This window comes from Butyrivibrio sp. LC3010 (assembly GCF_000424385.1).
Taxonomy (GTDB): domain Bacteria; phylum Bacillota; class Clostridia; order Lachnospirales; family Lachnospiraceae; genus Butyrivibrio.
The window spans coordinates 1-57,671 of sequence record NZ_AUJU01000023.1 but is presented as its reverse complement, the minus strand read 5'-3'; the positions used below and the strand labels follow the sequence as shown (position 1 = coordinate 57,671).

The window sequence follows — 57,671 nt, the reverse complement described above, 5'->3', positions numbered from 1 at the left end:
CAATCGTTTTATGACTTCGCTTACGGTCCTAACATCCCTGACATCAGATGCTGCCATAATGAACATATCGCTATCTTTTATATAAGTATTGGTCCTGAGCGGAAGCGTAGAAGACTCAGAACTGGTTGTTACACCATGTCCAAAATGATCTGAAAGATTCTCTATATTGTGGGCATCAAAAAACAGGCCACCCGCAATGATGGCCAGCGTCAAAAACAACAATATGGCTGTTTTTATTCCGGATAGCTGTTTCAGTTGTCTTTTCCTAATAAATCCCACTAAAGTCTCCTTATAATCTTAACTTTTTTAATTATATCGCATGATTGACACTTATCATATGAAAATCAACTAAACAAAAGTACTGCTTTTACTCCTTAACTCTCCAATTTTATAATACATCCTGATACCATTTCTCCTCAGAATTGCATCAGACAGCATTTCTTAACTTCATAATATTTTTGCCTCATATTCCGAAGTGAATAATATATCTATTCTCGCATTCAGCCTGCGCGATCAAATTCTGAAATTCCTGCAGATTATCTTTCCCAGATACAATGCTCTCAAATAAATTCAAAGACTCAGGCGGAATCAGCGATACACCATGATAAGCCAAATTCAGTATCTTTCACCTACAAATTATAATCAAAATTCGAAATTCACCAATGATGTTGCTAAGCTCATCAACATTTTAGATTATATTCCTATATCCTCGGCTTTATCATATTTCCAAGCATATCAAGCGCCTTTTTATAAGATTCTGCCATGGCACCAGGGCTTTTAACTTCAAATCCAAGCCCGGTTAAAGGTTCAGTATCACCAAATTCTGCTATAAGCATTGTCTCTTTTTCTGATAAGTGATGAGCGTTGCAGTAACTTACAATATCATCATGAAGACTCACCCCTTCGGTCCTGGTCATGGCCTCTTCAAACAGTTCACTATGCTTATCCAACCATTTAGTGTCATCTTCAGATTCCATTACCAGTACAACCTTAGACTGGTATCTTTCCCTGAACATCTTTATCTGTTTTGTCAGGATATCCCTGTCAGCATCCCCATAGCATACAATGATGTTCGCGTATCTGTTATCTTTCATTATCCCCTCATTATCCTATCAGCCTTTTAATTATATCTTTTGTATCATCACTGAAATCCCTAAGATCATCCATGGTTATGACCTTGTACCTTAAAAGAGATACAAGATGATCGTAAAAGTTTGATCTGCTGATATCTGTGATCACAACTCCAGGATTTCTCTTGTCAGACTTTAGGCGCCCTTCAAGTGCCCAGTATTTATCAGATGGGAGCTTATCGCTGTTTAGGATTTCCTTATATTCCTCAACAAGCTTCCCCATATATGCTTCCTGCCACTCAGGAAGGTTCTTTCTAAAAAGTTTCCAGTCTTTTTCAGACAATCCTGCCATATTTCAAGTCTCCATTTTTCTGAATTATTACTTACAATTTTAAGGTTGTATTATGCGTTTTACAATAATGAAGCCATGAACAATTGATGAACTAAACCTCATAAAATCAAGGAAACTTATTCACAAAATACGGCATAAGGCGTAAAACGAGACCAACCAGGGCGCATAAACCCGCAACTACACATTCTTATGGAGGTGAAAAAGTATGAATAAGACTGAACTCGTTGAAGCTATGGCTAAAGAGACTGGCCTTAGCAAGAAGGACACAGAGAAGGCTTTAAAGGCTTTCATCGATGTTGTTTCAAAGCAGCTCAAGAAGAAGGACAAAGTTCAGCTCGTTGGCTTTGGTACTTTTGAGACAGCTAAGAGAGCAGCAAGAAAGGGTAAGAACCCTCAGACTGGTGCCGAGATCAAGATTCCTGCTTCCATCGCTCCTAAGTTTAAGGCTGGTAAGGCTCTTAAGGACCTTGTAAACAAGAAGTAATTAAAGTAACTGCAACTATTAAACCTGTTTTGTAAGGAACGCAAATTAGTCATTACATCATTACAAAAAATTTCGGACTCACTTCCTATGTGGAAATGAGTCCGTTTTCATTTAAAATAATGATACCAGTTACCCTTTTTATGCAAACAAATCATCCAAAGTTATTACATTAACAAATATCCCACTATATGAATTTTTCTTTAAACCATAAGTCGTTACAAGTGTATTCCTGACTACTTTTTTTCGGGAAATCTTTTCCATAACAAGCCTGTCCCTTGTTCGCATCTTTTCTTCATAATTGTAGTCAACTGAAAACTCACCACTATAAAATTTCAGTTCACAGAGGTTCACCACATTATCTGCACGATCTATTAGCAAGTCTATTTGGGTTCCTTCGGAATCATCACTTTTTTCTTTTATCCACATAGACATACTTGCTTCGACGCCATTAATCTCAAGGGCTTTCTTTATCTGAGGATAATGCAGATAACATACATTCTCAAAAGCCAAACCTCTCCAGATATTTAAAACGCTTGAATTAACATTGTGTTGCCAGAAATTTTCTCTATTCCTCTTCCCTTTGATAAAATTTAAATATGTCAGGCAATACGGATCCGACAATCTATATTTTTCTTCTCTTTTGCCGTCTGCAAATGGGATGTACTTTATCAAAAAGTCACTTTCTTCTAGTGATGCCAATATCTTGTTAAGCTCGCTGCCCGAGACATCTTTAAACTTTCCGGCTATTTCACTTCTTGTATATCCAATACCCTTTTCAAATAAGAACTCAACAATTTCCCTGGTTTTTGTAGGCTTATCAAATGCTGATGTGAAGAGATTATCATATTCTCCTTTTAGCAAAGGGTTTTCATCAAACAATATCCGGTCAATATTCTGAGCAAGGCTCAACCTTCCATCCATATATCCAAGATAGTAAGGAACTCCACCAAACACCATGTAACTTTGCGTAATATCATATCTTGAAAACTGGATATTTTGGCTTAGGAAGTATTCTTCACACTCTCTTAGTGTAAACGGTAACAACTTAATCTTGTGGGTAATTCTATTATATAGACCACCTTTATTACTTATCAGCTTATTCTGAATCCATGAGTTAGCGCTTCCACATACTATCAGCATGATATTTCCGCGTTCATTGCACCAGCCATTATAGAATTCTTCGAACGCAGTAATAAATCTGGATCTTTTTGTATCCATCCAGGGGAGTTCATCGATAAAAACTACCTGCTTTGAGCCATCGTCTTTTTCAGTCAGCAGTTTCTTAAGCATAAAGAAGGCTTCAAGCCAACTGGATGGTTTTGCACTTTTTTTCATTCCATACATTTGCAGAGACAAATAAAAGCTTTCAAGCTGGTCGTTTAATGTAACTTTTTCACCTTTTTCATTGACAGGTGACAACCCCGTGTGATGAAAAGCATACCGTCCCCTGAACGTATTGTTTACAAGATACGTCTTTCCTACTCGCCTTCTGCCATAAATAACCACAAAGTCTGACTGGTTTCTTTCGTATAGTCTATTCAATTCATCCTGTTCTTTTATTCTTCCTATCATACTTTAATTATATCTTATTTGTCCTATAAGTCAATTTATATTACCTTATAGGACAAATAAAAGGCTTTTTAAGCCTTTTATTTGTCCTGTTATGTATAAAATATTATTTTTAGGATAATTATATTTATTATTCCATGCCCAATCATTGTACCGGTTCAAAATCAGTTTTTATCAGCATTTCTTTTATCCAAAACCATTAGAATTACCCCTATTGATATGAGCGCACAATATAATATCGCTGTGTACTTGAAAAAAACATGTATAAATACGTCCCCAGTAGTCAGCTCACTAAGCAGCGCCTCATACACCAGCTCCAGGTTAAGTACTACGAGTGAGGCATATGCAGTAACCGGAAAGCTCACGTCATCCTTTATGCTCCTGAAAATCTCAATTGAAATGATCAGAAGATTCAATAGAAAAACTACAAGAAACTGTTTTTCAATAAATGGCCCAACCTGCACAGGCTCCATACCAAAAGGCATCACACCATGCATGATCTTTAAGATGCACCAGCCAAACATAAGAGAACTATATACTCCGCTTATTAGGGAAGCTGCAAATCTTGCAAGATCTGGCCTGGATAGAATCCTCATTGAGAGCTTCCCTCTCGAAGAAATCATCATAAATATGACCATAGCAGCCATGATAGCAAGGATTAATGGATAAAAATCTGCATAAAGTGGGAAAATCGACGGTCCATGGAATATGCCATATCCTGCCACGATGATAATAACTCCATAAATGGTACAAACAAGTGCCCTAAGAAGTATTCTTACTTTCTGCCTGCGCTGCATTTTTAATGTTTTAAGCAGTTCATTAAGAGCAGCTTCCGTGGTCATTTGATTTTTGCTGCCTACGATTATTTCTTCTATACTGATATCAAGAGCATTTGCAAGATTTTCAATTACACCAACATCAGGAAAACTGTCTCCTTTTTCCCACCTCGAAACAGCCTTATTGGTTACTCCAAGGATATCCCCCAGTTCAGCCTGGGTGTACCCTTTCTTTGTCCTTGCCTCTTTGATTACCTGACCTGTTTTTTGCTTGTCCATAGCAGTCCCTCCAATTTCATTCTCATACGAGCAAGCAAAAACTTCAATCTACTGTAGCGAGAACAGGCTTAAATACTGTGATTTTCTCCATCCGCATTTCACAAGTACTTTATTCAGCCTGATATGTATTCTCAATATCAAGCAGCCACGGAAGTATAAAAATCATTCCTATCTGTACTATAGGATCAGGGAACCCATCTTCAACAAGATCAACTTCCCCTTCCACATATACATTAAAGTCCGGAGCCAGTTCTATTCCTTTCTGCTCCTTATCCATCTCAATTATTCCCCCACATACATGGAAAAAGCCTCCACCAAAAATACTTTTTCCTCCATTCTTTTGGCAAAACCAATATGTTTCGCATACTTTCTTAGGAACTACCCCTATCTTCTCGAAAAATGCAGCGACTTCTTGTGGCATTACATCACAAAATTTTATAAAGTTTCTGCATCCATCACACATACAGTCTATCTCCACGGAATTGTCTGAATAGTAAAATTTCCTGGTTCTTTTTACATCAATATCTACAACTGTCCCATTGAAATCTATAATCATTTTTCTGTCTCTTTAATCTTTTCAAATTAAGCCAAACGGAATTTAATAGGAAGCAAAATCGCAGTAATAATAAATCCATAAAACGGTGGCAATAAAATACAAATTATTCTTCCATCATCAAGTAAGTCTGAGCCAATTCCATACACCAAGAAACAAAGTGCATAAACTATTCCTCCTATTAAACCAGAAATGATCACTCCGGTGATTGCACAATTAACAGCAGACAGGCACTCCTGCTTAGATGAATCACTTCCATCCTTTTTTAAAGCCTTAAAAAACGGACCGACTTTTCCGCTTGCTGCAAGAATCATAAGCGGTATCCCCAACACACATAAAAGAGATGGCAAATCCAAGCTGTGAACAAGTGCTATTAACAACATTTCATCCCAGTAACCATTCATAAAAATTACAAAAATTGCGAACATACATAACCCTACTACAAAAGCTACTACATTTGATTTTTTCATGTGTTCCCTCCCGTATTAAAATTGTAATCAGTACTTACACCGTTTTGATGTTTTGAGAAACCCATTTAAGAATCAGCCTTACAACCAGGCAAACAATAATAAGCAATATGTATTCTACTACTGATGGTAGTATCCCGTATGTATACCACGGGGCAGATAAGACTTCATAATACTCAGGATGCCTATTATACATAAGGATGTTCATGTATATATTCTCAACAAGCATCCCCAACCCAAATACCAATATCACAGTCAAAACGTAATTACTCTTCTTCATTCCATCTCTCCCTTTCGATGACAAAAGATGCCGGATTATCTATACTGAGTTTATCTGTAATATCTATCATTTTCCCATCATCAAACTTGTATACAAGATAAAAACCAGCTTCAGGAATCTCATATCCATCTGAATCTTCCGGCAAAGAGACATATTCCTGATGATGAGTGTCCACGTTATAAATTACTATGGATTGTGCATAAATCTCCTCTGGATCATTCTCTGCGTTATTTGCCTCATACCCAACTCTCTCGTTCTACATTCTTTAATTGAATGGCTATGCTGATTCTTTATTCATAGTAATGGAGTCTTCCCATACCTATTGTAGCCCAATGTCTGGCAAGTTCGAGCTCTGAATCAACATAGTCCTGATCATATTCTCCGTCTGCCTTCATTTCTTCAATATCTCTCTGAACCCCCTCTGGAGTTGACTCTCTGGAAATACCAATGCTTATTTCATTAAAGTTATATGCATATCCATTTTCATCATAATCAATTCTGTCATTGTTATGGGATTTCAAAACCTCAACCAAGTCATCAGCGTCGCTATCAAAAGCAGCCATACCATAAATATATGGTTTTATGCATCCATTTTTTCCACCCAGAAATTCTATGAACTGAACTTTGTCACTTTCATCAAAATCGATAGCAAGATCACTATCAAAATAATAATAGCGGTTCTCCCATATATCTGCATTTCCAAGAAGGCTGACGACTTCGCTTTTACTCATCCCCAGCAAAATCTTCTTATCATCCAAAATGATTCCCTCAAGTGAATTTATTATTGCCTTAATTTTGTGTTTTCTCATACCCAATCCTCTCCAATATATTTCTCGTATATCTCATATAATCATTTATTTCGTATCTCCTCGAGACACCGGTCAAGCGGTGTCTCATCCTTGATACACATGATATCCGGATTTGTCCCGGCTACTGCATTTATGCTGCCATCAGGATTTTCTCCAACATTTCCTGAAAATCGTATTAGTAATCCTGAATCAGGAAGTAGGAGCATCACCGGTGTCGGTCCCAAGCCATCACCTGAGGTTTTTGTTCCTACTAATGTCGCCCATCCGGTAGCTTTACAAAAGCAAACAAATTTCTCCGAAGCTGAATACACTCTGTTGCTTATCAGAACCCATTTCTTTATGTCCCTATCAATTATCTCTCCATCAAAGTCTTCCTCTGAAAGAGTCCATGTATTCGTATAATATCGGTCAAGCCCCAACTCTGAAGCCCATTCCGGTGCGTCTGAAAGTTCAGAAACAGGTTTTGATTCAGAATCCGCATAATACTTATTGATTAATGGCGTAGACTTAAAAAAAGACCGATATCCAAACTCATATGTACCACCAAAAGGTGCAACAAGATTTTCCATCCAGTATCCATCACTTCCGCCACCATTTAATGTAATATCGAAAATTATATTCTCTGCATCAGGATATTTTTCCAACCCTTCATAAACTATGTTACTATCCCTGTCCACCAATTCGTAGTGAAAAGATGGAATTTTAATATACAATGCCTTACAATCAGCGATATATTGCATAAAGACATCCGGAAACTGCTCCTGAGTATCCTGCACAAATTGTTCTGATGACTCCAGTATTTTATAACGTTTTGAAAGTTTTGGATCTGTGACTATCTCGTAATATGTCCTCTCAGTTTCTCTGTAATAATCATCATTTACAAATATGTTATATAAAGATGCATAATCCTCGGGTGAAGCGATATTCAGATGTGCAAAGTTTTGTAGTTCAGCTAACATGTTTTGTAACATGCCGTAGAAGTCATCTTCTTTTGTAATATCCTTGGTTTTCTCAGCATATCTGTCGTATATTTCATCAACATCTATGCCTTTATCTTCAAGACATGGCAGGTAAGGATAACTGTTTCGAAGCTCATCCCACAGTACCTCATAATCGCTCATATATGGAGCTTCACCTTTGTCCTGGCCAAAGGTAATGCTAACATCGTTACCGCATAGCACCTTAATCTGCTTTATTAAATTGTCTTTATCATCTTCAGATACCCCGTATGCCCCGGTATCAATAGTAACTTCTTGCACCACTAAATCATCAGATACAACAGTTTCAACCTCTGCATCATCTATGTTTAGCTGTTCCGCTATTACATCTGATAACTGTTTTTCTATATATTTCCCATATTCATCTGCTGTAACCGGTGTAGCATCTGTTAATGATTCTATATCCTCAGGATCTTCAGTTACATTTTGCTCTGATGAACTATTTCCGCATCCACTCAGTAAAAGCATGATGAATACTGCCCCAATGGTGATTCTCCTAGGCCAAAAGCTCTTTACCATACCTTTTCCCCTACTTTACGACCATCATCTATTCTCACTAAGGTAAATGCTAACCCTGCTCTGGATGATATCGGCTACTTCTTCCGCCGATTTCTGGTTCTCATAGTAAGCCCCGGCTTCTTCGGTTATTATGTTTTCAATCTGGATTTCATTAGTTGATACATCCGTCACCGATGAAATGAAATCTATCACGGTTTCTGTTTCTTCCTTAGAGAGTTCATCGAGCTGGTATTCCTCATTTCCTATCCCAAGGATATCACCCGTATATACTTCTTCGCCCTTTGAATTAGTATAGTAAGGTCTTTCCTGCGCTTTAGCCGCCATCGCTTCAAGAGCACTTTTCTTTATTGGAAAATCCCTTTGTAATTTATTTCGATAATCATAGTCATAAAAAGACTTCATGAATTCCCAGGCAGCGTCTTTATATTTACAGTTGTGGTTCATTGCTATCTGCATTCCCATGGAGAGGAAGGATTTTCCTCCATCATTTGTTGGATAACCATTAAACTCTACATCCGTGCCAAAGTATCCATCAAGCAGCAGCTTATAGTCCTGAAAAGATGCCAGGGTATAATCCAAAAGAAGAGCTTTATTTTGCCTGAAGTATGTTTCGTATTCTTCCCACTCATCGTTATCTTCATCATCTTCTGTTTCTTCCGGAAACTGATTAATGAATTTCAGAAGATTAACAAAGCCCTCTGAATCAAAACTGCAGGTTCCATTTTCATAATTAATAAAAGTGCTTCCTGTGGTTTCGTAGAAGTCCGTGGCTGCATCTCTTGTCATATAGCCCATTCCGACAACAGGATCAATACCATTTGCTTCGCATATTTCTTTATAATTCTCCAGTGTGACCTTCTGATTTCCAAGCTTATCTTTAGCTGCAACACAGGTATTCACATAAAAAGACGGAACAACAGTATACAGTTCTCCATTTACTCTTGTGGCATCGACCACATTGGGTAAAAGATCAGAGATGCTAATATCAGGATCATTTTCAAAATATGAATCAAGAGGCTCAAACACACCTTTCTTCGCATAATTCTGAAGAGCTGCAGAATGGTAAACCACCATAATATCCGGGCCTTGCCCCTGAACCAGTTCCAGACCAATCTTATCTACACATTCAAAATATCCTGATAAATCAGTCCCCCCACTTTCATTAGCATAATCAATCAGTTTAATCCTGTATTTTTCGCTATTCTTATTGAATTTAGATACCCGCTTTCTGACCTCATCAGAAATGAAAATGGTTCCAACTGTGATAATCTCTTTTTCCGTAATTTCTGATGGATTGATTTTTGTCAAACTTGCAAGCTCAGATCCTTCATCGGGCATTTCATTTATTACAAAGATTTTTCCGTTTTCATCATCCCCGATATATGTCAGGTAATTTATTACTATATCCGATGACTCAAAGTCACAGACAAGCGTCATCTGCTCGTCCCCAAGATTAAAGACCTTTATTCCGGAGCGCTCTTCAACATAAAAATCGAAGGCTTTTCCTGGATAGATTCTATTCCCATTCTGAGCATCGTTTGGAATAGAAACCTCTTCATCAAAATCCATCGTATCCGGGTTGAATTTTTTAATAATAAGACCATTTTCATTGTAGGAATTGTCATATAGATATACGTTGCCATCTCGCAGCGTATATAGATTTCCGAAGTAGTAATCATCAGAAGAATCATCATTTCCCCCTATGATTTCTTCTCCTTCATCGGTGTTTTCATCATAAAATGAAGATGCGCCTCTACTATAGGTCAGGATTCCCCTACCCTTAACATAGGCCATGCTCCCTACTGTCTTCTTAGAGTCTGTCTCTGTAAGCGGTTTTTCCCAAATAATATCCCCTTCTGCTGAAAGTTTTACAATAGTAGAAGTAGTGTTGTCAGCACGAAATTTTTCCGAGTAGGCAATCTCTTCCTCATTTTCATAAGCTTCCAGCCAATCATCGGTGTAAACTGTCTTTATCAGATACAGATTTTCGTCTTCGTCAGCTGTCATCTCACTGTATGCGATGTTATAGGCAGATTGAAGCGGAAGCTCAGTAACAACTCCGGAAGCATAATCAACCTTCATTATCTCCGGAGCAGCTTCGCTCCCTTCGTAGTAGCCTATCAGTGTGAAAAAACTGTCCTCTGTGCTGCAACTGCTAATGCAGTAACTACTATCCTTTATAGGTAAGTCGATGTCCTCCCACCGATATACATGATCCTTGTCAATCGCAGGTTCAGAATCAGCGTTTTCCTGCAGAGCAACATTTTCCTTATTTCCACATGCACCAAGGATAGTCATGGTACATATCATGCCCATAGCTAATACACTTGTCCCAAAACTCTTTTTCATAGTCCCCTTTTCTCCCATTTTGAAATCCTTATCTCAATCTCGTTATGTAATGCCATAAGTATCGACTTTTAAAAACAGTAAACCCATCCACAGCTTTTAATGTCATCAAATGTAACTTCTTTATTTAAACCAGAACCATTAGTTAACGGCTCTGGTTTGGAAGACATCTCCCCAAATGACACTACTGTTATAGTAATTGCCACAACTACCCCCAAGCAGATTCCTACCAGCTTTTTTGTATGCATATTATTCCCTCCGCTGATCTTTAGAATGAACAACTAACTTTCTACACAAGACTGTACTAATCAGGAAATGTCATTATTAAAACCATGCTTCGTAATAATACCAGCCGTTACCAATTTTCTTAGTTATTCCGCCATTATCACCTTCGTCATGCCACTTCCAGTAGCCATTTTCTGCTTCCAAATTGACCTCAACATTCTGAAAAGCTTGTGGCTGATCTGAAGGAGAATAATAAAAGCCATAATACTTGGAAGCAGGAACTATTCCTTTTCCTGTATACGTAAATTGAACAATTTCTTCACTCTCTGAATTTCTGAAAACCCCATCCATTTTAGCCTTTTTGAATGTTTTTTTAGACAAATCCCCATCAATCATGTTCTGAGCTATATCTGTAAGTTGAGGTTCGTTCTCTTTTACAAAGGCTACTATCTGTTTTTCTCTAGATGGTCTTGTACATGTAAAAATCATAAATGCCGCGATGATGCCGATTAAAACTGCCATAAACCTAACTTTTGCAAATATATTTTTCATGTAAATCCTCCTGGCAAAGTTTTCCCTTCTCAAGTATCTTTAATCCCCTCATTTATATAACGCGTGAGCATCCTATTTCGGGACACAAAATCTGCTTATTTTAAGATTTTCTTCTGCCATATAATCCCCAAATAAGAATAGAACACCCCATCGTTCCTACAATAGCTCTCCATATCAAACCGGGGATTCCAAATAATGGTGGGAATGGAGATCCTTGCTAAATTCATATTATCATCTATTTTTTCAGATAAATCTTAATAATTCTTAAGTTTTCCAAAGTCGTATAAAATCTATGTTATAGTAAAGAAAAACCATAATAAGGACACGTTATGAGCTCACAGACCATACTGATAATTGAAGACGATGAAAGCATAAGAGATAGTGTGGAAATTCTTCTTGGAAGTGAAGGTTTTTCGGTATTAAAAGCCGCTTCCGGCGAACAAGGTCTTTCTATGCTAACTGATAATACAGATCTTGTAATTCTTGACATAATGCTTCCCGGAATGTCAGGTTATCAGGTTTGCGAAGAAATCCGTAAAATTTCTGTTGTCCCTATCCTATTTCTAACTGCCAGATCTGCTGAAGAAGATAAGGTTCTTGGGTTCTCTCTCGGTGGAGATGACTATCTTGTAAAACCATTTTCATATGTTGAATTATCTTCAAGAATACACGCTATGCTAAGAAGACATAAGGAATACGACTCATCAGCATCTCGCATTAGTACCTGCAGTGAAGAATGGCTTGATCACAATGGTATAAAAATAAACACATGCAAAAACGAGGTGTTCATTGATGGAAATGAAGTATCGCTCACAGAAACTGAATACCAGATTTTACTACTTCTGATCAGCACTTCGGACAAAATCTTTTCAGCACAGGAATTATACGAAGCAGTATGGAATGAAACATATCTCCAGGATTCATCAAATACTGTAATGGTTCATATAAGGAAACTACGAACAAAAATAGAAAAAAATCCACAGGAACCGCGCAGAGTCTTAACTATTTGGGGAAAGGGTTACAAAATTGGCTAAAACTAAGACACGAAGCATTACACAGAAAATAATGATATTGTTTGCTCTAAGCATGGCAGCTTCGCTTACATTATTTTTTATACTCTTCTCCACAACAAATTATATTCTGGATGACATATTTCAAAACTCCAATTTTCGAAAAGACATATCTGACCCTCTGGTAAGCCGGTTTCAATACTACGTAACAGAAAAAAATTTAAAGGCGACAGAAACTTTTGCAATCCGTGACTGGGCCGAGGAAAACAAGGTCGACTATTTTACTATATCCAGAGAAAACCTTCTTCTTTATGACAATGCGTATATGGGCAAGATTCCTCTTGATGATACAGAATCCGAACAACTAAATTACACCAGACTATATATGAGCAATGTTAGATTTGCCGATGGTGATGCGGATGTTTTCATCTACAAGAATGTTGAACGGAAATACTATTTCACAGCATATGCAATATCTGCCCTACTAAGCGGATGTGCTGGTTTTGTAATAGTTCTGTTTGGAATACAAAAGGAAGTACTTTATATCGTAGAACTTGGAAATGAAGTAAACAAAATGAATTCCGGACTCGAAAATGCCTCATTCCGTGTCATGGGTGATGATGAGATTTCAAGTCTCGCCGGTGCTATAGAGCACATGCGTACTGATCTAATAGAAAAACAAGAAAATGAGCTTAAGATGAAAAAGGCACAGGATAATCTTGTTCTTGGCATGGCCCACGATCTCAGGACGCCTCTGACAAGCCTTATGGCTTACATCGAAATAGTCAAACGACAGGATAACCTGGAAAATGTATCTGGTTATTCCGATAAAGCATTACAAAAGGCTTTTGAGATAAAGAATCTGTCAGATCAGTTGTTTGACTTTTTCCTGATTAATTCCGGAGAGAAAGACAAATTTGAAGTAGTTACGGTAGAATATGCATTTAGCGATTATCTTTCAGAACTATGTAATTATCTGGGTACGCAAGGATTTTCTGTAGAAGTGCAGGAACTATCATGGCCAAATCAGAACGTATCCGTATCTTTTGATTACATTGGCAGAATTATGAATAACATCCAGTCAAACATAGTTAAGTATGCGGATAAAACAAAGCCTGTATATCTTGATACCAAATGTGATGGGAAAACTTTCTGTATCTCTGTTGAAAATACAGTTTCTGCCAATGCAAATAAAAACTCAAGTAACGGAATTGGACTAAAAAATATCAACTTAATGATGAAAAAAATGAATGGGGATTGCGTTATACATACAACCAAATCCATTTTCATAATTGAGTTGATTATAAATATGCTATGAACTTCATCTCCAAAAGGTCCTGTAGACAGTTCTCTTATGCACTCACATCCCTATAGTATTTCGCTTGCGCCTCAAACATGGTGGCATATATACCCTCTCGCATTTTTATGAGCTCATCATGTGTGCCGTACTCTGCAATATGTCCATCAGAGAAAACTGCTATTCTGTCACAGAACTTGCAGCTTGATAATCTGTGCGAAATATAAAAAGCGGTTTTACCACCCACAAGGGTGTGGAACTGTTTGTAAACCTCGTATTCAGCCAATGGATCAAGGGCAGAGGTAGGCTCATCCAGGATAACTACAGGGCTATTCTTATATAAAGCCCTTGCAATTGCAATCTTTTGCTGTTCTCCTCCGGAAGGTTCTATTCCCTTTTCATCAAAATACTTGAATAAATTAGTCTTTGCGCCTTTTTCAAGCTCATCAATTCTATCCCTTAGTCCTACAAGGTCAATATACTCATCAACCTTGCCCTCATCAAGGCTATCAAACGCTATATTCTCGTCTATAGGAAAAGAAAAAAGCTTAAAATCCTGAAATACCGGCGCAAACTGCTTCATATACTGCCTGTAATCGTAGTCCCTTATATCTATTCCATCAACCAGAATCTGACCTTCCGTGGGATCATAAAGCCTGCAAAGCAGCTTAATAAATGTGGTTTTGCCGGCGCCATTTAGACCCACAATAGACAAATGCTCACCGGGTCTAATCTTAATACTGATATCATCAAGGATCTTTTTATCAGTTCCCGGATAGGAAAAAGAAACATGCCTGAATTCGATTTCATGGGGCTTTTTAGAAACCTCTTTTTCTCCCTTGGGAAGAGCCTCAGGATATTCCATAAATAAAACATACTCATAGGCATAGTTGCAATCCTTGATAAGTTCCGTCACATTGTAAACAAGTCCGCTCAAAGTTCCGTTGAGAGCTGCTTCTGTGCTGATTAGCTGCACTAAGGTTCCAATACCATAGACTCCCTTTATAGCCAAAAGAGCTACATAAAAGTATGCTGCAGCACCTTTTATAGCAGATATTACATTAACACCAATACTATATGGAAGCTGGGTTACTGCCTGCCATCTCCAGTGCTTATTGCTCTTATCTGTATTATTTTTCCAGCAGTCCAGCATAAGGTTCTGAGCATCATAAAGACGAATATCCTTGCCAAATCTTGGATCTACTATTTCCCAGCCAAACAGCCTATTTACCTTGGATAGTTTTCCAAAAGCTTCAATTTCTATCTTATTCTGCTTGGAAACCACATATAGATTTACCAGCGAGTATATAGCCAAAAGAAGAAGCAGGAGCGGTGCATGAAGAGCTATAACAACCACAAATCCAATGGCTCTGACTATGTTGGTAATGAACATAAAAAGGATTTCAGAAATGCCATAAACTCCCCCTGAGTACCAGCTCATTCCTGTTCTTGCTTTTTCAATCTGATCCAGAGCCTCTTTATCCTCTGTGAGCTGATAATCCAGTTCCATGGAATGTTTCCCCATGAGTATTGAAAAATAGTCATCAAGTCTTTGCTGGTATTTACTCAGTACAGTATTACTGCGGCTGGTAACCATTGAAATAACGAATTCACCTATAATAAGACTTGCTGCCAGAATAACCAGTTTGCTTAAATTTCTATCACCTACTATCTCATCAACTATTAGAGGCGAAATTATAATTGCCACAAAGGGTTGGAGAATCTGTGAAACTGCCTTTATGCTCTCCCACACGAAGAATCCCGGGTATTTTTTATATGTTGTCGAAAATAAAAGAGCTACAACTTTTCGTATCTTATGGAGAGCAGAAACATTTTCTTTACTGTCTTTGTTTAAGTTAGCCAACCTTCTCTACCTCCTGTTGCATTTCCTCACCTTCCTCATTATCACGGTAATACTGAGCCTGTACATTAAACATATCTGCGTATTTTCCATTCTTCTCCATAAGCTCATCGTGACTTCCAAGTTCCACCATGCTTCCATTCTCAAACATAACTACTTTGTCACAAAATCTGGTAGAAGCAAGTCTGTGTGAGATATAAACTGCACTCTTTTCTCCGATCATTTCATCAAACTGCTCATAGAGCCTTTGCTCAGCAATGGCATCAAGGGCAGATGTAGGCTCATCCAGGACAACTATCTTAGAGCCTTTATACAGAGCTCTTGCCAGAGCCAGCTTTTGTTTTTCGCCACCGGATAAATCGATACCATCTTCTTCTACAACATTTGTAAGCGGTGTATCAATTCCTTTTATGAGTGAATTTAACTTTTCTTCAAGGCCGGCGGAAATTGCACACTCTTTTACCCTATCTCTATTAAGCTCCTCCCTGCTATACATGGCGATATTCTCAGACATAAGGAATGCGAATATCTCAACATTCTGAAATACCGGAGCAAATAGTCTGTAATAATCTTCTCTCCTGTATTTTCTGATATCTGTACCATTGATGGTAATAACACCTTCTGTGGGATCATAGAGTCTTAAGAGGAGCTTTATCATTGTAGTCTTCCCTGCGCCATTTAGTCCTACCACAGCAAGTTTTTCTCCCGGATGAATCTTCAGATTAAGATCCTTAAGAGCATAGGTTTCTGCCTTGGCATACTTGTAGGATACGTTCTTAAATTCAATTTCGTAGGTGTCTGACTTCGGAATCTCTATGCAGTCTTTTTCATCGTCATCTATATCAAGCTCAATAAAGGATCTGAAATCATCAGTTTCCAGTGATGCCTTCTTATAATCTCCAAAGCGCTGCAGGAGATTTAAAAGTGCCTGAGAAAAAGCCATTGATAGAGACAAAAACAATGTGAAATTTCCTACAGACAAGTCTTTTGTAAATACAGCAAAAAACAGTACCGCATATATCAGCGCCTTGATCACAACATTCGCTATCTGTGTAACAAAAGAGTTTTTGAACCAAAGCTCATGATGAAGGTCCATTTTTTCCTCTTTATCAAGGTATGTTTCCTCCTGCTTTTTTGAAAGGAACTCAGAGAGATTAAAGAGCCTGATCTCCTTGGCATGGTCACAGTACTGGGTTACTCTCTCCATATAATCAGTTTTTCTCCATGAACCTGAGAGCTTATCCCAAACCTCCTTTTTGTCCTTCTCAACTATTTTCCTATAATACAAAAACTGAATAACGCATAGGACTATCAGCGCCAGAATTAGTCTGAAGTCCAAAACCATAACTGCCACAAATGTGACCACTACGGTAAAAAGACTGGTAAGAAGCTGCTGCATATAACGCATCATACCCTCAACGCCGTTCATGTTGCCACCTGTCGCCTGGGCTGCACGCTCTGCAACATCAAGGACATCCGGTCTTTCAATAAGTTCATATTTAAGTGAAAGAACTCTTGCTATTCTCTCGGTGATCATATGCATGCGTACATATATAAATCTGTACCAGACAAGACAATCCGATAAAACGCTTCCTATATTGAGAAGACATGCGATAAATCCTGCGGCAAAGATCAGCTTAACAAGTCTTTCCATAGCCTCTTTTTCCGGAAGTCCCATCTGAATAATATCAATTACATATTTACTAAAAATCCCCCAAAAATAAGAAAGAACAGATGAGCAAATCATCCCAAGCAGTACAAGAGCTACTACATCCGGCTTGTACTTAAGCATCTTACCTATGATATATCTGGTGTTACTCCATATCCCAAACTCCTTGTGTAATGGATTATCTTTACTTTCTTTGTATTCATCCTCAAGCCACATGGCTACTTCCTCCCGTTTCTACACTTTCTACTTTTCTGACTTTCTTCTGCCATATAAGCCGGAACCCCAAATAACACACCCCAGTATTCCTATAATAGCCCTCCATACCAATCCGGGTATCCCCAATAGTGGTGGGAATGGACATAAAAGAACAAATATAATAATCCATATTCCAACAATACAAAAAATCAAATTTTTCATATATCCCCTCCATAGCTTTTTAATATCTATCTCTTCATAATGATTCCTCTCACTCCATCGGAATCATTCCCTCAGCAACAAACATGTTCTCTTCTACTGATATCTCAAGTGTTCCATTTTGCTCATTCACCAGATCCTGAACGCTTCTTAGTCCAATCCCATGACTGTCTTTGCTCTTTCTACCATGAATACGCCCATTATCGATATTTACTATTCCGCTAAATGTATTCTTGATCTGCAAAAACAGCATTCCCCCTGAATATTTCATAGTCAGGAAGAGCTTTTTATCTTCTGCTTTTGACGCAGCATCTATCGCATTTTCCAGAAGATTTCCAACAACTACATTAAGCTTGCATCTGGATACATCCATGTCCTCCGGAATCTTTATATCGCAGGTAACTTCTATTTGATGGTTCCTGGCATTATCAAGTAGATAGTTGATAAGACTGTCGGTTTCATACTCACCGGTATGTACCAGTTGTTTTGAATCAGCAAATGTCCCTCTTAATTCCTCTATATAGGAACAGATCTTTTCATCTTCACCCTGCTTTGCCAAGCCTTCTATTTCAAACAGATGATGGCGGAGATCATGCCTGAAATTCTCTTCTTTTCTGTTTGAAATGCGCATCAGCTCCATCTCATGCCTGTAAGCTTCAACCTCTCGTTCAAGGTATATTTTCCTCATCTTGTCTCCGAGATTAATAGCCAGTCTGTTGTACAATACGATGGACAGCGCTGATATTCCGACAACACATATACAGGCAATCAATCTGTAAATTCCGGATTCCATAGCAGTTACACAGTATAAGATCACCGCCGCCATAACCGGGAATCCTGATAGGACAATCATCTCTTTTCCGACTACATCCCAGGTCTTTTCCTTGCGGATTGTAACCCCCAGGATTCTTTCCAATATAAGCAGGAAGATTACCGTAAATGGCTGACTGTAGAAATAATCAGAGCTACTCAAAAAAGGTGTAGTTATTGCATAGGCCAGCATATCGCAGGCAGCTCCTAATACAGCAATTATCATGCTTACCAGTATTATCTTTAGCAGACTGCCCTTATATACACTTGCTATTAGTATCATCAGCAGAATGTTTACAATGAGATTTATGGCCGGCATATGTAAAAGTTCATTAACAGCAATAGTACCCACGAACCAGCTCAAAGAAAATACTTCTCTTTTCACTCTGTTATCTGAATCAAACAGGAGAAAATCCCCCATGCCGCTCCGCATCTGATATTTTCTATAAGTGATTCGCCTGTATAAAAAATCTCTGTGTCGAAGTTCACACCAATCTGATGCGAATTGTTTACCAGAATGTCTTTTATTTCCTGGCATGTAAGTGATTCGTCATCACATATTGCTATCCTGTAAGTATTCATTACCTCTCCCTTAGGTCAAATGTACTCTCATATGCACAAAGAAATTATAGCATCCATATACGCTTGAAAATGGTAATTGTAATAATTAACGCCCAGATTGTAATAATTTACATCTGCACTATGAAATAAGATTTCGCATGTGAAAGAAAAATAAGGTACCGCTAAAACACCGGTACCCATCATCATATAACTATTTAACCATTCTTATTTCTGTAGCACCAAGACTCTTAATCTCTTTTTGTGTCCCATCCTCTTTAAAACCATATTTCTTATAAAAGCTGATAGCTCGAGGATTGTCCTTAAGTACCCACAGCTCTTTTGTATGATAGTCTTTCAGGTGTTCAAGACCTACATCCATGAGTTTCTTAGAAACTCCGGTGCCATAATAATCTGATAAAACATAGATAGCGTTAATTTCTCCAACTCCCGGAGCATCTTTGCCTTTTCCAAAGTAGCAGACAAATCCAACAACCTTATCCCCATCCAAAGCAACATATGTATTCTCAGGCCACTGAAAAGCCCATTCCTCACACTTCTCCAGCGTGAGCTTGTTCAAATAGTCTTTGCTTACAATATTTTCATAGGACTCGTGCCAGGATTTCCAATGCACATATGCTTTACCCTTTTTCTCACTGTCTGTTTCCATCGCTTTTATTATGATTCCCATGCCATAATCACCCTTTCACAATTCTTAATTCTTTAACCTGTTGCGATATTCTGACATTACCTCCACGGATAAGCTGCTCCCCAACTTCAGTAAATCCCATCTTTGCGTGAAAAGACAGACTCTCTTTGTTATAAGGAACAGTAGTAATCGCAGCAGCCACTATCTCTATGTCATTTTCTTTAACATAATCAAATGCATATTGATATAACTTACGTCCTATACCCTTTTTCCAGTATTCTTTATCTACAACAATTCTGTCTATATAAAGGAATTTGGAATACCGCTCTTTAAACCATCTATAACTCTTGAAATCATAGTCCTCAAGACCTTCTCGTAAGGCAATGATAAAGCCGGCAGGATTCTCATCTACATAGATAACATGAAAGAGCACTGCTTTTTCTGCAAGGTATTCCAGTTCTCCTCTGTCCGTAGGTATCAGGGCATCGACATTTTCTTCATTTAGTTTAAGAACATAGTCATAATCCTTAGGTTCTATGCGTGTAATATTTTCCATATATCAGGTTCCAACCCCTCCCTACAATCTTTCTATGCCTTTTACCGAAATGGTAAAGACATACATCTAATATATCAGAAAAAGCCCTCAGAAATAATCCTGCAGCTTGTGTACAGATCAAATGAAAAATCTTGTATTTTAACAATTTCATGATAGAATTCAAATCGTGCTTTTGCATGATTGAAAAATGATACACAAAGAAATGAGCTATAAATGAACGAACCAAAACTTGCCATACTAAAAAAGATAAATAAACTGGCTATTCCCGGAATACTTTCCATGATCCTGTCAACTATCTTTACCATTGCTGACGAAGCAATCGTAGGGCGTATTGATGTAGATGGGTATACCGCTGTTTCCATATCTGCAAATATCATATATCAAGTGATAGGGAATCTTGGCGCGATTTCAGTTGCTTTTACCATTCTTTTCGCCAAAAGCATAGGTCAAAAGGATAAAAAAGCATCAGAGCAGATCTTTAATACAATAATTTCCATATCAATTCTAATAGGAATAGTGTCAGAGGTACTGGCAATTTTCTTTGGAAAAGGCCTCATACATGCAATCTATGGAGTGTCTGATGGAATTCTTAATGAGGCATACAGCTATCTGGTGATTGCAGGATTAAGTATCGGAATCAATCTAGTATGCTTTGTGATGTCAGGTTTCTTTAAGAACATCATGGAGCCTAAGATTGCTTTAATAGCAACCAGTGCATCTCTGCCTGTAAACTTTATCCTGGATTATGTTTTGGTATTTGGAAAATTTGGATTACCTAAGCTCCGAGGATCCGGAGCTGCTATCGGAACCATTTGTGGACTTGTGGTAGAAATAACAATATACGCTAACTACTTCATTAAGAAGAGTGAGTTCCATTACAGCTTTAAAATCAATGGGGATATCCTTAAGAAAACCATGGGATTATTTATTCCTCTGTTAGGGCAGGATTTTGTTGAAAATACAATTTTCGTAATTGTAATAGGTGCCATAATATCAAGATACAACACCGTACTATATGCCACCTATTCAGTGATTAATGCGATCATTATTGCCCTGACGACCATCATGTATGCTTATGCCGGAGCAACCATGACTTTAGTAGGGCAGGCATATAGTTCTAATACAGATAGAAAAGCCTGTAGCCGTTACCCTAAGTATTCCGCAATGATAGCTGTTTTAATTTATGCGGTAATCTTAGTAATTACAGTCATTTTCCCAAGCCAGGTCTGCGGCATTATTACTGACCAGTTCGAAATTTTGGAAAAAGCCATACCGGTAGTTGTGTTCGCACTTTCAGTGCAGATACTGAACATACCTTGTCAGGTCTATAAATATGCGCTTCAGGCAATAGAACAGGAGAAGTGGGTTCTGATTATATCGGTTCTGATGTCAGCAGTATGTTGCATGATTATCTTTATAAATATGTTTGTATTTAAACTAGAACTGATAGGTGTTTTTGCTGGCTTTGGAGTGTTCTATGCTGTACTTGATGTACTTTTTTATGTAAAGTACATACATTTGCTGATTTAAGGACTGCTCTCTCACATATTGGAAAGGGCAGTACATTTTCTTTTATGCTGTGGTTCATGGCATGGAGCTTTATGTAATTGTAGATGGGCAACAGGGATATAAAAGGTCCATTTCTTTGATATCTTTTTCTATGTGCTCATATAACACCGCTTACAACTGACTTCCATTATTTGCACGTCCTTCTTTTTCTCGTAAAATAGCGGGATTTTCTACTAAAAAGAATTTTTGATTACTCATGTTCATTTCTTTTCAAGTAAATCAGTATTCTTTTCATGTAATCTGCCATCTTTTTATACTAAAATCAGCCTGTTTTACTTGAAATTTTGAATTAATAACCATGATCGACATGCTTCCATGTTCCTTTATCAGATCTGACTAAAATCCAATTCCACCTGTCATAAGTGCTGTTCGGATCTAGTGAGCCATCTCCGCCTGACGAATCGACATCAAATGAAGATAGCAGGACTATCACCTCATCTGCGTCATTCCTGTCAGCCCAATCCTGATATTCTTTCGAAATATCATCTCCGGCATAATAAATTTCTGTTAATGTACAGCCTTTCCAATTAGCTGCAAATTCACTTTTTATTATCGCTATAGCTGAATCTATATCGGCCTGTGAATAAAGTTTAGATTGAACTTCATGGGTTTGTACATTCTTAACATTTCCATTACAGGCACAAAGACTGACTACCATTGTCAACAATAAACATATGGCCAACATTCGTTTCATGTTTTTCATCTCGCTAAATTCTCCTGAAGTTTAGAGATTTTTTCAGAAACTTCTTTATCTTGTGTGAGGTCATATACCATGCGATAACAGTCAAGTGCCTGGATAAAATCACCAGCACTTTCGGCTTCTCCGCCAGCCTTAAATAAAAGAGCAAGTGTGACAGAATTAGCTTCAGTGGGAATGTTATTCTTTTTTAATATTTTCTGAAGGTCTTCTACGCTTTTCTTCTCTATTTTCTTATTAAGCGCCTTTTCAAGGAATTTCAGCTCTTCTTCTGCCTGCTTTGTCTCATCAAAGAGCTGGCTATACATATAGCAGACTGATGCAAGGTCAGGGTCATATTTCTCAAGATAGTACCATCCAAGGTTCCTGTAATATGCCGCCATTTCTGCCCTGGTGCAGCAGAAATTGTAAGAATCCAGAGTATATGCATACTCACCCTCAATATCACCAAGCTGCTTGCAGCATGAAATAATAGAGAGTATATTTTCCATGTCTACAGGATTCTCGAAATGTGCCTTTATCCATTCCTGCTGAGCTTTTGCAATATTTCCTGAACTCATGAATTCCTTAGCTTTTTTCTTGTACTCAAGTGCTGTATCTGTTTCCGATAAGTCATATTCTTTTCCATCAGATACAAAATACTCATATAGGAACACTTCTGATATATGATTTAAGCTTACCTTCATAACGCTATTTTTTGCTGACATACACTCTATCTCCTACTGTGTGTTTCTTTTAGCAAATATTATAAGCGATTGTGCATTAATTGACGAGACCAGACAACACCTGACATATCTGCCCGGCACCGCCTGGCAACGTTACTAATTGAAGAAAAAATTCTCTATTAATATTCAGATGCACCATGGTATGCAAATAGAGCGATAAATGATATAGTCATGTTATAGAAATCATTAATAGTAGGCTCGGGAGTAGCTATTAGGACTTCATAAATCAGAAAAGAGGATGAGAATGAAAGTAAACGTCGCAGACTCGGGAAAAGAGCTTCTTATAACAATTGCCGGTAGTATTGATTCGCTTACTTCTAAAGACCTCAGAGCATCAGTAGAAAGCTATCCGTTTGACAAAGCAGATTCAATCATTATCGATCTTGCTGACGTACCCTATGTTTCATCTGCAGGCTTAAGAGAATTTCTGATAATGCAAAAGCGTTTTAAGAAGGGTAAGCTGATTATTAGAAATGTCAGTACCGCTGTCCGGGATATATTTGATGTAACCGGATTTTCGGATATGTTTACTCTTGAGCAAAAATTCGGAAAACCTGACGATTATACTATCTATTCTTTCAAGGATTTTTTGGCTTCAAAAAAGGAAAATAGCCCAGACCGTGTCATACTTGACGACGGAGTAAGTCACTGGTCATGGAAAGATCTTGACAGAGCATCGGAACTGATAGCCGAGGATCTTATAAGACTTGGTGCCAAAAAAGGCAGTCATATTGCCCTCTGCGGAAGCAATTCGCTTAACTGGATTGCTGTCTTTTTCGCGATCCAGAAGATTGGAGCAATGGCAGTACTTGTAAGCCCTTTATTAAAAGCATCGGAAATATGCTTTTTATCTCAAATAGGTGATATTACAATATTCTGCCATGGGACAGGCTCATGGCTTTTAGGAGATTCCGGAGCGTTTTTTGAGGAAATAACAAATTCCGAAAAGTCACAGATACGTTTTCTCTACAATATGATGACTCCAATAGACATTGCGGACAGAGAACCGGATGAAATGATGAGCAATGTCATATCTTCCATAACTGTTCAGAAGGATGATCCCTGCGTTATGATCTTTACCTCAGGTTCCACCGGAGTACCAAAGGGAGTTTTACTCTCTTCATTTAATGTTCTTACAGCCTCCACCTGTGGAATGGATTTGCTTATGACGGATGAAAATGACGTCTATTGTCTTGCTCTTCCATTGTTCCATATTTTCGGAATTTTAGCAGGTCTTATGGTCCCGATGCTGAACGATTCCAAAATAGTTATTCCGCCCAGGATTAAACCGGATGACATACTGCATATTGTTGAAAAGGAGGGCTGCACCATACTCAATACAGTGCCGACAGTCCTTCTTGGTATAGCTGCCCTTCCTGCTTTTAACAGCGACAAAGTCCATACACTTACACGCTCTGTAATTGCAGGAGCCGCAATCTCAAAATCGCAGCTTTTACTTCTGATGAAACTGTTTGTGAACACGACTTTTGATATCGCCTACGGCTTGAGTGAGATCAGCATCGTATCTTATACAGAAAATGACGACAGCATAGAGCGCAAAACAACTACTGTCGGTAAACCAAAAAGTCTTGTCAGGGTTATGATACAGAATCCCGAAACAGGTGAAGAATGCATGGCGGGAGACATCGGTGAAATAATTGTTCAGGGCGAGTTCCTTATGTCCGGATATTATAAGACTCCATTAGAGAAGCAGGACTTTGATGAAAAGGGCTGGTTCCACACAGGAGATCTGGGATTTTTGGATGAAGACGGTTATCTTCATTTTGTAGGCAGAAAAAAAGAGATCATAATTCGCGGCGGAGAAAATATTATTCCGGGAGAGATTGCGGAAGCAGCAACATCTTTCCCAGGTGTTGCTGCGTGCCAGATTGTAGGAATTCCCGATGCCTATTGGGGCGAAGTTGTGGGATGTGCTCTTATGACATCCCCTGATCAAAGCTTTGACGTGAATGCTTTTAACCAATATCTTGTCAGCAAACTGGCAAAATATAAGCTTCCTGAACACGTTTTTGTTTATGAATCTTTTCCAATGCTTCCTAATGGCAAGGTAGATATGGTCAATCTTAAAAAAGACATGATCAGAAGGTGGGGAAATGACTGAAACAAATAAGAAAAGCAGAATGGTTGAACAGGATATAGCAAAGGGTGTTGCTATAATTCTAGTGATGATAACTCACACGCTGACCTTAAAAAGAGAGATATTCCTGATCTTAGGAGGCTTATTTGGTTTTATTCTGCCTTTCTTTTTCTTTATGGCAGGATATAATTACAAACCGGGAAAATACACTTTTGTTCAAAATGTAAAAAGACGTTCTACCCGGATGCTGATTCCTTTCATCGTGTATCTGACGATCGTAACTGTGATTTCAGGTATATATTATTATTTTGCTAAAGGACTTACACTTAAGCAAATCATGGATATATATCTGAAGGCGTTACTTACCAAGCCTTTTACCAATCTGCTTGAGATTGAAGTGCCTTATGGTGGCATGTGGAACTGCGTAATGACATATTGGTTCATTCAGATGCTCTTTGTTGGAAGTGTTGTGTTCTTTCTGGTTGTTGACCGCTGCCTTTCATCTTTATCAAGCCTTATTTCTATCTGCATCGGACTTATGGGAATATCTATGATCTTTGCTCATTTCGATATAAGGATTCCTTTTTATATAAATGAAGCTCCTGCAATTGCCAGTATTATGATAGTGGGCGCTGCTTTTGGCAAACATAATCTGCTGGGACCGGGGATCGGCAGGAAAAAAATAACCCTGAACGCAGTCATAGCTTACATAATCTTTCTTGTGTTTGCAGCAATGTTTAGAGGTTCCGGATTCATCATGGGCGGCGTACTCAGCAGTGAACCTTTGTATGAGTGGAACATCCCACTCACCTTGCTGTTCGCGGTAACAGGCAGTTACGCTCTTGTACATTTCTGCAGACTTTTAACAAAGCCTGGGGTTATATCTTCTGCACTAATCTGGTGTGGCAGGCACACCTTACCGATACTCTTTCTTCACAACCTGGTTCAGCTCTTTGTATGCAGCCTCCTTGGCATTGAACCCTTCAGATTGTCGACGCGCTCTAAGATCAACGACTTTAGAACTTTCGGAATCCTTGCAATTGAAATTGCAGTAACGGCAGCCATCATAATTGTGATTGAACATATACAGAAAAAACTCACATTAAGAGATAATACCTAAAAAAGTGCGCAATTCCTATTCTTTTATTCCCGTGTATTTACTTATTCCACCGATATTTTTGACATCGGTGTATCCTAATGTTTGCATCTCTTTTACCGCTTTTCCTGCCCTTCCACCGCTAAGACAGTATGCAAATATTGGAGTATTTTTATCGGGAATTACTGACACTACGTTTTGTATCTCGTCAACCGGTACATTTATACTTCTGGGAATATGACCGTTCTTATACTCATCTGCACTCCTCACATCAAGTAGTACTGCCCCCTCGGTTTTCTTACAATTTTCCACTTCTGAGTTGATATCCACTCCCTTAAAAAAATCTGCTAATGCCATTTCCTTATCCTTTCTGTTTGCTATTTTGCCCGTATTTAAAACCCTCCCGGAAAGATTGCTTTCCGAGAGGATTCTTTGGAATTTATTTATAATATTACTTTATCTCAAATTCAGGACGAAGCTCTCCTGACTTTGCATTTATTTATTATTACTCCTGTGCTCCAAGATCAAGAAGCTGTTTCTTCATCTCATCAAAGCTCATATACTTCTGTGTTGAATCGGTTTCAAAATCGGTGGAACCATCTATTACCATTATGTTCACCATGTTTAGACCATCAAAATCAATACCTGTATAAGGATTGTTTTTAATTATTGATTCTTCAAACACTTCAGTATACTCTTCTTCTGTGAGCTCGATAGTACCGTCATAATATTTATATGAATCGTCTTCCATATCATAAACTGCCTGCAACTCTTTTATGCCTTCAAGTTCCTTGCCATTAAAAGCATAAAGATCGAAAATCTCAGTTCCTGACATTCCGGATGTTTGAAGAACAGTATTGCTGGCTGCTGAGACATATATGTGGTTTCCGTCATAGCCGGAAGAAACACTCATGATCTCATTTATTGTTCCATTAGAAATTGAAAACAGATGAGCATTTCCGTTTTCTTCTAAAGGTCCTTCTGAATTTACTGCAGCAAGATAAGGAATTCCACTACTATTCGCATAAATCAGAGCGAAGCTGTCTGCTATTTTTTCCTTGTCATACTCTATGATCTTTTCAAGGTAAGCTGTAGCAAAATCTTCACCTGCAGCATCGCTGCTTCCATCAAGCGTTATAAGCTCGATTTTCTTTAGCTCTTCCTCATAAAATTCCTGATTATCCTCAAAATAATCTATAGGACATTCGTATCCGTAATAATATGTAAAGTTGTCAGTAAGAATCACAACACCTACTGCCTGCTTGGTGTCTTCATTACCTCCGCTCTCATAATCAACCTTGAATACCGGATATGTAAGAGTTGCAGAAAGCTCATCATCCTGCTCTGAACCCGTAATCCTTGCATCGCTATTAACCTGCGCGCACACGATATTCTCAGCATAGGCATCCATATCCTGTCCATCTCTCTGAGAATTCACATAACACATATTTGTGATGACAGTGAGCCCATCTTCCATCATATCCTCATAATAGTAGGTTCCGTCATCATTGTTTTGCGTTCTTAGATTTGTAATGTCTGAATATTCCGGCGACTTTACTGACAACATATTTTTGGAAGCCAATTCCTCTTCAGCAACTGCTTCCTCTGCGTCAGCTTCTTTAGTATCAACTTCTTCTGAAATTGTTTCTTCAGCATCAGCTTCTTTTTCAGGTACACTATCAACAGTCTTGGCAGCTGAAGCCTTAGCTACTGCATTCTCCGGCACATCAACAGTCCCGACACTACTATCGCCACATGAAACAAGCATTGTTGATATTGTGAGTAATGCCACCAATGATACCAGTTTTTTTCTCCTGTCCATCATTTCTCACCCCTCCTTTAATAACTTATAAAGGTTAATCTCTTTATCCAGTTACCGTAACTTAAGGCATTTTCATAATAAATACCCTCAAGCCTTATCATATGACAGTTAATGTGAAAAAAAAATTAAAAAACAATAAAATCGGCACAAGTTTACAAATATATAAAAAAATGATCAAATATCACTCTATTTCTATTCTCTACATAAAATTAGAGCAGGGATAACATACCATTATCATCCCTGCTCCATTAAAAATTGAGTTCACACATCCCTATATGCTGACAGCGCTTCTGTAAGCTGCAGTGTATAGTTCTTCGTCAACTTTGAGGCTCCAAGTGGATATGCATCCGGAAGAACCTCTGAACATACCTCGGGTTCCCAGTAGAAAATGCCCAATCCTTCATTATCCGGTACTTTTTTTAGCATCCTGATAGTATTTCCGATTAGCTGTCTTGTTTCTTTTGCCTCATATTCCGGGCCTCCTATTTCAGTAATCATAACAGGCTTATGGAATCTTTCTCTGTACATAGCAATACAATTTGTCCAATTGTTTATGCTGGAGTCGACTTTTTCTTCAGGATTTTCCTTATTTACCATGTCGCACCAGTATGGATAGTCTGAAAAGCCAAGAATATCTGTCATCCCACCATTGTCAAAAAAGTTTTCCAAAAACGGCATAACCCAAGCAGGATGCTGACCACTTGCAAGATGAAGAACCACTTTACATTCCGGGAATATTCTTTTAACGGTCAGATATCCACTATTTATGTAATCGACCAGTTGCGCAGGATGCTGTTCAAGATCTCCCATTGGATGCATCATTCCGGGATTTATCTCATTTCCAACTTGTACCCATTCAGGATATATATCCAAATCTTTCATGATAATTAGAACATTTTCAGTATGCTCTTCAACCTTTTTGCACAATTCTTCATGAGATAATCCTGCCCATGCCTTAGGAATATACTGTTTTTTTGGATCTGCGAATTCATCACTGTAATGAAAGTCCAGCATGATACGCATCCCTGCTTTTTTTGCCCTTAATGCTGCTTCTGATACGCTTACAGCATCGCAGTATCCAAGCATTACCATTGTTCCGTCTTTTTCCTCAACATAACCTTCCTTTGGAGGATCAACAAATATCCTGAATCTGACAGAATCTGTACCTTTTTCCTTTACCGCCTCCAGGCAGGACACATTCTTACCCTTTTCATTAATCCATTTAAAGCCTCTGTCCTCAAGCTGAGTCATCCAACCAAGATCAGCCCCATATGCAAATTTATTATTCATCATCATAGTCCTTTATCTAGTTTCTTTCCATGCATCATACTGTGTATTAAAATCATCAAGCACTACCTGAAGCCCCGAGTCATAGCACTCCTTGATCATCTTATCTATCGTAGAATCCACATCATCCACAAGCCCAAGTTCTAGCATAGGTACATAATCATTAAGGACTGCACTTACTGCGGCCTTATAATCAGCCACATTTGAATCATCAAACACAAATGTTATGGTAGGATTATTTACTACCCTTTCCTCCCAACTTTCTGTTACCTTTTCAGCCCTGGGGTCGCCACCTGCTTCTTTAAGATCTCCGTTCTTGATAGCCCATGATGCAGAAATCGCATATGCAGCAAAATCCCCTGCCCTTTCTGTCTCTGTATATTCCCCTGCATCATTTATCGTATAATGTTCATCTTCTACCCCAAGTATCCAGAGATGATTAAGATATGTATCACATTTTAGTATATCCAGCACCATTGCAGCTCTTGCAGGGTCAGCACTTCCTGCTGCAATCGCCATATCATTGTTGGAATAACATTCACATCCGACAAGATTGTCCTTTGTAAGATCATAAGCTGCGCCAACTACTCCATCAGTCTGTTCCGCCTGCTCGATATATGTAAATACCGAAGTATTCCATGCGATCGATGCACCCTGAAGATTTCCAAAAGCATCATCATCTGTAACTGTGTTCGTAAGGGCACTCCTACTCCATGCCCCGGCATCAGCCAGTTCCTTCATGTCATGTGCATAATTTCTGAAAAGTTCTGTATCATATACAAGCTTTATATCAGATGCTTCAGGCAAAGATCCTTCTTTATAGTCATAAATCAGATCAAAATAATCACTATCAAGGGCAAGGAATGTATCATTTTGCTGTCGATATACGTCCCAAAGCTCATTGTTATCACCTGATGCTGCCAATGCATAAATTCCGCTTTCAGGAGTTTCTTTTTCAGCAATCGTCTTAGCAAAATTCATGTAATCATTCCAGTTATCAAGTGAACTTATGCCGTATTTATCTGCCAGATCCTGTCTTATTGCAACAATCTTCCCCATAGGTGATGCCTGGTTTGAGGGAACCGCTATAGTCTGACCGGAAATGGTTGTTTCATCCCAGCTCTCAGCAGCCTGATATCTGTTTGTGAGCGGCATATTTTTCGAAATAAAATCAGTATCAAGCACAAAAAACGAACCTTTCGCAGCTTCCGTGTACATAAAGCACCAAGGTGCTGTGAAAATAAGATCTACCTGACCGCCTGTAAGTGTCAGAGGATACATCTGCTGGTAATCTGACCAGCTAAGGAAACTGACTTCCACATCTGTATTAAAGGGTTCAAGATATTCATTTGTCTTTGCCAAAACATCATCCCACACTGCAGGTGTATCACCTATAAGCGTTATATTCACGGTCTTATGTTCAGACAAATCTACATCCCCATACATTTCAGGAGTAGCTTTTACGATTCCGTCTCCAATTTTTGCCGGAAGATCATCAGGTAAAGCTCCTGATGTTGTTGCAGTAGCTTCATCCTTTATCTCTGTAGCTCCTGTATTTTCCGAATTTCCGCCCGCTGAAGCTGATCCGCATCCGGCAAGCATAGATGCTGTCATAGCCATACTTAGAATCACTGACAATACCTTTTTTCTCATGATCATTTATCCTCCTTAAAATCTTTAACCCTCTTAGGGTATTAATTCACGCATCTTCATGACATATCTCCCACCACTTGTTCAATATGTTTTTCATCAGCCCTTGACTGCACCGATTGTAAGTCCCTTGACAAAATATCTTTGAACAAACGGATACAACAACACAATTGGGCCGGTAGCGATTATAGTCATTGCCATTTTCATTCCCTCAAGGGGTATTGACGGAAGCGCTATACCTGATTTTTCAGCCACTATTCTCATCGCCTCAGCACTTCCTAAAATCCTCTGAAGGTAGTACTGCAAAGTGAACATATCCTCATTTGTCACAAATAGCATGCAGTTATACCAGTCATTCCAGTATGCAAGCGCCGCAAACAACGAAAGCGTTGCAATAAGCGGTTTGCTAAGTGGAAGTATCAGTTTCCCAAATATTGTTATGTCATTAGCTCCATCTATCTTTGCCGATTCTGTTATCTCAGCAGGTATACCGGTCATGAATGATTTTGCAATGATCATGTTCCATACTGAGAACATCAGCGGAAGAATGAGTCCCACGGTACTGTTCTTGAAATTAAGATAACGTGTGCACATCAGATACCAGGGAACCAGTCCTCCATTAAAGAGAGTTGTAAAGAAAAAGAAAAATGAAAACTGATTTCTCCAGGGAAAATCCTTTCTACTCAATACATATCCTGTCATCGTCGCCATAAGAACAGAAAGCAATGTTCCCATAACAGTCACACTTATTGTCATTCCATAAGATTTAAGTATTGCTGTGGGGTTCTTAAGGCATAGCGCATAGCTTTGAATACTTAACTCACAAAGCTTTGGCAACAATGGATATCCATCCCTAATCAGTGATGTCTCACTTGTAATCGAAGCCACTATTATCAGATAAAAAGGGATAACGCATATAAGTGCGAATAGTCCGACTATTATTGATCCGACCATATTTACAGCCATCTGATCCTGGCTTACCTTCTTTTTCTTTGTTTCACCTGTTTTGTCAGGCTCCTTCAATTCTTCTGTTCTTGTTCCTTCCGTAAGGCTTATAACATCAGTAGACATTCATTACCTCCTTAATACAATGCATAATCAGGGTTTGCTCTTTTAACCAACTTATTGCATACCATTATGGTTATGAAGCAAAGAACTGATTGATATAGACCGGCTGCCGCAGATACTCCCACATTTCCATTGTCGATCAAAAGTCTGAACACATATGTGTCTATTACATCCGTCATCGGCTGGAGGAGTGCACTACTCTTTACTGTTTGATAAAACAATCCGAAATCACCTCTGAAAATATTCCCTATGCCAAGCAATACTAAAATCATCATCGTTGGCAAAAGTGAAGGAATCGTAAGATACCTTATTTTCTGACATGCAGAAGCACCATCAATTGAAGCAGCTTCAAACATTTCCTGATCCATACCCGTTATAGCTGCAAGATATACAACTGAGCCATATCCAGTCTGTTTCCATAACTTTAAAAAGATAAGGACAAATGGCCATGCACCAGGTGTGTTATATAGGTCGAACGGCGTTCCTCCTAACGCAGTTAATACGTTATTGAATACTCCCCGTTCAAAGTTGAAGACATTGTAGATTATGGCTCCTGCAACAACCCAGCTTATAAAATATGGAAGAAACATTAGTGATTGCACCGTTTTCTTAAAAGCTTTATGTATAATCTCATTTAGAAGAATTGCACTTCCCATTTCAAATACAACGCCAAAAGCTATAAAAGCAATGTTGTAAAGTAACGTGTTCCTTGTAACTTGAAATAGCTTTCCAGAAATAAGGAGTGCTTTGAAATTATTGAGCCCATTCCAGGGAGAAAGATAAATTCCACCTTTATACTGATACTTTTTAAAAGCCATTATTATCCCTGTCATAGGAATATAGCTGAATACCACGACATATATGAGTGCCGGTAAAAGCATTATCAGTAACATCCAATGTCTTTTCAGATTTCTTATCATGTTCATGCCTCTCTTCTTATAAAAACTGTAAATAGCCGATTATTACTGGGCTTTCATGCATCTGTACTGATAAAAATTCTATAATTTTGCAATATCCGAAACAATGACATCAACCGACTTCTATGCTAAAATTTGTATCATATATGGGATTAAATGGGAGAATTGAAGGATGCTAAAAGAAGTATCAAAAGATTATATAACCAGTACTAACCCTAACGCTTCATTCAATATAAGTACAGGTAGTGACTCAAATTATTATCAACTAAAGCTTCCATATCAGATAACATATGAATTCTGCAGTGGAGTTGAAGAAAGCGACTATATGAATGCCATTACCTTTTCAGAAGATGCGTCATTCTATGCAAGAGATTCTTTCTATGGCCACGACAGGGCTTTTCACGACCATCCCCTTCATTTTCATGATTATTATGAGATAATGGTTGTCCTTAGCGGAACCGTAACACAAAGAATCGAAAACATAGATTACAAGTACCCTGCAGGCACATGTTGCCTCATAAACAGGGGTATACGGCATGCAGAGAATTTCGATACTGAGGCCAGTATCCTGTTTGTTGGTCTTTCAACAAGCATGATAGGTGAGCTTTTTACAGTAGCTGAACATTCTTCGTTTCGTTCTGAAAAAGACTTTATGAATAGCGGTCTCTACAAATTCATCATTTCTGATCTGGATAATCCTGACCGTAAAGCATATCTGGATATGATACCTGTATTTCATAACTCATCCGGCATGGAACAGCTTCATAAAGTGACAACCGAAATGCTGAACACTATGATGTTCCCACACTTTGGCTCTTCTTATAAAATGAGGAGTCTTCTGAGTGAGCTTTTATATTTCATTTCTTCCAATGATAATTACCACTGTACCGACGTTGAAATGGGTATGGGCAACGATCAGCTGCTTTTTAGCCGTATAGAACATTTAATGGACGCGAGAAACGGCAGAATAAGCCGCGCAGAACTTGAAAAAGCCTTAAATTACAGTGGAGATTATCTCAATAGAATTGTGAACAAATATACAGGTATGTGCCTTTATGATTATGGCATGACCTTTTGTCTTAAAAAAGCTGCAAAAGATCTGGCTACAACAAGAACTCCTATCACTTCAATTGCACAGAACCTGCAATTCTCCAATCGAACGCACTTTTATACGTTGTTTGAAAAACAATTTCACATGACTCCAAAAGAATACAGAATCAAGATGACCAAATAATCTCCTTGATAATAATATAGATACACAATATTCATGATTATAGTGTATCTATAATTATTACAGTATTTAATACATCACAATAACAGTAAGATCATCTCCAGACTTTTTCTGCAATTTCCTTTACAAGCTTAAGCTTTGCCCACTGCTCTTCTTCTGTGAGCTTATTTCCAATCTCACAGGATGCAAATCCGCACTGTGGGCTTAAGCAACGTCTTTCAAGCGGGATATATTTTGCAGCTTCGTGTATCCTCTTGATGACTTTTTCCTTATCCTCAAGGACAGGAGATTTTGTCGTGATAAGCCCAAGGACCACCTTTTTATCGCCAGAAATTTTCTCTAGAGGCTGGAATCCTCCGGACCTTTCATCGTCATATTCGAGGAAAAATGCGTCAACATTTTCCTTGGCAAAAACGTAATCTGCGACAGTGTCATAAGGACCGCAGGTAAAATATGTTGAATGGTAGTTTCCGCGGCAAATATGAGTAGTAATAACCATATCTTCAGGCTTTCCTTCAAGTGCCAGATTATTTACCGCAAGAAGCTGGGCTTTTACCTCGTCAAGCTCAATGCCAAGAGACTTATATCGCTGCTTTGCAGCATCGCCAACTATAGCGCCCCATGTGCAGTCATCAAACTGTAGATTCCTGCAGCCGGCAGCATAGAACTGCTTTATAACATCCTGATATGCCTTTCCTATATCATTAATGAGATCCTCATTAGTTTCATAAAATTTTCTGGTTGTTTCATAATTTGCCGGAACGATCATCTGCTGAAAAGTCTGTGCCGGTGCAGGGATCGTGTATTTAGCTACTGTATTTTCATCTTCAAACTGCTTTAAAAAGTTGAAATACTCAACGAATGGATGTGGCTTTGCCTTGATTTTTCCCACAAGATAAGTATCATCGAGGACAGCAAGCTCACCGTTAAACTTAACACCGTTTCCGGTTGCCTCATGAGCTACGCCCTCAAATCCCCACATGAAATCAAGATGCCAGAAGCTTCTTCTGAATTCACCATCCGTAATAATATGAAATCCAAGCTCCTTCTGCTTTGCAACTACCTTTGTGATTTCATCGTCAGCAACATTATCAAACTCTTCTTTTGAGATTTTCCCTTCCTGATAAGCCGCCTTTGCGTCCTTTAGCGCCTGTGGTCTTAAGAAACTTCCAACAAAGTCATATCTATAAGGTGTCTGTATTTTACTCATTTTTTCATATCCTCCGTTTTAAACTTTAGGATATTCTAACAACCACAATTTCATGAGGAAAATACATTAAAAAAACAAATGCCCATAGTTTTAAACTATGGACAGATTTTTCTCCAGTGCATTTATATAAAAATCAGCATATCGGCTTGGCAGCGTGTTTTTCTTGTGTAAAACTCCTATCCGCATGCATTTGTCCACGGCCAGCGGTCTTGCGATTATGCTGCTTCCGTTAAGCTTCGAATCGATAACTCCGCTGCTGACGGTAAAACCATTTAATCCTATGACAAGGTTGAAAAGCGTTGCTCTGTCTCTTACCTGTATATTCTTTGGGAAATCCAGCACACTCATAAATTCCTCAGAAAAATAGAAGGAATTGTTGTTCCCCTGCTCGTATACAAGATAAGGATATGGCTGCAGATCTTCCACCGTTATGATGTCTTTACCTGCCAGCGGGTGGTCTGAGCATATGAAAACATGTGGAGCTGCGACATATTTTTCATCAAAAACAAGACCGTTGTTTCTGATGAGCTTAGAGATCACTTCCTCATTATGCTGGGAAAGATAGATAACTCCTATCTCGCTTTTACCATTGGCCACATCCTCGATGATCTCTCCGGTCTGAGTTTCTCGAATGATGAAGCTGTACCTGTCCGCATCGAATTCCTTGATAAGATCCACAAAAGCGTTTACCGCAAAAGAATAATGCTGGCAGGATACTGAAAACTTCAGGGTTCTGCGCTCACCGCTGCCAAAATATTCTCTCATGTTGTCAGCCTGCTCTAGCAGCATCCTGGCATAGGATAGCAGCTCCTCTCCCTCTCTTGTGACAGTAACTCCTTTGTTTGATCTGACAAAGGCCTTCACTCCCATCTCTTTTTCCAGATTATGTATAGCATGGCTCAGTGAAGGCTGCGATATAAAGAGCTTTTCTGCAGCCTCTGTGATATTTCCGCAATCAGCTACGGTTACCAGGTATGTCAATTGCTGTAATGTCATTTTCTCCTGCTCCCCTTAAATCTTTCTTGTAAAATCATAGACCAGGACTATGAATAATTACAATATCAAGTTCAATCAACCAATTTGCGTTATAATAAATATATTATTTAGTCAAACTAATTTTCAGAAATCATTAAAAGCGAAAATAGATGAAAACAAACGAAAAACTGGTAACACTGGAAAATGTATCTAAAAAATATAGTGGAAAGGCCATAATCGACGGTGTTTCTCACACTTTTTATAAGGGAGAATCCATAGTATTTTATGGGCATAACGGCTGCGGGAAGAGCACGATGCTTAAGCTTATCTCAGGGCTTATCTCTATTAGCGGTGGCAAACTGCAGTACCATGAAAAGCTTCGATTTTCCTATGTTCCCGAGAAATTTGTGGGGATGGAAATCGAGATGATCGACTATCTTCGCGGTATAGCGCGGATGGAGGGCGTGCCCCCTACTGTAATTGACACTCTGATAAGCGATTTTTTCCTTGAGTCCATGATTCACACCAGGATGGACAAGCTTTCTAAGGGGAGTCTGCAAAAAGTCGGCGTAATTCAGGCACTCATGGCGCCACACGAGGTCATTCTCCTTGATGAACCGCTCTCCGGCCAGGACGCTGAATCTCAGAAGGTTTTCATAAATAAAATGAATAAGCTGCGGGAGCATGGAATAACGATTTTCATGGCCTGTCATGAGAAAAAACTGATAGATGCACTCTCCGACAAAGTTTACACGATTGAGCATGGGAATCTTGTAGAGATCGATGCCTCAGACAAGTCTGCCTACTCCATATACGTGAAGAAAAATCCTTCACTGACTATGAGGTCCGATATGCGAAGTAACGGCGACCGCTACGAATTAACGGCAGAGGAAACAGCGCTCAAGGCGACCGTGCTTGGGTTATATGAAGATGGATGGGAGATAATTGGAATTGAAAAACTCGATTGAATTATATAGATTACGGCTAAAACTTCTAAAAAAAGGCCAGGTGCTTATCATACCGGTAGTTGCCACCGCACTTTTCATAGGAATAATGTATTCCATGGCCCCGATTGGGGTTACCAGCAGTTACCTGTTATCAGCAGCGTTTATGTACTTCGTATGCGTGTTCATTTCCATGACTTTGAACGGAAAAGAGAATGACGTGTTTGAGGAAACACTAATGCTGCACTGCAATAAGCCGCTTAATTATTATGTTTCCCGCGAGATTCTTCTTATTATGCAGTGCTTTGGCTATGCATTGATACTGACGATATTTCCGACGGTTCTGTTTTTGTTTAAAAGCTCCATGTTCATAAGACCCATAGGAAAATTGGATATTATTTTTGGCGGATTTTATATCTTTTTGAGCGGGCTATGCGGCATGGTGACTGGGGATTTCTTTCATCCACGATTAATCCAGAAGAGAAAAGACGCTATACTCGGTGCATTTGTGGTCACTGTTCTATCTATATGCAAAGAGGGGCTGACGGAATTTTTTGCACCGTTGTCAGCTTTGAATTTTGTACTTCCTCCCTTTATGAACGGTTTCAAGCTGGTTGGTAACACAGATATCTTCGAGCCTCACGGGATGCTTCTGATTTTTCTGCACATGGCTGTCTATACTATAGTTGTAGTATGCCTGAAAATCCGGATGCTTGAAAAGCGCAGGTTCAGATATTGATTCATGAAACGAATGAAAACAATAATCCAAACCATATTATTTATGTCAAAAAAGAAATAATCTCAGCCTTTCCCATAGACCCGAATCTGGGTAAGTGCAGGAAAAGGCGATGGATCATCTGCTTTAATGAGATCCCTCAAAATTAGCCATTCAATCGCTTTTGTGTGGAATTTAACTACCTGCCCCTGATCTGTTTTTATTAGGTTTATAGTTGAAATATCTCCATCAGAATATTCTACCGTTATCTGTTTCCACCAGTTATCATGCGGAAAATCTGCACGTTCATATATTACAAGCATTTGGGAAAAGCGGTTTACAACCATTTTTCCAATGGTGCTGACAAGCATAAATCCCATGACCATAAAAAGATCATGGGATTTTATAACTATATTAATATATCTGATATCTGTAAGTGCAGTTTCAAACAATCATCAGGCTCAATAAGTTCCTATGAGTAGCATCGAGCTACGAGGCATTAGTTTTATAGAGTCTTTACAAACCACACCCTTCATTTTTCCATTTTCATCACCTGAGTACAGGACAATTCTCCACTCCATCCCTTCCGGAATGATTGGAAGCTGTAAAATATGTTCTTCCCAGTGGGAATTTATTCCGCAGTATATAAAACAATCATTTTTTACTTTAAAATCTGCCTTTGGCTCAGCATACATAAAACCAAAAACCAGAAACGGTTGGTATCTGTCCATTTCCCATGCTTTTACGCCATGCCAGGAAAGTTCCGGATACCCTGAGGAATTGTAGTCACTATAATATATTTCCCGGCGAATTACCGGATGTTCTTTTCTAAATCTGATAAGGCACCTGACATAATCAAAAACGTCCTTGTACTTTTTAAGCCTGTTCCAATCAAGCCAGCTAATCTCATTATCCTGTGAAAATGCATTGTTATTACCATACTGGGTATTAGCAAACTCATCTCCTGCCAAAAACATAGGAATTCCGCGGGATAATAGAAGTATTGTCATTGCATTTTTCATCTGCCTTTTCCGGAGCGCATTTACTTCCTTATCGTCAGTTTCTCCTTCCGCGCCACAGTTCCAGGAACAGTTGTCATAGTCATGATCCATAGGTGATGGCAAGGCGTTAGTTTCATTGTGCGTCTGCTGATAGCTCACAGTGTCGTACAATGTAAAGCCATCATGGGAAATGATATAGTTTACCGATGAAGCCGGTGTTCCGTTGGCAAACATGTCAGGCGAACCCTCTATGGATCTGATAATATCAGGACCAGACTCTGCTCCGCCTTTAATAAAGCGCTTTATAGCATCTCTTGTTCTAGCATTCCAATCTGCCCATGTATTAGTGAAATGCCCTATTGTTGAAAGTCCCGATGGATCCCAGCCTTCTGAAATGAGCATTGTATGACTCAAAATCGGATCATCAGCAAGGGATTCCATAAGTGGTGGTGACAGCATGGGTTCTCCGTCCTGTCCCCTTACAAAAATAGGTGCCTCATCTACCCTGAATCCATCTACATGATAAGAGGATACCCAGTATCTTAAAGAATCGATGATAAAGTTGCGGACGATGGGATTGTTGCAATTTACGGTATTGCGACATCCCGTCAGGTCTGAATAAGTTCCGTCGGAATTCATAATATAGTAGGTTCTGTTATCGATTCCTCTAAACGAAATGTATTCTCCTTCATCTCCATATTCACCTGTATGATTGAAAACGATGTCCAGTACGATTGCTATTCCGTTTTGATGAAGCTTTTTTATCATATTCTTCATCTCATCAACAGCAAGTCCCTGCGGACCGGAATATGCGTATCCTGTCTTTGGAGAAAAATAGTTGCAGGTGACATAACCCCAGTAATTGCAACAATCTTTCGATACCCCAGGTATAAACTCTTCAAATTCAAATGTTGGCAAAAGCTCTATGCAATTAATTCCAAGTTTCTTGAGATATGGGATTTTTTCAACTATACCGGCATAAGTACCCTTGTATTTAACCCCGCTGGAATCATGTTTGGTAAAGCCTCGGACATGCATTTCATATATGACAAGATCTTCTGGATGAATTTCAAGAGGCCTGTCACCTTCCCAGTTATAGTCTTCACGAATAATACGCCCACGTCTCTTAAAATTAGAATCCTCATATGTATACTGATGCCATATATCACATCCTGAAACAAGCTTGGCATAAGGATCCACCAGAATTTTGGTAGGATCAAAACGATAGCCCTGAGATATATCATTAGGTCCATCAAAACGATAACCATACTCTGTCTCTTCCCAGTCGATATCAAATATCATGACAGAGTAAACGCTGCCCAATCTGAACTCATCCTTAAGTTCAAGAATCAGATATGGTTTTTTATCACCGCGATGATATAAAAGCAGCTCACATTTAGTTGCATCTTTGGAATAAATAGAAAAATTCACGCAGTTATCCGAAACAACTTCTGCACCAAAAGGCATAGGTCTGCCTATACGATATTTAACACCATTAAGTTCATGTGTCGGAAATTCATCAATTCTTTGCATATCTCTCCCTCATTGCATTCACAATATATGCAGTAATCGTCCCGGACTCGTTAATAGTTCAAAAAACTCATAAGTCATTACTCCAATAATGAAAAATTATGTGTATTCATTCTCATTTTACCATTTAATATTTGTAAACATTATTAAATTACCGTAAACACCTCATTAAAGGTTCACGACATCTCACAAGGTCCCAATAAATGGCATAGCAAAGTAATCTATGATCGCAAAAAAGAAAAAAGCTGCCAGATAAGCCTACAGAAAAAGAGTCCCAAAACATCACTGTTTCAGGACTCTTGCCTTTTATACCATATATAGTTAATCGTACTTCTTACATAAGATTCTTGAAGAACTCTACCTCATCGTCATTGCACTGTTCTGCCTCAGGAAGTCGCATATTGCAGTGGAATACATGTCCCAACTCTCCATTAGGACTTGTATAATACTTACAGGTAAACGGCACTGAATTCTTTATCATAACAGCTGCCATTTTAGGAAGCTCATCCTTTAAGAAGTCTCCGGTTGCAGACATAAGGAAAGACGGAGGATATGCAGCTGTAATATAGTTCCCTGCATTCATGACATCAAGATCTTCATCTGTTACCTTCTTACCAAAAAGGTCATCCATAAGAGAACCCATATTGTCATCTGTCTCGCTTACAGATTTAATCTCAAATGCAGCACAGTTAAATGCTATACCCTTAAAACTAAATTTGTCGGATACAGTGAAGTCAAATTTATCAGCGTATTCCTTATTTGTAAGGAAAGCTGCTGTAATGCCTATGAGTGTACCGCCTGCAGAATCACCTACACCAAATATATTAGTGAGATCGAATCCGTATTTATTCTCATTTTCAACAATCCAGTTTGCAACAGCACAGCTGTCCTCAAGACTTGAAGGGAATGTATATTCCGGTGCAAGTCTGTATGAATAGCAGACTACTGCAAATCCTCTCTGGCAGAGAGACGCTGAATAATATTTATAAACTTCCTTGTCACCATATACCCAGCCGCCGCCATGAATAACGACGATTACGGGAAGCTTTTGATCCTCCGGAACATTTGCCGGTCTGTATACATCGAGCATCTGCCACTGAGGGTGCTCACCCTTATTGCCATATGTGATATCACTGTATCTTTTTACATCAGCAGGAATTTCCAGTCCTGCATCCCTGACAGCATCACCTTCCGCAAAATTTGTTCTAATAAATTCACTAGCTTTTGACATTTTTACACCTCTTTCATAACGAAAAATTCTAAATTCTTTACTTTAAAATTCCACTACTGCTCTCTTAGCTTCAAGATCACTCTGAATCTGGTCGATATGCTTATCTATATTCATGATGATGCAAAGTGCCAGAACTACAAGTGAAAGGATTGCTCCAAAATATCCATATCCGAAACGGATAGATGCAAGAGCAGCCTCTGTCTGAACCTCTGCTGTACCAACATAACCACCGATAGCGATGATCCATGTGCATATTGCAGAACCAAGACCGATACCAACCTTCATACCAAAGCTTGTGCAGCTATTTACAAGACCTTCAGAACGAACTCCTGTCTTCCATTCACCATAGTCAACTACGTCTGCTGTTGTAGCAAAAATACCTGACATGATGGGACCTGTTCCAAATCCTTTAACGATAAGTCCTATAACTACAAGAGGAAGATTTGATCCTGCAGCACCAATGATCACTGAACCTATTGCCATGATAACGGCACCTGTGATCATGAGTTTTCTTTTTCCGAATTTAGCTACCAACTTGGGCATTGCAAGATTTACAATCATTGCAGGTATTGTTCCGGCAACTGATGTCCATGAAAGAAATGCAATGTTACCAAGTACACTATTGCAAAAGTAGTATGTCATTGAACCTGTTGCAACTACGTTGATGTACAGGAACATGAACATAAGGGCCTGAATAAAGAAATACTTATTCTTTAAAAGTGCCGGAAGTGCTTTTGAAAAAGGAACCTGCTCTACTTTAACTGTTCCGTCCTCTACTGCATCAACGTGCTCTCTAACTCCAAGGAAGCACAGAATGCACATTGCGCAGGCAATTGCTCCATATATAACAGAGATTGATTTCCAACCTACAGTTGCAATAAGATTAGCTGTAATAACGTTTGTAACAAGTGATGTAACCTGTGTCATTACAAATCTGATAGATGCTGTCTGAGCTCTATCCTGTACATCAAGTGTCATACGGCTAAGAAGTGCATTATAAGGCAAATTGTTAGCTGTATAGATAATGCAATTCTGGAAAATATAGGTCAGGTAGATGTAAACCAGTTTGCCGCTTGCGCCCAGCGATGCCGGAACATTGAATATCATAAAGAGTGAAATTCCCATAAGCGGTGCTGTCCACAAAAGCCATGGTCTTGCTTTACCATATTTTGTATTGGTCCTATCTACAAGTGCACCCATGATAAGATCTGTTATACCGTCAAATACTCTGCACAGGAGCATCATTGTTCCGATGGCTGCAGCAGCGATTCCTACAGTGTCTGTATAGTATCCTGTCAAAAAAGATGATGCAAGAGCTACGATTACGTTAGCTCCACAATCTCCTATACCATATGCGAACTTCTCACTTGCTGAGAGTCGCCCCTTTTTTTCTTCTTGCTGTTCATAAACTATTGCTTCCATTTGTAACCTCCAATCTTATATCGGGATCCCCCAATCCCGTTCAACGAATCTTAATATATAAAAACATGTCTAATTACTCTTTACATTTTTTATCTTAAAAATTACGTTTTCTTGACATCTGACATAAACTCTATATAATACTCAATAATTGCTATTTATACTTTTAAAAAGGATTTACCATGTCAGATTTAAACAATAAGGACATCTCTTATGAAGTTGTACATTACCACACAGAGATGCCCTTCAAGATATTGAATATTCACAAAAAGGATTTATACCCAAATAAAAATTTATCGGCTGTCAGCGATGTTCTCGATCACTGGCATAACGAGCTCGAAATAGTCTATTCTTATTCAAATGATGGAGAATATTATACAGATGGTATCGCCCATAATCTGCAGGAAGACCTGTTTATCATTGTTAACAGTCAGAGTATCCATAAAGTAATCTCAAACAGAACAACACCTTATGAGAAATTGCCTGCAACACTTACAACCGTACTCCAGATAAGCGACTCTTTTCTTCGTAATTTCATTCCAAACTTCGATGAGCTTTACTTTAAACCCGTTTTTAAGCCGGGTGAAAAAAGGCCCTCCGAAATAATGAAGGACCTTTCACAATATGCTGATGGCAAAACTTTGAACAAGTATGAAAACATGCGCCTTATTGGTCTTGTTCATGAGCTTTTATACTACATCTGTAAGGATGATCTGAGCCTTAAAGATACTGAAATGCCCGAAAAGAGCAGAAAAAATTCAGATATCTTAAGGAAAATCATTTCATATACTGAAGAAAATTATTATAGTGCTATAAACGAAATGTCTGTTGCTGATGCCTTCGGTTATTCCGCCAGTTATTTTTCCAGATTTTTCAAATCCAATATGGGAATAACCTATAAAGAATTCCTGACAAGAATGCGAGTCAATGCTGCCAAAGACAGCTTGTCCCAGACTCATAAGTCTGTTCTCGAAATTGCAATGGACTGCGGTTTCTCAGACTCGAGAGGTCTTATAAATATGTTCAATAAATATGAAGGCATTACGCCTCTTCAGTACAGGAAAAAATTTCAGAAAAACTAATATCCTGATGTAAATTTTCCTGCATGAAGTTGCTTCTGAAGACTTCCGAGCCTTTTATCTCTTTTTATACAGCACGAGCTCAGGGTTGGCGCCTTCTGCTTCGTAGGTACATACCATGATGAAATTCATCCCGGCAAGAACTCCGAAACATCTGTCACCGCCAAATTCTGACTCCAGCTGATTGCCAAGATATGTTTCATTGTCATCCAGAAATTTCACGCTTTCTCCGCTGGGAAGTCGGTATTCGAGATTGACATAGCTTCCCACAAGAGCATTAAGTCGTTCGACTTTCGGCAGGCCTTCTACATGAAGATCATTTATCTCTTTGATCAGCTGTTCCTTGAATGCTTCAAACTGCCCGTTGTCGCTGAGTTCTTTATATCTTTTCCAGTATTTAAGTTTGGGGAGTTCCTGCCTAAGGTAGCTGCGAGCCTGTTCCTCAGTAAATTCCTCGTTAACCATATTGGGAATGCAGACCTCAATCAGGTTGTCCATGTTGCCGTAGGTAAAAGTTCCATCAGCGTAGCACCATTTGCAGTAATCCTCATTTAAAGATCCGTCCTTATTTCTACCGATGATTGCGTCCTCAAGTGGCATGCCGCAGCATTGGCAAATAAGTTTATGGGGCGATCCGAGCAAAGTGTTGATCGAGACATTATAAAAATTTGACAGTAGTTTCAATGTCTCAGTATTTGGAACCGTCTCACCATTTTCCCAACGTGAAACTGCCTGTCTGGTCACAAAAACTTTTTCCGCCAGATCATCCTGCGAAAGGTTGTTCCTGGTTCTAAGTTCAAGTAAAACATCTTTTGTATCCATGCGAATCCCTCCTTTATGACAATTCTATAACAGAAATCATCATATTTCACGCAACTAGCTGTTGCCCTTTATTCCATGCTATGTTCTGTGGTTTTTGCTTAATGTGTGCCTTGCAATATCCTTCAAGATAATTATATTGAATTCATAGCTTTTGCCAAAAATGCCAACTGTTCAACAATTATTATTTTTCATAAATTCTGTAAATAAAAAGCAGATTTCTTTATACAATCCAGTTGGTCTTTTGCATCAAAATGTTCTATAGCAAAATAGCCGTTGTATCCCGATTTAAGTAGTGCTGTAACAACCTCTCCAATAGGAAGCCTTCCCTCTCCCACCGCTACTGCTTCATGGGATCTGTCTTTGCAATGAACATGCCTTATTCTTGCATGAAATTTATTAAATGCCTCAAGAACGTTCTCATTATACATAATAAAATTACCACAATCGAAGGTATATCCGACATTCGGGCACTTCTCAAGGAACCATTCAACACCGTTTTTTGCGGACATGGGAGAAGAAAAATCATCAAAATCTTCAAACAGGACACTTATTCCTAGTTCTTTTCCCATCAAAGCTGCCTTATTCATTCCTTCAGCCATGCGCTTTACTTCTTCATTTGAATCAAAAAAAGTTTTAAGGCGTGATTCATCTTGCATAGAGGCTTTTATTGTTGTGACATCATCGCCCCGCAAAAAACCGGGCACGATCATTATATTAGGAGCATCGAGCTCTTTCGCCATATTTAAATGCTCCTCTATCTTCCTGGTTTCATCATTGATCCCCATCTCATAAAACTCAAATATACAGCTTATTTTAAATCCGGCCTCCTTGATCTGCTTGGCAACGGTCTGACTTTCCTGAAGATGACTGAGACGTATTTCAAGGGCTTCTACACCAAACCCGCGTACTTCCAAAAGAATTTCCCTGATACTTTTTCCAGTCTGTTCATGTGCTTCTATTATGTGATCGTAAAATACTGATAGCTTCAATTCTTAATCTCCTTATTTTCACGGATTCCGCGCTGTATATTTTTTGGCGCGCAAAATCTCACGGCATTTGTGATGATTTTCTGTATTTCCGGAATATGATAGGTAGGACACGTCTCATGCCCCGGTTGGAAGTAGAAAATCTTTCCTTTTCCGCGCGTAAAAGTACATCCACTTCTGAACACATAACCGTTTGAAAACCAACCTGCAAAAATAACATCATCAGGGGCCGGTATATCAAAAGGCTCTCCATACATTTCTTCCTGCGGAATCGTTATGCACTCGGGAATGCCTTCAGCTATTGGATGCAGAGGATCAATGCACCATAGTCTTTCCTCTACATCATGCTTCCATTTTAGCGTCATCGTGCTTCCCATCAAAAGTCTTAGCATTTTTGAATAATGGGCAGAATGAAGCGCTATAAGCCCCATTCCGGACAGCACATGTGTACATATCCTCTGCGCTACCTCATCGGAAAACTCATCCTGTAACGCATGACTCCAGTAAATAAGGACATCTGTGCTGGATAATACCTCTTCTGTCAATCCATGTTCATCATCGTAAAATGTGGCAGTCCTCACTTCAAAATCATTTTCCTTGCTTAAAAAGCTTTTTATGTAACCATGAATTCCTTCCGGATATATTTTCTTTACTATATCCAATTCCTGGTCGTGTTTGTTCTCATTCCATACCGTTATGCGTATCATTCCTATTTATCTGACCTTTCATGCTTTTTAGTTTTAGCCCTATAACCCATCTGCCATATTCAAATATTTCCAAATTTGTTTTAATCAGCTACATTATTGTTTCAGATTATTCTGATGCTTTTTTCATGATAAAGCTTAATCAACTTTATTTCCACAGTTTCAAGGCTGAGTAACTTTGTTTTCTCATAATAATACCCCAGACCTTGTGATCTGGGGCACTGTTACTCTATATCTTTCTCTTACTTGCATGCTAAAGTCTTTTATCTCAAAATTATCAGAAAAAGGTTCAAAGCAAACGGATTCACTGGTCTCAAAACTCAAACTCAGAATAATCAAGCTCTTCTCCATCCATCCCTGTTTCTTCCATGTAGGGAACACCATCTCTTATTCCGAATTTTACAATCACATCAAAATCGTGATAAACACCCTCATAATCATAATCCACGTAATCTGCTTCATTTATGTACTTCTCAAGTTCCTCAGCAGCTTTAGCAACTTGTGGATCATGTGAATCACCTCCAATTGCAGGTCCTGTCGGTCCATGATAAGCAGTAAGCTGATAGGTATTGCCCTCCTCATCAGTACCAAGGATTAAGTAATCATAGGCGTCTTCAAGATCGTCAGAAGTATAAAACGGCTCCCCAAACAAATGCTGAAGACGTCCATAAGTCAGCGCCATCGAATTGGGATCCGACATAATATTTCCTATTTCACGGATCTGACTTCCCGGATACCATGCTTTTGCTCTTGCATCATCTTTAATAGATTCAAACCTGATTTTCATACCTTTTTCCTCCAAAAATTCTTCCCTCTATGTTTTAACAAACATAAGAAAGCTGTCATAGCATTTTTATTTAAGTAACAACGCTTCGCAAAAGGTATTATATCATTACATCTGTTTTCTTTACTATATGATTTACCCTATGAAGCAACTGCTTGTTTATGAGATTATTCTATGATTTCGGAACCTTACAATAAATGTACATTTAGGCAGAAACAGTATATCTATTTTTCTTTTAGAGAAGATTCATAGCGATTCTATAATTCCTTTATGATGGCTTCTTTTTCCACTCCTTAACTATGAAAAAAACTGCCAGGCTCTACATTTAGTCTGGCAGCGCATATTATACTTGAATTCTTAAATTTCCACGTTATCCTTTTTCTCTGCTTTATCCTTAACCGTGCCGATTACCCCTCCAATTAAAGCACCAATAAAATCTCCTGCAAAAATTCCTATGCACATTGCCGATCCGGTATGCCATATGCCAAATCCTACAACTACTCCAATAAAAATTCCGCAGGTCATCCCATAGCACATACCTTTTGAGCGCCATGTATTATCCTTCTTAACGCGATTGTCTTTCATGATGTTTGCTGTAGCAACAGCAAACATCACATATACGGGTGCCATAACTGCAATAAGACAGATCATAAAAATAGCTTTATTACTCATACGTTTCTCTCTATTCTCCTTTTCCTAAAACGACATACATTATAGCAAATATTCTTTATTATTTGTGGATCAATTGAGTGTGCAATTGCTGATGCCTTGCCAAAAAGGATTACCCTATTTTTTTCTACAAAAATACAACAAAAAAGGTGTGTCTCACAAATTCTATGGGACACACCTTTACTATATGTAAATTATTTCAATCATTTAATTGTAAGGTTTGATGTGAGTTTTTTGCCCTTGGTCTTCACAATGAATGAGTAGTACAAATACAGCTTTTGCCCTTTTTCAAGTCTGATGGTTCCAACACGTTTTTTAACCATAGAGCCACCTCTCTGTTGAGATGATATAGACATGCCATATGTACCTTTTGTTTTACAGCTTACGCCCGTCAGATAATCATCACCTTCATAGTGAAAATACGTAACAACGCCACCATATACCAATTCTTTGCCCTTGCACTTAAGATTACTGAGAGTTATCTTGTAAGTCTTTGTCTTTGGAGCTTCAAATACCAGAAATCCTTCAAATGTACCATTTGATTTATTCTGAACAACTTTATAGTTTCCGGTTTTATTTATGGTTACAACAGTCTCGTTAATCTCAACTACAGGTGAACCGGGATAGGCTGGATAGGCTGGTTTTAGTTTTAACGTCTTAGTTTTTGCAAACGCTGTCATTGGGCTGGCTAAGATAAATACGAATGCAAAGACAAGTGCCAGTGATATAATTCTCGATACGATTTTCCAAACTCTTATCTTCATGGTGACCTCCTAATCATAAATGTACTTATTGGTTTATAATTACTGTTCGGCTCTAAAGGAGTCTGATTTCTCTCGGCTATTATTCACTTTTTTTGCCATACACTCAGTATCCCACAAATTTTGGATGTGTTCTATGCCCTTAAGTGCAATAATTAAAAATTATTTCGAAAATTTCTATAAAAATGAAATAAAAGTGCATTCTGTCTACAGCTCAACAATCAAGTAAATCATTACTACGAGGCAACCACTTGTGGTACGAATGAAAATGTATTATATCAAATTTAATTATCAAGAAGATCCGCTTCCAAAGCATCAAAGTCTATATCATTCTGCTGAAAATTATTAAATGGATTATTTATTGTTCTTTGACGTTGTGCAGATCTATTTCCCTGCTCTATCATCTTACAAAGATAACCAACCTTATCCTCTATTGGCTCCTTCGTAGTATCATCAAGTCTCTTCTTAAACTGCAGGATGATCTGCATCATAAACATTGCATCTCTATTTAATCTCTCGACCTGCTTGCAGACTCTTTTAATCTCTTCATCTTCAAATTCAATGTAAGAAGCTTTTAAGAACAACTTAAGCTGCTGGAAAAGCTCATCATTAGCTTTTTCTTCAATAAGTTTATTCTGACTGGTTGTAATATACTGCTTAGCTTTGACAGTAAACAAATACCCAGCGGAAACTCCGTTTACTTTTTGAAGTTCATAATCAAAGGTAAAGTCGCATTCTTCAACTGCATTTATACTGTTTTTTGCTGGCTCAAGTACTCTTCTTTTTATGTCACCTACGTTATAGGATTCCGGTATAGAGAACTGATGCTTCATATCTTCAATAGAAATTCTGAAAACTCCAGGTGTTGCATTAGGAAATTCCTTGTAATTTTTCTTATTTTCAAGGAACCAATAAAGTGCTATCGTATATTTTCCCTGAAGCTGTGTTGTTACTTCAAGAGCTCCATATGCTCCATGCACAAGCTGCGAGCATAATGCCAGATCTTTAAAGAAATCTGAAGGTACAAATTCGATATATGCTGAGGATTCTTTACTGTTGCCTTTTCCATTGTGATATCTGAGGATATTGAACCAGGGAACTACTATCTCATCTTCTCCATCAGGACCAAGATCTTCAAATACAAGATGTCTCTCTTTTAGCTTCTTCGTTCCTTTTCTGAATACTGAGTACAGATATTTATCATCTGCATAGCGAGAATGACCAAGAAAGCTTGTCGGCTCTATTCTATATACTTTATTTTCAGGAAAAGAAGACATTGTTCCGAGAATAGCATCAAATACGATGTTTTCATCAGCTGTAAATTCCATTTTGCAATGCATAATGAGGGCATCGGTTCTGTATGCAATACCGACACCTCCCTTTTTCAGTGGATGCTTATTATCCTGAAGGGCAAGAAGTTTAAGAAGCGTCGTATGGGCATTATCATTAAACGTTTCTACAAGACTGTCTATAGAAATCGCCTTTTTTATATATTCTTTAAGCTGAGCTTCATCTTCTGAAATTACCGCCAGACCGTTAGAATCTACAACATCTGACTGAACTTCATCAAGATCTACAACTCCCCCAGTTACTGTATGGACGGTCTGATGCTCAAACTGTCCGAGTGTGTCCGTTAATGGTTGATAACTATCTCGTGTCATTTGTATTCCCCTTTACAGATGACAAGACTATAATTTGTCATGTCATCATTTATTGTATACCTGTTACCTATTAATTCATAGTGTGAAATCTGTCATCCGATTCAGACTCAATGACAATCAATTCATTTGTCATTGCAATACAATAGCCGCATAAATACTGAGATTATTTAGTGTGAAATCTGTCATTTAAAACATAAATACATGAATTTTACTTAGTGTGTTTTTTGTCATCACACACTGAACTTATGACAAATAATCCATTTGTCATTCTATTATAAAAAGCTGATAAATACGATATTTATTTAGTGTGTAATTTGTCATCACGACTTTTCGATGACATCTGTGTTATTTGTCATCGATTTTAGAAAAATCTTTGATTATCACACAAAAATTGACCGGCTTAGTCACTGCTTTCTTAAAATCAAGCCACTTTTTTGATGATTTTTTACGTTTTTAGTGTGAAATCTGTCAGCGATGACAGCAAAATCATTTGTCATTCATTAGTGTAAAATCTGTCATTAGATATAAACTGCAAAAATTTTTGTTTGTGTGATTTCTGTCAGCAAATTAGTGTGAAATCTGTCATGTAGTGTAAAATCTGTCATGCACTAGTGTAATTTCTGTCGGTGATAGTGTGATTTCTGTCGCTATTTAGTGTAATTTTTGTCATATCAAAAGCTCCTAAAGCCGCTATTTTACTGGATTTTTATCTACTCTCCTATACATACTATATGTAGATTAATATACTATTAATATCTATCCATGACAGACATAAAATATAGTTGTGTTTAAGTTGTCATTTTGCTTTCTTATATTTTTATAAAAAAAGTGTTCCTTATCTTTAAAATAAGAAACACCTAATTTTTAATACTATTTATTCTTTTTCATATCCTGCTCGATAAGATAATTTATATAGCCGGTAACACCGCCATATTTACCACCAACTGACTTGGCATACATTAAATTCTCAGCCTTAAGATTAAGGGAAATTTTATGATAATATCCTTCTCTTTTCGGTCTGCCAACTCTTGATTTATCCATTACATTGATCAGCCCATATTGTTCTGCTAAAAGCTTAAGAATATCTCTGTCAGGTGTAGGAGCAGCTTCTATTTCCGGCTTATTTATTAGTGTATCTGTTACAGGTTTTTCAATTTCTGGTACTTTGATTTCTGGAATCGGATTAGTTTCGTTAACCTCCACTGCTTTTATTTCAGGAATTGATTCAGTCTCTGGTACAACTACTGAAACTTCTTCTATGGGTTTTGCTACTATTTCTTCAACAGTTTTTTCAATTATTTCTTGGTGCTTTTGAATCTTTTTAGCTTCTGAAGGCTTTGTCTTGGTGGATTTTTCTTTAGTGGTTTCAGCTTTCTTTGCAGAGTCAGATGCCTTTGTATAGTTATCCAGCATTTCATCAACAATGGTTGTATTTTTCTTAGGTGAATGCTGTTCATCCATTCTTTTTTTGTTCAATGCATTTAATTTTTCTCTTCTTGATTGTGCTGCCATTATTTCATCCTCCTTACAAGTTTCTTTGCAACGCTTCTGTAGTCTTCAGCAGCGTTATTTTTAGGACTGTATTCTTGAATTGACTGTCTGAATGATTTACTTTCGCTTGCTATAATGCTCTTTCTTATGGTTTCCACTAATGGATTATCCGAAATCTCTGAAGAAATATCCTGGAGTGCTTCCTTTGCATTTTGATGCATAACAGTATTTTCATATTTGTTCAATAAGAGAAGCTCTATCTTTGCGTGTGAAACGGGGTGAGCTCCGTCCCTATACGTTACAAGGTCATTATGTACTTCCCATATTCCATCTATTGATCCATCATCTGCCTCTGTGGGAATAACAATACCATCTGATGCAACGTAGGCCATTGTAAGAAGTGTAGATCTGGAAGGACCATTATCTATGAGAATGAAATGGTAATTATCCTTTATCGGCTTTATAACGTCTTCTAAGAGGAATAGATCCTGATATTCGGTAAATGTTCTGTCTGCTTTTGAAAGTTCCTTTGAGCTGGCAATAACGTCAAATGTACCGCATTTTTGGATTGCATCAATTGTTGCACTTTCTGCCTGAAGTACATCAAAAATGGTAGGCTTTGATAAATCTGCATTAACATATTTTGAGAGGTTACCCTGTTGATCCAGATCGATGACAAGGACTTTTTTCTTTTGTGCAACAAACGCAGCTGCAAGTTCTATTGTTGATGTGGTTTTTCCAACACCACCTTTCTGATTGACTATTCCTAAAACTTTTCCCATGTAAAACTCTCCTCCAGTATAAAAAATAGAAAAATATATAAAATAAAAGATATACCTATATAAATAGATAGGTATTAAATGGATATATATTAAATAGATATAAAAAATATTTACCTATAAAAAATATATCAACAAAATATATGGCTATTTAAAATATAAATATACAAGATATAGATATATTAAATATAAAAAAATTAAATACAACAATATTATATACTAATATAAAAGATATACCTATAAAAAATATATCAATATCAAATATACATACACAAAAATATAGATATATCAGATATAACAATATTAAATATATAAATAATAAATATAGATATATCGAATATAAGAATAAAAAATATCCATATAAAATATAGCGATATAAATTATATAACTATATTATATATGGATATTTTATATATGTCTATTAAAAATATAAATATATAATATAGAGCAATATTATATATTGCCGTATAAAATATATAAATATTATATGATGCTATATAAAATATAACAATATAAGATAAACATATATGTTATGGCAATATATTAAATATATATTTATTATATATGTATACTTGATATTGATATATATTGTATATACATAAACATTTCTCTTTGCAGCGCCAGTTTGATATATATGATATATATCTATATAAAATATATATTTATTTAAAAACTTTGTTATTTTCTTCGTTTGTGCATTACTCATGACATTTTAGAATGTCTGTGACCTTGTAATCAAGCCATTTGTTGATAATTTTAATAGTATAAGATGTGATAGTTATTGTTCACACAGCTCTATGCACTTGCTGCACAGAGCGTGAAAATGATTATTTCTTGAATATGGGATTTGTCCCTTTGCCGAAAGCAACTGGAATTGGTAAATTCAGTTGCTGTGAGAACCGTAAGGGATGAACAGAATTTGTGATAGGTTAATCTTAGATATTTTCACTGAATCCAATAAGAATGAAATCCTCTATTAAACACCTTACCATCTTTAGGAACCTGACGGATAGTGTTGTAAACATTCAGATAATCTCCGACTGCACTCGCAACCATACCGAGAGAATACATAATGATTGAAAATGTTACTGGAAATGAAAAGTTCTGAGCAAATGCCAGCCAAGTTACATATGGCAGTATTCCCAACAACACTGCTGGTCCCAAAAGAACAATAATAAAATTTTTCTTAGTAATACAATCTTCGAAATATACAAATAGCATTTTATTCTCGGGCATTACGTAAATCTGCTTCTTTATATACTTAGGAAATAGAAATGCGTGAATGTATTCATGAATGTATTGAGACAAAAATAATAAAACTAACGCAATAAGCTGCGGAATAATAAAGCTTTCAAATGAAGCAATTGAAGGTTTTCCATACACGTTCAATATTCTAATTATAGCTAACACAATCATAAGTAAAAGGATAGGAACTGCAAACAACAAGCCCAATGCAAATGCCTTATCAGATGAATCCGGCTCAACAAATGGAACACTCCCTTCTGGAAGAGGTTCTCTAGATGAAATCTGTTCGATATCTCCCTTTATTTTTCCTTTAAATTCAATATTCCACATATAAATAATACTCCTTCGATGATTTTTTAATAATTGGATATTATAACAATGTATATCAATTATTGGAACAAAATAAAGAAAGAGTTGATAAAGTACGAAATAGTACAGTTCTATTCTATATGGCATTCTTCCTACATAAAACTTCATCAGATGTGTCTTTGAATATCTGAGTTGAGTAAAATATTTAAGACAAATGACTGTAGGAGAGTATCAGAAAAAAAGTGAGACTTGACCATTAGGATTATAATAACACTAGTACAGCGCACGGAAAATAACTGGTCTAATTCGACACGGTTATTCAAGAAACGATGTACTAGATAAGAACGTGTTTTTCAAGGAGTTATTTATATAATGACAGGAAGGCTATCAAAGAGTAGCGTGAAACATATCGAAGATGTGTATTTTACCAGGACATATTATGGCAGGGAGGATGGCAGAGAATATATAGCGGTATCTGTACGATGCCCTGTTGAGGAAGCAAAGGAATATGCTGCCGGGATTTTGAAACTTAATGAAGATGAAGTAGTTGTTGTTCCTGATTTGTGGTATGCAGATGATGAGGACCTATACGATACTGATCCTGGCTTTGTATGCAGCAGAGTAAACGTATTTCATAAGAGGATTCCGCTGTGTGGTCTTATTGCAGTCGACATGGATGCTACTTTATTAAGGAGTGACAAGACGGTAGATTCTTCTACTATCGGTGATATAGATAAAGCAGTTGATGAAGGAGTGAACCTTGCGTATTGTACCGGAAGGGCTCTTGTTGAAATGAAAAATTACTTTAAAGAGCTTCCGCAGATAAGATATGCCATCTGCTACAGCGGGGCTATCATCTATGACTGCATAGAGAAAAAGCCTATTTACAAAAATGAAGTAGATGCTCAGTTCTTTGAGCCGATTATTGCAATTGCTCAGAAGTATGGTGGGATGCTAACATTTCTTACGGAAGATGAATCCATTGTTTCTGAGGATGACCTTGAGCATATGGAAGATTTCCATATGGGAGTATATAAGCCAATGTATATGAAGGTCACAAGGCGTGTAAAAGATATGAAAGAAGAGAGCGCCAAGCATTCTTCAATAACAAAGATTAACATATATTTTAGAAGTGCCGAAGACAGGGAAAAAGGATATTCTGAATTAAAACATCTTCCGCTAGAGTTTGCATATGCTGAAAAGACAAGCTTGGAGATGAATGCCAAGGGTGTTACTAAGGGCATGGCAATGCTTAAACTCGCAGAACTATTAGGTGTTCCTGCAAATAAAACAATGGCTATAGGTGATGCGGATAATGACATAGATATGCTTAAAAGAGCAGGTTTTTCCGTAGTGATGGGCAATGCAAAACAAAGTATAAAAAAGCTCGCTGATATGGTCACTAAGGATAATGATCATAACGGAGTGGGATACGCAATCAGATCCATGGTGGGATGAACCTTAATTATGGAAAGATAATGCGTGCAGGCAATCCTGCTATTTATTATCTTTCCATAGCATCATCCTCTTTTAGTAATTTCTTGAGATTTTCAGGCTTACCGATACAGCCTGTGTTACCGTTAAAGCTTCCAAGAGTAGTAACTCTGAAAGGTGCAAATTTCATGCCCAAAACTATTCCGGCAAGAACCAGACATATTCCGGTAAGAACTATTTCTGTTTTGCTGCATTCGCCTCGCTGTATTTTTGATATATGTTCTTTTATCATTTCAAACAAACCTCCTACTCTGGGATTCTTTCTCCAGTCTCTGTATAGACAAAGTGTTTTTTTCCATCTTCATATTCAAGTGTAAGATCAGTACCAACAGGCATATCAAATATTGAAGAAATGGCCGGTTCAATTTCAAACAGCGTTCCCCAGTCGCATACAACCATAATAGATGGATTCTGCAGAAACTCATCTGTGTCTGTCTCTGATAAAAACCTCCAACCATTATCGAGGTCATTAACGCTCTTTTCTCTAATACACCATTTAAGTCGCCCTTAGTTTTCCAAGATATTTCTGGAGGCAATTGATCCGCCCATATTCATGCTTTGCATAATGCATGTCCGCCTACTTGTTTAATGGATATCGGTATCTATTATAAGCTTTTTACAGCTTTTGCAGAAGTATGAATCCATATATTCCTGTTTTTTTCAGAAAAACGGAAATCGTACTGCACCAGATTCTCGCAAGGCGAGGAGTGTGTCCTGCGTGTGGGGGCATTAAAGGTGCCGCTTGCAGTATCTGTATCTGACTGGAGTATGTCAGATATAAGGGATTCTGGTTGTTTTTATATAGTCAATCAGAGTCCTTTTTTTGTATAATTGTGGAATAGGATTAAGTTATCAGACTAATATGGGAATGGTAGATATGGTATACAGAAAAAAGAATTATTTGTTGGGGCAATTAGATAATATCGAGTTTGTTGTGGTTCTTACAAAATATCAGAATAAGTGGGTGTTTTGCTGGCACAAACGCAGGAAAAGCTTTGAGAATCCTGGTGGTCATGTAGAACATGGTGAAACGCCAATGCAGGCGGCAAGACGTGAGCTTTACGAAGAGACAGGTATTACTGACTGTGAAATGATTCCTTTGTGGGATTATGAGCAGCCCTGGGATGATGGGATCCACAAAAACAATGGCCGCTTTTTCCTTGCTATAGCACATTCTCTTGGGGAACTTCCGGAAAGCGAGATGGAAAAGATAGAACTTTTCAATGCTGTACCGGAGAACTTTACATACGACAGAGGTGATGCTATTAAAGATTTCGAAATGGCCCAAAATATGCTAAAAGCATGGGAGCGTGATTGAGCAAATAGAGGGAATAGAGTTTGAAAATATGCTTAGAAAGTATGAGAGAATAAAGATATACCTATTATTGATTTTTGTTTTAGTTTATTTTGAGATTAATATAAGAATATAACTTGGATGACCATGTTTTACGAATGGCGTTTTTACTGATAAAAAAAAGCTATAGCTATCAATATAAAATGTGTATTATGAAAATTCTTTTGGCTATGTCATATTTAAAATAGGCAATCAGTATGTGTGCTAGTGTGCTGACATGTTGATATTTAATCAAATTATCTCTA

The 57,671-nt window shown here is 37.9% G+C and carries 59 protein-coding genes (1 of these 59 running past the window's edge); 12 read left to right on the top strand and 47 right to left on the bottom strand.

The features are described 5' to 3' along the window. From G622_RS0114375 to G622_RS0114365, 3 genes are all read right to left on the bottom strand, one after another. On the bottom strand, positions 1 to 279 hold the 5' portion of the coding sequence (locus G622_RS0114375) for a hypothetical protein (protein ID WP_026511281.1). 174 nt of this gene lie to the left of the window's left edge; only the first 279 of its 453 coding nucleotides appear in the window; it begins with the start codon at positions 277 to 279; the stop codon falls past the left edge of the window. Positions 280 to 701: 422 nt separating this feature from the next. Further along, positions 702 to 1,094 (bottom strand): hypothetical protein, encoded by a 393-nt coding sequence (locus G622_RS0114370; protein WP_026511280.1) that lies wholly within the window; start codon positions 1,092 to 1,094, stop codon positions 702 to 704. Between the two features lie 10 nt (positions 1,095 to 1,104). Beyond that, positions 1,105 to 1,422 carry a hypothetical protein gene (locus G622_RS0114365; RefSeq protein ID WP_026511279.1) on the bottom strand — a complete coding sequence of 106 codons (318 nt, stop codon included), beginning with the start codon at positions 1,420 to 1,422 and terminating at the stop codon, positions 1,105 to 1,107. Positions 1,423 to 1,627: 205 nt separating this feature from the next. On the opposite strand from G622_RS0114365, the gene G622_RS0114360 reads away from it, so the two are divergent. Further along, entirely contained in the window at positions 1,628 to 1,906 is a 279-nt protein-coding gene (locus G622_RS0114360; protein ID WP_026511278.1) for an HU family DNA-binding protein, read from the top strand. Between the two features lie 138 nt (positions 1,907 to 2,044). Here the strand turns inward: G622_RS0114360 and G622_RS0114355 are convergent, their stop codons facing one another. The 11 genes from G622_RS0114355 to G622_RS0114305 form a co-directional block, all read right to left on the bottom strand. Continuing rightward, positions 2,045 to 3,478: an AAA family ATPase gene (locus G622_RS0114355; RefSeq protein ID WP_026511277.1), complete on the bottom strand. Its 1,434-nt coding sequence runs from the start codon at positions 3,476 to 3,478 to the stop codon at positions 2,045 to 2,047. 161 nt (positions 3,479 to 3,639) lie between these two features. Continuing rightward, on the bottom strand, positions 3,640 to 4,530 hold the full coding sequence (locus tag G622_RS24760; RefSeq protein WP_049945883.1) for a helix-turn-helix domain-containing protein: 891 nt from the start codon (positions 4,528 to 4,530) through the stop codon (positions 3,640 to 3,642). Between the two features lie 109 nt (positions 4,531 to 4,639). Then, on the bottom strand, positions 4,640 to 5,086 hold the full coding sequence (locus G622_RS0114345; protein WP_026511276.1) for a hypothetical protein: 447 nt from the start codon (positions 5,084 to 5,086) through the stop codon (positions 4,640 to 4,642). Positions 5,087 to 5,112: 26 nt separating this feature from the next. Next, complete coding sequence (locus tag G622_RS0114340) at positions 5,113 to 5,553, bottom strand: hypothetical protein (RefSeq protein WP_026511275.1); 441 nt, start codon at positions 5,551 to 5,553, stop codon at positions 5,113 to 5,115. A gap of 34 nt (positions 5,554 to 5,587) precedes the next feature. Next, positions 5,588 to 5,830 (bottom strand): hypothetical protein, encoded by a 243-nt coding sequence (locus tag G622_RS0114335; protein WP_026511274.1) that lies wholly within the window; start codon positions 5,828 to 5,830, stop codon positions 5,588 to 5,590. Next, positions 5,817 to 5,975, bottom strand: coding sequence for a hypothetical protein (locus G622_RS0114330; protein WP_155831503.1), 159 nt, complete (start codon positions 5,973 to 5,975; stop codon positions 5,817 to 5,819). The genes G622_RS0114335 and G622_RS0114330 overlap by 14 nt, the downstream gene beginning before the upstream one ends. A 145-nt stretch (positions 5,976 to 6,120) precedes the next feature. Then, positions 6,121 to 6,639 carry a hypothetical protein gene (locus tag G622_RS23075; protein ID WP_049945882.1) on the bottom strand — a complete coding sequence of 173 codons (519 nt, stop codon included), beginning with the start codon at positions 6,637 to 6,639 and terminating at the stop codon, positions 6,121 to 6,123. 41 nt (positions 6,640 to 6,680) lie between these two features. Beyond that, positions 6,681 to 8,156: a S41 family peptidase gene (locus G622_RS0114320; RefSeq protein WP_026511272.1), complete on the bottom strand. Its 1,476-nt coding sequence runs from the start codon at positions 8,154 to 8,156 to the stop codon at positions 6,681 to 6,683. A 24-nt stretch (positions 8,157 to 8,180) separates the two neighbouring features. Next, entirely contained in the window at positions 8,181 to 10,505 is a 2,325-nt protein-coding gene (locus tag G622_RS0114315; RefSeq protein ID WP_026511271.1) for an ABC transporter substrate-binding protein, read from the bottom strand. A 68-nt stretch (positions 10,506 to 10,573) separates the two neighbouring features. Beyond that, positions 10,574 to 10,750: a hypothetical protein gene (locus tag G622_RS25835; protein ID WP_155831502.1), complete on the bottom strand. Its 177-nt coding sequence runs from the start codon at positions 10,748 to 10,750 to the stop codon at positions 10,574 to 10,576. A gap of 76 nt (positions 10,751 to 10,826) precedes the next feature. Next, a complete protein-coding gene (locus G622_RS0114305; protein WP_026511270.1) occupies positions 10,827 to 11,279 on the bottom strand; it encodes a hypothetical protein in 453 nt (150 codons plus the stop codon). A 329-nt stretch (positions 11,280 to 11,608) separates the two neighbouring features. Here G622_RS0114305 and G622_RS0114300 point away from each other — a divergent pair, with 329 nt between their 5' ends. Continuing rightward, complete coding sequence (locus tag G622_RS0114300) at positions 11,609 to 12,313, top strand: response regulator transcription factor (RefSeq protein WP_026511269.1); 705 nt, start codon at positions 11,609 to 11,611, stop codon at positions 12,311 to 12,313. Continuing rightward, complete coding sequence (locus G622_RS0114295) at positions 12,306 to 13,607, top strand: HAMP domain-containing sensor histidine kinase (RefSeq protein WP_026511268.1); 1,302 nt, start codon at positions 12,306 to 12,308, stop codon at positions 13,605 to 13,607. The genes G622_RS0114300 and G622_RS0114295 overlap by 8 nt, the downstream gene beginning before the upstream one ends. 34 nt (positions 13,608 to 13,641) lie before the next feature. Here the strand turns inward: G622_RS0114295 and G622_RS23070 are convergent, their stop codons facing one another. From G622_RS23070 to G622_RS0114260, 7 genes are all read right to left on the bottom strand, one after another. Beyond that, positions 13,642 to 15,450 carry an ABC transporter ATP-binding protein gene (locus G622_RS23070; RefSeq protein WP_049945881.1) on the bottom strand — a complete coding sequence of 603 codons (1,809 nt, stop codon included), beginning with the start codon at positions 15,448 to 15,450 and terminating at the stop codon, positions 13,642 to 13,644. Further along, positions 15,443 to 17,332 carry an ABC transporter ATP-binding protein gene (locus G622_RS0114285; RefSeq protein WP_026511267.1) on the bottom strand — a complete coding sequence of 630 codons (1,890 nt, stop codon included), beginning with the start codon at positions 17,330 to 17,332 and terminating at the stop codon, positions 15,443 to 15,445. The genes G622_RS23070 and G622_RS0114285 overlap by 8 nt, the downstream gene beginning before the upstream one ends. A gap of 27 nt (positions 17,333 to 17,359) precedes the next feature. Then, a complete protein-coding gene (locus tag G622_RS25830) occupies positions 17,360 to 17,533 on the bottom strand; it encodes a hypothetical protein (protein WP_155831501.1) in 174 nt (57 codons plus the stop codon). Between the two features lie 49 nt (positions 17,534 to 17,582). Next, positions 17,583 to 18,704, bottom strand: coding sequence for a sensor histidine kinase (locus tag G622_RS0114275; RefSeq protein WP_196814223.1), 1,122 nt, complete (start codon positions 18,702 to 18,704; stop codon positions 17,583 to 17,585). A 17-nt stretch (positions 18,705 to 18,721) separates the two neighbouring features. Further along, positions 18,722 to 18,922: a hypothetical protein gene (locus G622_RS26195; RefSeq protein ID WP_026511265.1), complete on the bottom strand. Its 201-nt coding sequence runs from the start codon at positions 18,920 to 18,922 to the stop codon at positions 18,722 to 18,724. Between the two features lie 190 nt (positions 18,923 to 19,112). Further along, a complete protein-coding gene (locus G622_RS0114265; protein WP_026511264.1) occupies positions 19,113 to 19,589 on the bottom strand; it encodes a GNAT family N-acetyltransferase in 477 nt (158 codons plus the stop codon). A 7-nt stretch (positions 19,590 to 19,596) separates the two neighbouring features. Then, a complete protein-coding gene (locus G622_RS0114260; protein WP_044957754.1) occupies positions 19,597 to 20,103 on the bottom strand; it encodes a GNAT family N-acetyltransferase in 507 nt (168 codons plus the stop codon). Positions 20,104 to 20,316: 213 nt separating this feature from the next. Here G622_RS0114260 and G622_RS0114255 point away from each other — a divergent pair, with 213 nt between their 5' ends. Further along, positions 20,317 to 21,633 (top strand): MATE family efflux transporter, encoded by a 1,317-nt coding sequence (locus tag G622_RS0114255; protein WP_026511262.1) that lies wholly within the window; start codon positions 20,317 to 20,319, stop codon positions 21,631 to 21,633. 328 nt (positions 21,634 to 21,961) lie between these two features. Here G622_RS0114255 and G622_RS0114250 read toward each other — a convergent pair whose 3' ends face one another. After that, positions 21,962 to 22,366: a hypothetical protein gene (locus G622_RS0114250; protein ID WP_026511261.1), complete on the bottom strand. Its 405-nt coding sequence runs from the start codon at positions 22,364 to 22,366 to the stop codon at positions 21,962 to 21,964. Between the two features lie 5 nt (positions 22,367 to 22,371). Then, positions 22,372 to 23,076, bottom strand: coding sequence for a hypothetical protein (locus G622_RS0114245; RefSeq protein ID WP_026511260.1), 705 nt, complete (start codon positions 23,074 to 23,076; stop codon positions 22,372 to 22,374). A gap of 262 nt (positions 23,077 to 23,338) precedes the next feature. Here G622_RS0114245 and G622_RS0114240 point away from each other — a divergent pair, with 262 nt between their 5' ends. Next, entirely contained in the window at positions 23,339 to 25,216 is a 1,878-nt protein-coding gene (locus G622_RS0114240; RefSeq protein WP_026511259.1) for an AMP-binding protein, read from the top strand. Beyond that, entirely contained in the window at positions 25,209 to 26,312 is a 1,104-nt protein-coding gene (locus G622_RS0114235; RefSeq protein ID WP_026511258.1) for an acyltransferase family protein, read from the top strand. Before G622_RS0114240 ends, G622_RS0114235 begins: the two co-directional genes overlap by 8 nt. Before the next feature lie 15 nt (positions 26,313 to 26,327). Here G622_RS0114235 and G622_RS0114230 read toward each other — a convergent pair whose 3' ends face one another. The 6 genes from G622_RS0114230 to G622_RS0114205 all read right to left on the bottom strand — a co-directional run bounded on the left by G622_RS0114230 (position 26,328) and on the right by G622_RS0114205 (position 33,035). Beyond that, positions 26,328 to 26,645: a rhodanese-like domain-containing protein gene (locus tag G622_RS0114230; protein WP_026511257.1), complete on the bottom strand. Its 318-nt coding sequence runs from the start codon at positions 26,643 to 26,645 to the stop codon at positions 26,328 to 26,330. 148 nt (positions 26,646 to 26,793) lie between these two features. Beyond that, entirely contained in the window at positions 26,794 to 28,113 is a 1,320-nt protein-coding gene (locus tag G622_RS0114225; RefSeq protein WP_026511256.1) for a hypothetical protein, read from the bottom strand. Between the two features lie 258 nt (positions 28,114 to 28,371). Continuing rightward, positions 28,372 to 29,406, bottom strand: coding sequence for a glycosyl hydrolase 53 family protein (locus G622_RS23065; RefSeq protein ID WP_081675333.1), 1,035 nt, complete (start codon positions 29,404 to 29,406; stop codon positions 28,372 to 28,374). A 6-nt stretch (positions 29,407 to 29,412) separates the two neighbouring features. Continuing rightward, positions 29,413 to 31,050, bottom strand: a complete 1,638-nt coding sequence (locus G622_RS0114215) for an ABC transporter substrate-binding protein (RefSeq protein ID WP_196814222.1) — start codon at positions 31,048 to 31,050, stop codon at positions 29,413 to 29,415. A gap of 96 nt (positions 31,051 to 31,146) precedes the next feature. Further along, positions 31,147 to 32,118, bottom strand: a complete 972-nt coding sequence (locus tag G622_RS0114210; protein WP_081675332.1) for a carbohydrate ABC transporter permease — start codon at positions 32,116 to 32,118, stop codon at positions 31,147 to 31,149. An 11-nt stretch (positions 32,119 to 32,129) separates the two neighbouring features. Beyond that, entirely contained in the window at positions 32,130 to 33,035 is a 906-nt protein-coding gene (locus G622_RS0114205) for an ABC transporter permease (RefSeq protein ID WP_044957751.1), read from the bottom strand. Between the two features lie 169 nt (positions 33,036 to 33,204). Between G622_RS0114205 and G622_RS0114200 the strand changes: the two genes are divergently transcribed. After that, positions 33,205 to 34,266 carry an AraC family transcriptional regulator gene (locus G622_RS0114200; protein WP_026511252.1) on the top strand — a complete coding sequence of 354 codons (1,062 nt, stop codon included), beginning with the start codon at positions 33,205 to 33,207 and terminating at the stop codon, positions 34,264 to 34,266. Positions 34,267 to 34,357: 91 nt separating this feature from the next. On the opposite strand, the gene G622_RS0114195 is transcribed toward G622_RS0114200, so the two are convergent. Together G622_RS0114195 and G622_RS0114190 are read right to left on the bottom strand one after the other, a co-directional pair. Continuing rightward, positions 34,358 to 35,473, bottom strand: a complete 1,116-nt coding sequence (locus G622_RS0114195) for a 5-methyltetrahydropteroyltriglutamate--homocysteine S-methyltransferase (protein ID WP_026511251.1) — start codon at positions 35,471 to 35,473, stop codon at positions 34,358 to 34,360. 90 nt (positions 35,474 to 35,563) lie between these two features. Further along, a complete protein-coding gene (locus G622_RS0114190) occupies positions 35,564 to 36,469 on the bottom strand; it encodes a LysR family transcriptional regulator (protein WP_026511250.1) in 906 nt (301 codons plus the stop codon). Between the two features lie 149 nt (positions 36,470 to 36,618). Here G622_RS0114190 and G622_RS23060 point away from each other — a divergent pair, with 149 nt between their 5' ends. Together G622_RS23060 and G622_RS0114180 are read left to right on the top strand one after the other, a co-directional pair. Continuing rightward, positions 36,619 to 37,416 carry an ATP-binding cassette domain-containing protein gene (locus tag G622_RS23060; protein ID WP_049945879.1) on the top strand — a complete coding sequence of 266 codons (798 nt, stop codon included), beginning with the start codon at positions 36,619 to 36,621 and terminating at the stop codon, positions 37,414 to 37,416. Continuing rightward, complete coding sequence (locus tag G622_RS0114180) at positions 37,400 to 38,131, top strand: hypothetical protein (RefSeq protein ID WP_026511249.1); 732 nt, start codon at positions 37,400 to 37,402, stop codon at positions 38,129 to 38,131. Before G622_RS23060 ends, G622_RS0114180 begins: the two co-directional genes overlap by 17 nt. A gap of 62 nt (positions 38,132 to 38,193) precedes the next feature. Here the strand turns inward: G622_RS0114180 and G622_RS0114175 are convergent, their stop codons facing one another. The 4 genes from G622_RS0114175 to G622_RS0114160 all read right to left on the bottom strand — a co-directional run bounded on the left by G622_RS0114175 (position 38,194) and on the right by G622_RS0114160 (position 43,291). Then, positions 38,194 to 38,559 carry a hypothetical protein gene (locus G622_RS0114175; RefSeq protein ID WP_026511248.1) on the bottom strand — a complete coding sequence of 122 codons (366 nt, stop codon included), beginning with the start codon at positions 38,557 to 38,559 and terminating at the stop codon, positions 38,194 to 38,196. 9 nt (positions 38,560 to 38,568) lie between these two features. Then, entirely contained in the window at positions 38,569 to 40,641 is a 2,073-nt protein-coding gene (locus tag G622_RS0114170) for a glycogen debranching protein (RefSeq protein ID WP_026511247.1), read from the bottom strand. Positions 40,642 to 40,972: 331 nt separating this feature from the next. After that, a complete protein-coding gene (locus G622_RS0114165; protein ID WP_026511246.1) occupies positions 40,973 to 41,869 on the bottom strand; it encodes an alpha/beta hydrolase in 897 nt (298 codons plus the stop codon). 42 nt (positions 41,870 to 41,911) lie between these two features. After that, a complete protein-coding gene (locus G622_RS0114160) occupies positions 41,912 to 43,291 on the bottom strand; it encodes an MFS transporter (RefSeq protein WP_044957747.1) in 1,380 nt (459 codons plus the stop codon). A 179-nt stretch (positions 43,292 to 43,470) separates the two neighbouring features. Here G622_RS0114160 and G622_RS0114155 point away from each other — a divergent pair, with 179 nt between their 5' ends. Further along, positions 43,471 to 44,370, top strand: coding sequence for a helix-turn-helix domain-containing protein (locus tag G622_RS0114155; RefSeq protein ID WP_026511244.1), 900 nt, complete (start codon positions 43,471 to 43,473; stop codon positions 44,368 to 44,370). Between the two features lie 54 nt (positions 44,371 to 44,424). Here the strand turns inward: G622_RS0114155 and G622_RS0114150 are convergent, their stop codons facing one another. The 10 genes from G622_RS0114150 to G622_RS0114100 all read right to left on the bottom strand — a co-directional run bounded on the left by G622_RS0114150 (position 44,425) and on the right by G622_RS0114100 (position 54,599). Beyond that, a complete protein-coding gene (locus G622_RS0114150) occupies positions 44,425 to 45,189 on the bottom strand; it encodes a zinc ribbon domain-containing protein (protein WP_026511243.1) in 765 nt (254 codons plus the stop codon). 188 nt (positions 45,190 to 45,377) lie between these two features. Continuing rightward, positions 45,378 to 46,178, bottom strand: a complete 801-nt coding sequence (locus tag G622_RS0114145; RefSeq protein ID WP_049945878.1) for a sugar phosphate isomerase/epimerase family protein — start codon at positions 46,176 to 46,178, stop codon at positions 45,378 to 45,380. Then, positions 46,175 to 46,882, bottom strand: coding sequence for a ThuA domain-containing protein (locus G622_RS0114135; RefSeq protein ID WP_026511241.1), 708 nt, complete (start codon positions 46,880 to 46,882; stop codon positions 46,175 to 46,177). Before G622_RS0114135 ends, G622_RS0114145 begins: the two co-directional genes overlap by 4 nt. Positions 46,883 to 47,192: 310 nt before the next feature. Beyond that, positions 47,193 to 47,666 carry a hypothetical protein gene (locus G622_RS23050; protein ID WP_049945877.1) on the bottom strand — a complete coding sequence of 158 codons (474 nt, stop codon included), beginning with the start codon at positions 47,664 to 47,666 and terminating at the stop codon, positions 47,193 to 47,195. Between the two features lie 354 nt (positions 47,667 to 48,020). After that, entirely contained in the window at positions 48,021 to 48,335 is a 315-nt protein-coding gene (locus G622_RS0114125; protein ID WP_026511240.1) for a hypothetical protein, read from the bottom strand. Positions 48,336 to 48,535: 200 nt separating this feature from the next. Then, positions 48,536 to 49,096, bottom strand: a complete 561-nt coding sequence (locus G622_RS0114120) for a hypothetical protein (protein ID WP_026511239.1) — start codon at positions 49,094 to 49,096, stop codon at positions 48,536 to 48,538. A 281-nt stretch (positions 49,097 to 49,377) separates the two neighbouring features. After that, the gene (locus tag G622_RS0114115) at positions 49,378 to 50,754 is read right to left on the bottom strand and encodes a RepB family plasmid replication initiator protein (protein WP_026511238.1); all 1,377 of its coding nucleotides are present in this window, start codon (positions 50,752 to 50,754) and stop codon (positions 49,378 to 49,380) included. Between the two features lie 870 nt (positions 50,755 to 51,624). Further along, complete coding sequence (locus G622_RS0114110; protein ID WP_026511237.1) at positions 51,625 to 52,266, bottom strand: hypothetical protein; 642 nt, start codon at positions 52,264 to 52,266, stop codon at positions 51,625 to 51,627. Next, positions 52,266 to 53,027 (bottom strand): ParA family protein, encoded by a 762-nt coding sequence (locus G622_RS0114105; protein WP_026511236.1) that lies wholly within the window; start codon positions 53,025 to 53,027, stop codon positions 52,266 to 52,268. Before G622_RS0114105 ends, G622_RS0114110 begins: the two co-directional genes overlap by 1 nt. A gap of 942 nt (positions 53,028 to 53,969) precedes the next feature. Then, a complete protein-coding gene (locus G622_RS0114100) occupies positions 53,970 to 54,599 on the bottom strand; it encodes a DUF3267 domain-containing protein (RefSeq protein ID WP_026511235.1) in 630 nt (209 codons plus the stop codon). A 351-nt stretch (positions 54,600 to 54,950) separates the two neighbouring features. On the opposite strand from G622_RS0114100, the gene G622_RS0114095 reads away from it, so the two are divergent. Then, positions 54,951 to 56,036, top strand: a complete 1,086-nt coding sequence (locus G622_RS0114095) for a Cof-type HAD-IIB family hydrolase (RefSeq protein WP_049945876.1) — start codon at positions 54,951 to 54,953, stop codon at positions 56,034 to 56,036. Between the two features lie 46 nt (positions 56,037 to 56,082). Here the strand turns inward: G622_RS0114095 and G622_RS0114090 are convergent, their stop codons facing one another. Together G622_RS0114090 and G622_RS0114085 are read right to left on the bottom strand one after the other, a co-directional pair. Next, positions 56,083 to 56,304 carry a hypothetical protein gene (locus G622_RS0114090; RefSeq protein WP_026511233.1) on the bottom strand — a complete coding sequence of 74 codons (222 nt, stop codon included), beginning with the start codon at positions 56,302 to 56,304 and terminating at the stop codon, positions 56,083 to 56,085. A 14-nt stretch (positions 56,305 to 56,318) separates the two neighbouring features. Beyond that, complete coding sequence (locus G622_RS0114085; protein ID WP_026511232.1) at positions 56,319 to 56,561, bottom strand: immunity protein Imm33 domain-containing protein; 243 nt, start codon at positions 56,559 to 56,561, stop codon at positions 56,319 to 56,321. Positions 56,562 to 56,949: 388 nt separating this feature from the next. Here G622_RS0114085 and G622_RS23045 point away from each other — a divergent pair, with 388 nt between their 5' ends. Then, the gene (locus G622_RS23045) at positions 56,950 to 57,390 is read left to right on the top strand and encodes an NUDIX domain-containing protein (RefSeq protein ID WP_196814221.1); all 441 of its coding nucleotides are present in this window, start codon (positions 56,950 to 56,952) and stop codon (positions 57,388 to 57,390) included. Positions 57,391 to 57,671: the final 281 nt, after the last annotated feature.

Excerpts from the sequence above, each read along its gene's own strand:
- G622_RS0114205 (WP_044957751.1), bottom strand. The coding sequence starts at position 33,035 with ATGATAAGAAATCTGAAAAGACATTGGATGTTACTGATAATGCTTTTA.
- G622_RS0114190 (WP_026511250.1), bottom strand. The coding sequence starts at position 36,469 with ATGACATTACAGCAATTGACATACCTGGTAACCGTAGCTGATTGCGGA.
- G622_RS0114100 (WP_026511235.1), bottom strand. The coding sequence starts at position 54,599 with ATGTGGAATATTGAATTTAAAGGAAAAATAAAGGGAGATATCGAACAG.
- G622_RS0114265 (WP_026511264.1), bottom strand. The coding sequence starts at position 19,589 with ATGGGAATCATAATAAAAGCGATGGAAACAGACAGTGAGAAAAAGGGT.
- G622_RS25830 (WP_155831501.1), bottom strand. The coding sequence starts at position 17,533 with ATGAAAAATTTGATTTTTTGTATTGTTGGAATATGGATTATTATATTT.
- G622_RS23075 (WP_049945882.1), bottom strand. The coding sequence starts at position 6,639 with ATGAGAAAACACAAAATTAAGGCAATAATAAATTCACTTGAGGGAATC.
- G622_RS0114360 (WP_026511278.1), top strand. The coding sequence starts at position 1,628 with ATGAATAAGACTGAACTCGTTGAAGCTATGGCTAAAGAGACTGGCCTT.
- G622_RS0114340 (WP_026511275.1), bottom strand. The coding sequence starts at position 5,553 with ATGAAAAAATCAAATGTAGTAGCTTTTGTAGTAGGGTTATGTATGTTC.
- G622_RS0114170 (WP_026511247.1), bottom strand. The coding sequence starts at position 40,641 with ATGCAAAGAATTGATGAATTTCCGACACATGAACTTAATGGTGTTAAA.
- G622_RS23060 (WP_049945879.1), top strand. The coding sequence starts at position 36,619 with ATGAAAACAAACGAAAAACTGGTAACACTGGAAAATGTATCTAAAAAA.
- G622_RS0114105 (WP_026511236.1), bottom strand. The coding sequence starts at position 53,027 with ATGGGAAAAGTTTTAGGAATAGTCAATCAGAAAGGTGGTGTTGGAAAA.
- G622_RS23065 (WP_081675333.1), bottom strand. The coding sequence starts at position 29,406 with ATGATGATGAATAATAAATTTGCATATGGGGCTGATCTTGGTTGGATG.
- G622_RS0114195 (WP_026511251.1), bottom strand. The coding sequence starts at position 35,473 with ATGAGTAAAATACAGACACCTTATAGATATGACTTTGTTGGAAGTTTC.
- G622_RS0114345 (WP_026511276.1), bottom strand. The coding sequence starts at position 5,086 with ATGATTATAGATTTCAATGGGACAGTTGTAGATATTGATGTAAAAAGA.
- G622_RS0114230 (WP_026511257.1), bottom strand. The coding sequence starts at position 26,645 with ATGGCATTAGCAGATTTTTTTAAGGGAGTGGATATCAACTCAGAAGTG.
- G622_RS23050 (WP_049945877.1), bottom strand. The coding sequence starts at position 47,666 with ATGAAAATCAGGTTTGAATCTATTAAAGATGATGCAAGAGCAAAAGCA.
- G622_RS0114090 (WP_026511233.1), bottom strand. The coding sequence starts at position 56,304 with ATGATAAAAGAACATATATCAAAAATACAGCGAGGCGAATGCAGCAAA.
- G622_RS0114120 (WP_026511239.1), bottom strand. The coding sequence starts at position 49,096 with ATGAAGATAAGAGTTTGGAAAATCGTATCGAGAATTATATCACTGGCA.
- G622_RS0114115 (WP_026511238.1), bottom strand. The coding sequence starts at position 50,754 with ATGACACGAGATAGTTATCAACCATTAACGGACACACTCGGACAGTTT.
- G622_RS0114150 (WP_026511243.1), bottom strand. The coding sequence starts at position 45,189 with ATGGATACAAAAGATGTTTTACTTGAACTTAGAACCAGGAACAACCTT.
- G622_RS0114300 (WP_026511269.1), top strand. The coding sequence starts at position 11,609 with ATGAGCTCACAGACCATACTGATAATTGAAGACGATGAAAGCATAAGA.
- G622_RS0114335 (WP_026511274.1), bottom strand. The coding sequence starts at position 5,830 with ATGAAGAAGAGTAATTACGTTTTGACTGTGATATTGGTATTTGGGTTG.
- G622_RS23045 (WP_196814221.1), top strand. The coding sequence starts at position 56,950 with ATGGTATACAGAAAAAAGAATTATTTGTTGGGGCAATTAGATAATATC.
- G622_RS0114305 (WP_026511270.1), bottom strand. The coding sequence starts at position 11,279 with ATGAAAAATATATTTGCAAAAGTTAGGTTTATGGCAGTTTTAATCGGC.
- G622_RS0114320 (WP_026511272.1), bottom strand. The coding sequence starts at position 8,156 with ATGGTAAAGAGCTTTTGGCCTAGGAGAATCACCATTGGGGCAGTATTC.
- G622_RS0114285 (WP_026511267.1), bottom strand. The coding sequence starts at position 17,332 with ATGTGGCTTGAGGATGAATACAAAGAAAGTAAAGATAATCCATTACAC.
- G622_RS0114315 (WP_026511271.1), bottom strand. The coding sequence starts at position 10,505 with ATGAAAAAGAGTTTTGGGACAAGTGTATTAGCTATGGGCATGATATGT.
- G622_RS0114225 (WP_026511256.1), bottom strand. The coding sequence starts at position 28,113 with ATGATGGACAGGAGAAAAAAACTGGTATCATTGGTGGCATTACTCACA.
- G622_RS0114210 (WP_081675332.1), bottom strand. The coding sequence starts at position 32,118 with ATGTCTACTGATGTTATAAGCCTTACGGAAGGAACAAGAACAGAAGAA.
- G622_RS26195 (WP_026511265.1), bottom strand. The coding sequence starts at position 18,922 with ATGAATACTTACAGGATAGCAATATGTGATGACGAATCACTTACATGC.
- G622_RS0114255 (WP_026511262.1), top strand. The coding sequence starts at position 20,317 with ATGAACGAACCAAAACTTGCCATACTAAAAAAGATAAATAAACTGGCT.
- G622_RS0114355 (WP_026511277.1), bottom strand. The coding sequence starts at position 3,478 with ATGATAGGAAGAATAAAAGAACAGGATGAATTGAATAGACTATACGAA.
- G622_RS0114250 (WP_026511261.1), bottom strand. The coding sequence starts at position 22,366 with ATGAAACGAATGTTGGCCATATGTTTATTGTTGACAATGGTAGTCAGT.
- G622_RS0114155 (WP_026511244.1), top strand. The coding sequence starts at position 43,471 with ATGTCAGATTTAAACAATAAGGACATCTCTTATGAAGTTGTACATTAC.
- G622_RS0114165 (WP_026511246.1), bottom strand. The coding sequence starts at position 41,869 with ATGTCAAAAGCTAGTGAATTTATTAGAACAAATTTTGCGGAAGGTGAT.
- G622_RS0114215 (WP_196814222.1), bottom strand. The coding sequence starts at position 31,050 with ATGAGAAAAAAGGTATTGTCAGTGATTCTAAGTATGGCTATGACAGCA.
- G622_RS0114125 (WP_026511240.1), bottom strand. The coding sequence starts at position 48,335 with ATGAGTAATAAAGCTATTTTTATGATCTGTCTTATTGCAGTTATGGCA.
- G622_RS0114110 (WP_026511237.1), bottom strand. The coding sequence starts at position 52,266 with ATGGCAGCACAATCAAGAAGAGAAAAATTAAATGCATTGAACAAAAAA.
- G622_RS0114365 (WP_026511279.1), bottom strand. The coding sequence starts at position 1,422 with ATGGCAGGATTGTCTGAAAAAGACTGGAAACTTTTTAGAAAGAACCTT.
- G622_RS0114240 (WP_026511259.1), top strand. The coding sequence starts at position 23,339 with ATGAAAGTAAACGTCGCAGACTCGGGAAAAGAGCTTCTTATAACAATT.
- G622_RS0114370 (WP_026511280.1), bottom strand. The coding sequence starts at position 1,094 with ATGAAAGATAACAGATACGCGAACATCATTGTATGCTATGGGGATGCT.
- G622_RS25835 (WP_155831502.1), bottom strand. The coding sequence starts at position 10,750 with ATGCATACAAAAAAGCTGGTAGGAATCTGCTTGGGGGTAGTTGTGGCA.
- G622_RS0114095 (WP_049945876.1), top strand. The coding sequence starts at position 54,951 with ATGACAGGAAGGCTATCAAAGAGTAGCGTGAAACATATCGAAGATGTG.
- G622_RS0114245 (WP_026511260.1), bottom strand. The coding sequence starts at position 23,076 with ATGTCAGCAAAAAATAGCGTTATGAAGGTAAGCTTAAATCATATATCA.
- G622_RS0114260 (WP_044957754.1), bottom strand. The coding sequence starts at position 20,103 with ATGGAAAATATTACACGCATAGAACCTAAGGATTATGACTATGTTCTT.
- G622_RS0114135 (WP_026511241.1), bottom strand. The coding sequence starts at position 46,882 with ATGATACGCATAACGGTATGGAATGAGAACAAACACGACCAGGAATTG.
- G622_RS0114200 (WP_026511252.1), top strand. The coding sequence starts at position 33,205 with ATGCTAAAAGAAGTATCAAAAGATTATATAACCAGTACTAACCCTAAC.
- G622_RS0114160 (WP_044957747.1), bottom strand. The coding sequence starts at position 43,291 with ATGGAAGCAATAGTTTATGAACAGCAAGAAGAAAAAAAGGGGCGACTC.
- G622_RS24760 (WP_049945883.1), bottom strand. The coding sequence starts at position 4,530 with ATGGACAAGCAAAAAACAGGTCAGGTAATCAAAGAGGCAAGGACAAAG.
- G622_RS0114235 (WP_026511258.1), top strand. The coding sequence starts at position 25,209 with ATGACTGAAACAAATAAGAAAAGCAGAATGGTTGAACAGGATATAGCA.